The 57,671-nt window shown below is 65.3% G+C and carries 45 protein-coding genes and 1 pseudogene; 22 read left to right on the top strand and 24 right to left on the bottom strand.

Going from position 1 to position 57,671, the window contains the following annotated elements; translation table 11 throughout:
• Nucleotides 1–9 precede the first annotated feature (9 nt).
• Nucleotides 10–1,017 carry a VWA domain-containing protein gene (locus tag A5701_RS13520; RefSeq protein WP_067754035.1) on the top strand — a complete coding sequence of 336 codons (1,008 nt, stop codon included), beginning with the start codon at nucleotides 10–12 and terminating at the stop codon, nucleotides 1,015–1,017.
• A gap of 63 nt (nucleotides 1,018–1,080) precedes the next feature.
• Here A5701_RS13520 and A5701_RS13515 read toward each other — a convergent pair whose 3' ends face one another.
• A complete protein-coding gene (locus A5701_RS13515; RefSeq protein WP_067754032.1) occupies nucleotides 1,081–1,920 on the bottom strand; it encodes a type IV toxin-antitoxin system AbiEi family antitoxin in 840 nt (279 codons plus the stop codon).
• A 164-nt stretch (nucleotides 1,921–2,084) separates the two neighbouring features.
• On the opposite strand from A5701_RS13515, the gene fabG1 reads away from it, so the two are divergent.
• The 3 genes from fabG1 to A5701_RS13500 are packed head-to-tail and all read left to right on the top strand — an operon-like array spanning nucleotide 2,085 to nucleotide 4,713.
• Entirely contained in the window at nucleotides 2,085–2,852 is a 768-nt protein-coding gene (fabG1, locus tag A5701_RS13510; RefSeq protein WP_067754029.1) for a 3-oxoacyl-ACP reductase FabG1, read from the top strand.
• 34 nt (nucleotides 2,853–2,886) lie between these two features.
• Complete coding sequence (inhA, locus tag A5701_RS13505) at nucleotides 2,887–3,696, top strand: NADH-dependent enoyl-ACP reductase InhA (protein ID WP_067311115.1); 810 nt, start codon at nucleotides 2,887–2,889, stop codon at nucleotides 3,694–3,696.
• A 6-nt stretch (nucleotides 3,697–3,702) separates the two neighbouring features.
• Nucleotides 3,703–4,713 carry a ferrochelatase gene (locus A5701_RS13500; RefSeq protein ID WP_067754026.1) on the top strand — a complete coding sequence of 337 codons (1,011 nt, stop codon included), beginning with the start codon at nucleotides 3,703–3,705 and terminating at the stop codon, nucleotides 4,711–4,713.
• On the opposite strand, the gene A5701_RS13495 is transcribed toward A5701_RS13500, so the two are convergent.
• Nucleotides 4,710–5,636 (bottom strand): hypothetical protein, encoded by a 927-nt coding sequence (locus A5701_RS13495; RefSeq protein WP_067754023.1) that lies wholly within the window; start codon nucleotides 5,634–5,636, stop codon nucleotides 4,710–4,712. The genes A5701_RS13500 and A5701_RS13495 overlap by 4 nt on opposite strands.
• Nucleotides 5,637–5,693: 57 nt before the next feature.
• On the opposite strand from A5701_RS13495, the gene A5701_RS13490 reads away from it, so the two are divergent.
• Genes A5701_RS13490 through A5701_RS13480 form a run of 3 tightly spaced genes read left to right on the top strand, consistent with a single transcriptional unit; the run spans nucleotide 5,694 to nucleotide 7,679 of the window.
• Nucleotides 5,694–6,131 carry an NfeD family protein gene (locus A5701_RS13490; RefSeq protein WP_067754020.1) on the top strand — a complete coding sequence of 146 codons (438 nt, stop codon included), beginning with the start codon at nucleotides 5,694–5,696 and terminating at the stop codon, nucleotides 6,129–6,131.
• A gap of 36 nt (nucleotides 6,132–6,167) precedes the next feature.
• Nucleotides 6,168–7,313, top strand: a complete 1,146-nt coding sequence (locus A5701_RS13485) for an SPFH domain-containing protein (RefSeq protein WP_067754017.1) — start codon at nucleotides 6,168–6,170, stop codon at nucleotides 7,311–7,313.
• A gap of 9 nt (nucleotides 7,314–7,322) precedes the next feature.
• Nucleotides 7,323–7,679 (top strand): DoxX family protein, encoded by a 357-nt coding sequence (locus A5701_RS13480; protein WP_067754014.1) that lies wholly within the window; start codon nucleotides 7,323–7,325, stop codon nucleotides 7,677–7,679.
• Here A5701_RS13480 and A5701_RS13475 read toward each other — a convergent pair.
• The 3 genes from A5701_RS13475 to A5701_RS13465 form a co-directional block, all read right to left on the bottom strand.
• Complete coding sequence (locus A5701_RS13475) at nucleotides 7,676–8,143, bottom strand: nitroreductase family deazaflavin-dependent oxidoreductase (RefSeq protein WP_067754011.1); 468 nt, start codon at nucleotides 8,141–8,143, stop codon at nucleotides 7,676–7,678. The two genes, A5701_RS13480 and A5701_RS13475, sit on opposite strands and share 4 nt — an antisense overlap.
• Nucleotides 8,144–8,145: 2 nt before the next feature.
• A complete protein-coding gene (locus tag A5701_RS13470) occupies nucleotides 8,146–8,418 on the bottom strand; it encodes a hypothetical protein (protein WP_067754008.1) in 273 nt (90 codons plus the stop codon).
• 99 nt (nucleotides 8,419–8,517) lie between these two features.
• Entirely contained in the window at nucleotides 8,518–8,892 is a 375-nt protein-coding gene (locus tag A5701_RS13465) for a hypothetical protein (RefSeq protein ID WP_067754005.1), read from the bottom strand.
• Between the two features lie 264 nt (nucleotides 8,893–9,156).
• On the opposite strand from A5701_RS13465, the gene A5701_RS13460 reads away from it, so the two are divergent.
• Nucleotides 9,157–9,870 (top strand): response regulator transcription factor, encoded by a 714-nt coding sequence (locus A5701_RS13460; protein WP_067753993.1) that lies wholly within the window; start codon nucleotides 9,157–9,159, stop codon nucleotides 9,868–9,870.
• Nucleotides 9,867–11,384, top strand: a complete 1,518-nt coding sequence (locus A5701_RS13455) for a cell wall metabolism sensor histidine kinase WalK (protein WP_067753991.1) — start codon at nucleotides 9,867–9,869, stop codon at nucleotides 11,382–11,384. Before A5701_RS13460 ends, A5701_RS13455 begins: the two co-directional genes overlap by 4 nt.
• A gap of 52 nt (nucleotides 11,385–11,436) precedes the next feature.
• Here A5701_RS13455 and A5701_RS28190 read toward each other — a convergent pair whose 3' ends face one another.
• From A5701_RS28190 to A5701_RS13445, 3 genes are all read right to left on the bottom strand, one after another.
• Nucleotides 11,437–11,676 carry a hypothetical protein gene (locus A5701_RS28190; RefSeq protein ID WP_156670083.1) on the bottom strand — a complete coding sequence of 80 codons (240 nt, stop codon included), beginning with the start codon at nucleotides 11,674–11,676 and terminating at the stop codon, nucleotides 11,437–11,439.
• Between the two features lie 133 nt (nucleotides 11,677–11,809).
• Nucleotides 11,810–12,601, bottom strand: coding sequence for an endopeptidase (locus tag A5701_RS13450; RefSeq protein WP_082954749.1), 792 nt, complete (start codon nucleotides 12,599–12,601; stop codon nucleotides 11,810–11,812).
• Between the two features lie 136 nt (nucleotides 12,602–12,737).
• A complete protein-coding gene (locus tag A5701_RS13445; RefSeq protein ID WP_067753984.1) occupies nucleotides 12,738–13,505 on the bottom strand; it encodes a TVP38/TMEM64 family protein in 768 nt (255 codons plus the stop codon).
• A gap of 168 nt (nucleotides 13,506–13,673) precedes the next feature.
• Between A5701_RS13445 and mutA the strand changes: the two genes are divergently transcribed.
• The 5 genes and pseudogenes from mutA (at nucleotide 13,674) to A5701_RS13420 (ending at nucleotide 22,477) form a co-directional block, all read left to right on the top strand.
• Nucleotides 13,674–15,551: a methylmalonyl-CoA mutase small subunit gene (gene mutA, locus A5701_RS13440; protein WP_067753981.1), complete on the top strand. Its 1,878-nt coding sequence runs from the start codon at nucleotides 13,674–13,676 to the stop codon at nucleotides 15,549–15,551.
• 5 nt (nucleotides 15,552–15,556) lie between these two features.
• Entirely contained in the window at nucleotides 15,557–17,809 is a 2,253-nt protein-coding gene (gene scpA / locus A5701_RS13435; RefSeq protein ID WP_067753978.1) for a methylmalonyl-CoA mutase, read from the top strand.
• Nucleotides 17,810–18,810, top strand: a pseudogene (gene meaB, locus A5701_RS13430) (methylmalonyl Co-A mutase-associated GTPase MeaB).
• Nucleotides 18,811–18,862: 52 nt separating this feature from the next.
• On the top strand, nucleotides 18,863–20,149 hold the full coding sequence (locus tag A5701_RS13425) for a serine hydrolase domain-containing protein (RefSeq protein WP_067753973.1): 1,287 nt from the start codon (nucleotides 18,863–18,865) through the stop codon (nucleotides 20,147–20,149).
• Nucleotides 20,150–21,202: 1,053 nt separating this feature from the next.
• Nucleotides 21,203–22,477: a glycosyltransferase gene (locus A5701_RS13420; protein WP_082954747.1), complete on the top strand. Its 1,275-nt coding sequence runs from the start codon at nucleotides 21,203–21,205 to the stop codon at nucleotides 22,475–22,477.
• Nucleotides 22,478–22,528: 51 nt separating this feature from the next.
• On the opposite strand, the gene A5701_RS13415 is transcribed toward A5701_RS13420, so the two are convergent.
• The gene (locus tag A5701_RS13415; protein WP_067753969.1) at nucleotides 22,529–23,638 is read right to left on the bottom strand and encodes an acyltransferase; all 1,110 of its coding nucleotides are present in this window, start codon (nucleotides 23,636–23,638) and stop codon (nucleotides 22,529–22,531) included.
• 230 nt (nucleotides 23,639–23,868) lie between these two features.
• Between A5701_RS13415 and A5701_RS13410 the strand changes: the two genes are divergently transcribed.
• Nucleotides 23,869–24,876: a Gfo/Idh/MocA family protein gene (locus A5701_RS13410; RefSeq protein ID WP_369807419.1), complete on the top strand. Its 1,008-nt coding sequence runs from the start codon at nucleotides 23,869–23,871 to the stop codon at nucleotides 24,874–24,876.
• 49 nt (nucleotides 24,877–24,925) lie between these two features.
• Here the strand turns inward: A5701_RS13410 and A5701_RS13405 are convergent, their stop codons facing one another.
• The 9 genes from A5701_RS13405 to A5701_RS13365 all read right to left on the bottom strand — a co-directional run bounded on the left by A5701_RS13405 (nucleotide 24,926) and on the right by A5701_RS13365 (nucleotide 37,307).
• On the bottom strand, nucleotides 24,926–26,566 hold the full coding sequence (locus A5701_RS13405; protein ID WP_067753964.1) for a GMC oxidoreductase: 1,641 nt from the start codon (nucleotides 26,564–26,566) through the stop codon (nucleotides 24,926–24,928).
• Nucleotides 26,567–26,769: 203 nt separating this feature from the next.
• On the bottom strand, nucleotides 26,770–27,675 hold the full coding sequence (locus A5701_RS13400; protein ID WP_067887142.1) for a class I SAM-dependent methyltransferase: 906 nt from the start codon (nucleotides 27,673–27,675) through the stop codon (nucleotides 26,770–26,772).
• 222 nt (nucleotides 27,676–27,897) lie between these two features.
• Nucleotides 27,898–29,163: a glycosyltransferase gene (locus A5701_RS13395; RefSeq protein ID WP_067753958.1), complete on the bottom strand. Its 1,266-nt coding sequence runs from the start codon at nucleotides 29,161–29,163 to the stop codon at nucleotides 27,898–27,900.
• Between the two features lie 141 nt (nucleotides 29,164–29,304).
• Complete coding sequence (locus A5701_RS13390) at nucleotides 29,305–30,138, bottom strand: TylF/MycF/NovP-related O-methyltransferase (RefSeq protein ID WP_067753955.1); 834 nt, start codon at nucleotides 30,136–30,138, stop codon at nucleotides 29,305–29,307.
• Between the two features lie 214 nt (nucleotides 30,139–30,352).
• Nucleotides 30,353–31,471 (bottom strand): NAD(P)-dependent oxidoreductase, encoded by a 1,119-nt coding sequence (locus A5701_RS13385; RefSeq protein WP_067753952.1) that lies wholly within the window; start codon nucleotides 31,469–31,471, stop codon nucleotides 30,353–30,355.
• 153 nt (nucleotides 31,472–31,624) lie between these two features.
• Entirely contained in the window at nucleotides 31,625–32,827 is a 1,203-nt protein-coding gene (locus A5701_RS13380; protein WP_197504976.1) for a class I SAM-dependent methyltransferase, read from the bottom strand.
• A 470-nt stretch (nucleotides 32,828–33,297) separates the two neighbouring features.
• Nucleotides 33,298–34,581 (bottom strand): glycosyltransferase, encoded by a 1,284-nt coding sequence (locus A5701_RS13375; protein WP_067753947.1) that lies wholly within the window; start codon nucleotides 34,579–34,581, stop codon nucleotides 33,298–33,300.
• A 231-nt stretch (nucleotides 34,582–34,812) separates the two neighbouring features.
• Nucleotides 34,813–35,823: a methyltransferase type 11 gene (locus tag A5701_RS13370; protein ID WP_231972821.1), complete on the bottom strand. Its 1,011-nt coding sequence runs from the start codon at nucleotides 35,821–35,823 to the stop codon at nucleotides 34,813–34,815.
• 167 nt (nucleotides 35,824–35,990) lie between these two features.
• Nucleotides 35,991–37,307, bottom strand: coding sequence for a UDP-glucose/GDP-mannose dehydrogenase family protein (locus A5701_RS13365; RefSeq protein WP_067754109.1), 1,317 nt, complete (start codon nucleotides 37,305–37,307; stop codon nucleotides 35,991–35,993).
• 265 nt (nucleotides 37,308–37,572) lie between these two features.
• On the opposite strand from A5701_RS13365, the gene A5701_RS27495 reads away from it, so the two are divergent.
• The 5 genes from A5701_RS27495 (at nucleotide 37,573) to A5701_RS13345 (ending at nucleotide 42,591) form a co-directional block, all read left to right on the top strand.
• Nucleotides 37,573–38,436 (top strand): glycosyltransferase family 2 protein, encoded by an 864-nt coding sequence (locus A5701_RS27495; protein ID WP_082969741.1) that lies wholly within the window; start codon nucleotides 37,573–37,575, stop codon nucleotides 38,434–38,436.
• A 315-nt stretch (nucleotides 38,437–38,751) separates the two neighbouring features.
• A complete protein-coding gene (gene gmd, locus A5701_RS13360; protein ID WP_067753944.1) occupies nucleotides 38,752–39,774 on the top strand; it encodes a GDP-mannose 4,6-dehydratase in 1,023 nt (340 codons plus the stop codon).
• Nucleotides 39,775–39,781: 7 nt separating this feature from the next.
• Complete coding sequence (locus A5701_RS13355) at nucleotides 39,782–40,744, top strand: GDP-L-fucose synthase (protein ID WP_067753941.1); 963 nt, start codon at nucleotides 39,782–39,784, stop codon at nucleotides 40,742–40,744.
• A gap of 190 nt (nucleotides 40,745–40,934) precedes the next feature.
• Nucleotides 40,935–41,657 (top strand): FkbM family methyltransferase, encoded by a 723-nt coding sequence (locus A5701_RS13350; protein WP_067753938.1) that lies wholly within the window; start codon nucleotides 40,935–40,937, stop codon nucleotides 41,655–41,657.
• 121 nt (nucleotides 41,658–41,778) lie between these two features.
• Entirely contained in the window at nucleotides 41,779–42,591 is an 813-nt protein-coding gene (locus A5701_RS13345; protein WP_067754106.1) for a glycosyltransferase family 2 protein, read from the top strand.
• Nucleotides 42,592–42,869: 278 nt separating this feature from the next.
• On the opposite strand, the gene A5701_RS13340 is transcribed toward A5701_RS13345, so the two are convergent.
• From A5701_RS13340 to A5701_RS13315, 6 genes are all read right to left on the bottom strand, one after another.
• Nucleotides 42,870–43,661 carry an ABC transporter permease gene (locus A5701_RS13340; protein WP_082969740.1) on the bottom strand — a complete coding sequence of 264 codons (792 nt, stop codon included), beginning with the start codon at nucleotides 43,659–43,661 and terminating at the stop codon, nucleotides 42,870–42,872.
• Nucleotides 43,658–44,401, bottom strand: a complete 744-nt coding sequence (locus A5701_RS13335; RefSeq protein WP_067753935.1) for an ABC transporter permease — start codon at nucleotides 44,399–44,401, stop codon at nucleotides 43,658–43,660. The genes A5701_RS13340 and A5701_RS13335 overlap by 4 nt, the downstream gene beginning before the upstream one ends.
• Complete coding sequence (locus A5701_RS13330; RefSeq protein WP_067753932.1) at nucleotides 44,398–45,345, bottom strand: daunorubicin/doxorubicin resistance ABC transporter ATP-binding protein DrrA; 948 nt, start codon at nucleotides 45,343–45,345, stop codon at nucleotides 44,398–44,400. The genes A5701_RS13335 and A5701_RS13330 overlap by 4 nt, the downstream gene beginning before the upstream one ends.
• A 128-nt stretch (nucleotides 45,346–45,473) precedes the next feature.
• Complete coding sequence (locus A5701_RS13325; protein WP_067753929.1) at nucleotides 45,474–48,386, bottom strand: RND family transporter; 2,913 nt, start codon at nucleotides 48,384–48,386, stop codon at nucleotides 45,474–45,476.
• A gap of 38 nt (nucleotides 48,387–48,424) precedes the next feature.
• Nucleotides 48,425–51,316, bottom strand: a complete 2,892-nt coding sequence (locus A5701_RS13320; RefSeq protein ID WP_067753926.1) for an RND family transporter — start codon at nucleotides 51,314–51,316, stop codon at nucleotides 48,425–48,427.
• Nucleotides 51,313–51,744: an MmpS family protein gene (locus A5701_RS13315; protein WP_067753923.1), complete on the bottom strand. Its 432-nt coding sequence runs from the start codon at nucleotides 51,742–51,744 to the stop codon at nucleotides 51,313–51,315. Before A5701_RS13315 ends, A5701_RS13320 begins: the two co-directional genes overlap by 4 nt.
• Nucleotides 51,745–52,698: 954 nt before the next feature.
• On the opposite strand from A5701_RS13315, the gene A5701_RS13310 reads away from it, so the two are divergent.
• Nucleotides 52,699–52,929, top strand: a complete 231-nt coding sequence (locus A5701_RS13310) for an MbtH family protein (protein ID WP_067753920.1) — start codon at nucleotides 52,699–52,701, stop codon at nucleotides 52,927–52,929.
• A 40-nt stretch (nucleotides 52,930–52,969) separates the two neighbouring features.
• A partial coding sequence (locus A5701_RS13305; RefSeq protein ID WP_156670081.1) for a non-ribosomal peptide synthetase occupies nucleotides 52,970–57,671 on the top strand: 4,702 nt, incomplete at its 3' end.

Genomic DNA, 57,671 nt, shown 5'->3' with positions numbered 1-57,671 from the left:
GACGGTTTTATGACACTGCCATTGCTCGGGCCGATATCGCTGTCCGGCTTCGCACACTCCTGGTTCTTCCTGTTCCTGTTGGTCGTGTTCGGGCTGGCCGCGATGTACATCCTCATGCAGCTGGCGCGGCAGCGAAGGATGCTGCGCTTCGCCAACATGGAGCTGCTGGAAAGCGTTGCGCCCCAACGTCCTTCGCGCTGGCGGCACGTGCCGGCGATCCTGCTGGTGGCGTCGCTGGTGCTGTTCACCATCGCGATGGCGGGGCCGACCAACGACGTCCGCATTCCCCGCAACCGGGCGGTGGTGATGCTGGTGATCGACGTGTCGCAGTCGATGCGCGCCACCGATGTGCAGCCCAACCGGATGGCGGCCGCGCAGGAGGCGGCCAAGCAGTTCGCCGACGAGCTGACCCCGGGCATCAACCTGGGGCTGATCGAGTACGCGGGCACAGCCACCGTGCTGGTGTCGCCGACGACCAACCGCGACGCGACGAAGAACGCGCTGGACAAGTTGCAGTTCGCCGACCGCACCGCCACCGGGGAGGGCATCTTCACCGCGTTGCAGGCGATCGCGACGGTCGGCGCGGTGATCGGCGGCGGCGACAAGCCGCCACCGGCGCGCATCGTGCTGTTCTCCGATGGCAAGGAGACGATGCCGACCAATCCGGACAACCCGAAGGGCGCCTTCACTGCCGCGCGCACCGCCAAGGACCAGGGCGTGCCCATCTCGACGATCTCGTTCGGCACCCCGTACGGCTTCGTCGAGATCAACGACCAGCGCCAGCCCGTTCCCGTCGACGACACGACGATGAAGAAGGTCGCCGAGCTCTCCGGCGGCAGTTGGTACAACGCCGCCAGCCTGGCGGAGCTGAAGGCGGTCTACGCGACGCTGCAGCAGCAGATCGGCTACGAGACCATCAAGGGCGACGCCAGCGTGGGCTGGGTTCGGCTCGGGGCGCTGGTGTTGGCGCTCGCCGCGCTCGCCGCCCTCCTCATCAACCGCCGCCTGCCGACGTAATTAGGGTTCCAGCCCGCGAGCGTAAGCTGGCTGCGATTGCCGGCCCGGATTTTCGCAGTGTGGTTACATTCGCGAAGCGCGCGCCTCGCTGACCCGGCGGATTATTTCGTCGCGGTGATGTTCGGCGATGACTCTGACGACAATCCACCCGTGACGCTCGAGCATCTCCAGCCGGCGGACGTCCTTGACGTATTGATAGCGACTCGAGCGATGCTGATCGCCGTCATACTCGACAGCGACCTTGATGTCGTCCCAGCCCATGTCCAAATACGCCACGACGCAGCCCCATTCGTTGAGCACAGGGATCTGTGTCTGCGGAGCCGGAAACCCGGCCACAATCAACAGCAGCCGCAACCAGGTCTCCTTGGGCGATTGCGCCCCACCGTCGACGAGTCCGAGGGCGAGGCGAGCAGCTTTCATTCCCCGGCGCCCCCGATACCGCTCGAGTAGGGGCTCGACGTCGGCCATCTTCAGGTCGGTCGCCTGCACGAGGGCATCGATGGCGGCGACTGCGGTTTCCTTCGGATGGCGCTTCGCCAGGTCAAGGGCCGTACGGGCCGGCGTAGTGACACGCATCCCGTCGACGACCGTGATCTCGTCGGCTTCGACGCGCTCTTCCCAGACCCGCACTCCCGCGGCCCGTCGGCGGTTGCAATCGATGATCTCGGCAGTCGCGCCGGGGTCGATCCAGCGAGCACCATGGAGCGCGGCGGCCGAGAAGCCTGCCAGGATGCCTCGTCGCCGCGATCGCAGCCAGGACGCCTTGGCGCGCAACACAGCGGTCAATTCCGTATCTCTGGGCATGTAGACGTCCCGGTGCAGCGCAATGTACCGAGTTCGGAGCTCATGGCGAGTCACCAGCCGCGCGGCGCGGGCTTCACTGCCCACGAAAGGATCCGTCATGGCGAAAGTGTGCTGAGTCACACCGACAAGTCGAGGCGGTCGTAACCTGGTGGCGGATTTTCGTTCGATATCTCGCCACAGCGTTACGACCGCGGCCTGGTAGGAGGGACATTTCAGCCCGGGGCGATTTCGGGGCGACCACGGCAAGGCGCTAGGTTGGCGGGGTGACTGACACGGCCACCGAGAACACCACCGAAAGTGCCGCCACCGGCGGCAAACCCGCATTCGTATCCCGCTCAGTCCTGGTGACGGGCGGAAACCGGGGCATCGGACTGGCGATCGCGCAGCGGCTGGCCGCCGATGGCCACAAGGTGGCCGTCACCCACCGCGGATCCGGGGCGCCCGAGGGGCTGTTCGGCGTGGTGTGTGACGTGACCGACAACGAGGCCGTCGACCGGGCGTTCAAAGAGGTCGAGGAGCACCAGGGGCCCGTCGAGGTGCTGGTGTCCAATGCCGGCATCTCCAAAGACGCCTTCCTGATCCGGATGACCGAGGAGCGCTTCACCGAGGTCATCAACGCGAACCTCACCGGGGCGTTCCGGGTGGCCCAGCGGGCGTCGCGGAGCATGCAGCGCAAGCGGTTCGGCCGCATCATCTTCATCGGGTCGGTGTCGGGCATGTGGGGCATCGGCAACCAGGCCAACTACGCGGCCGCCAAGGCCGGCCTGATCGGCATGGCGCGCTCGATTTCCCGCGAGCTGTCCAAGGCCGGGGTGACCGCCAACGTGGTCGCCCCCGGCTACATCGACACCGAGATGACCCGCGCGCTCGACGAGCGGATCCAGGCGGGCGCACTGGAATTCATCCCGGCCAAGCGGGTCGGCACCGCCGAGGACGTCGCGGGGGCGGTCAGCTTCCTGGCGTCCGAGGATGCGGGCTACATCGCCGGCGCGGTCATCCCGGTTGACGGCGGCATGGGCATGGGCCACTGAATTCGGCCCCGACACATCGACATTAAGGACGGACATGGCAGGACTGCTCGAGGGCAAACGGGTTCTGGTCAGCGGGATCATCACCGACTCGTCGATCGCGTTTCACATCGCCAAGGTCGCCCAGGAGGCGGGGGCGCAGTTGGTGCTCACCGGGTTCGACCGGCTGCGGCTGATCCAGCGCATCGCGGACCGGTTGCCGGAGAAGGCCCCGCTGATCGAACTCGACGTGCAGAACGAGAAGCACCTGGACACGCTCGCCGAGCGGGTCACCGCCGAGATCGGTGAGGGCAACAAGCTCGACGGCGTGGTGCACTCGATCGGCTTCATGCCGCAGACCGGGATGGGCATCAACCCGTTCTTCGACGCGCCCTACGAGGACGTCTCCAAAGGCATCCACATCTCCGCCTACTCGTATGCCTCCCTGGCCAAGGCGCTGCTGCCGATCATGAACCCCGGCGGGTCCATCGTCGGCATGGACTTCGACCCGAGCCGGGCCATGCCGGCCTACAACTGGATGACGGTGGCCAAGAGCGCGCTCGAATCGGTCAACCGGTTCGTGGCCCGCGAGGCCGGCAAGTTCGGTGTTCGCTCGAATCTGGTTGCGGCGGGGCCGATCCGGACCCTGGCGATGTCCGCCATCGTCGGCGGTGCGCTCGGCGAGGAGGCCGGCGCCCAGATGCAGCTACTGGAAGAGGGCTGGGACCAGCGGGCGCCGATCGGGTGGAACATGAAGGACCCCACGCCCGTGGCGAAGACGGTGTGCGCCCTGCTTTCGGACTGGCTGCCGGCCACCACCGGCACGATCATCTTCGCCGACGGCGGCGCCAGCACCCAACTGCTTTAATCGCCAATGGAATTCGACGCCGTCCTGCTGCTGTCCTTCGGCGGGCCGGAGGGCCCCGAGCAGGTACGGCCGTTCCTGGAAAACGTCACCCGCGGCCGCAACGTGCCGCCCGAACGCCTCGACGACGTCGCCCAGCACTACCTGCATTTCGGCGGGGTGTCACCGATCAACGGCATCAACCGCGCCCTGATCGGCGAGCTGCGGGCGGAACTGGACCTGCCCATTTACTTCGGCAACCGCAACTGGGAACCTTACGTCGAAGACACCGTTGCGACCATGCGGGACAACGGGGTTCGCCGCGCCGCGGTGTTCACCACGTCGGCGTGGAGCGGCTACTCCAGCTGCACGCAGTACACCGAGGACATCGCCCGGGCGCGGCAGGCCGCCGGGCCGGACGCGCCCGAGCTGGTCAAGCTGCGCCCGTACTTCGACCACCCGCTGTTCGTCGAGATGTTCGCCGGCACCGTCGGGGCCGCCGCGCGGACGGTGCCCGAGGGCGCCCGCCTGGTGTTCACCGCGCATTCGGTGCCGGTGGCCGCCGACCAGCGCCTCGGCCCCAGGCTTTACAGTCGCCAAGTCGCTTACGCCGCAAGGCTGGTCGCCGCCGCGGCCAACTACGCCGACTTCGATCTCGCGTGGCAATCGCGGTCCGGGCCGCCGCAGGTGCCGTGGCTGGAGCCCAGCGTCGAGGACCATCTCGCGGCGCTGGCCGCCTCGGGCACGACGGCCGTCGTCGTCTGCCCGATCGGGTTCGTCGCCGACCACATCGAGGTGGTGTGGGATCTCGACGAGGAATTGCGATCCCAGGCCGAGGCGGCAGGTCTGGCGTTCGCCCGGGCCGCCACACCCAACGCCGATCGCCGATTCGCCCGGCTCGCAGCCGATTTGATCGACGAGCTGCGCACCGGCCGCGCCCCCACCAGGGTGACCGGCCCCGACCCTGCGCCCGGTTGTCTCGCCAGCGTCGACGGCGCGCCGTGCCGTCCGCCGCACTGCGCCGCGGCCGAAGCCGGCTAGTCAGCCCACGCGGAGTGCAGGATCGCGGTGACGGCGGCCATTCGCGCCGACCGCACGACGGCGGTCAACGGCCGCAGCGCGTCACTGGCGATGCGTGCCTCCGAAGACGATTGCGTGCCGAACGGTTCCGGAACGGCGACCACCGGCGCGGTGAACCGATCCGGCGAGTCGGGGGAGCGGCTCAGTCCGGCGCTGACCGCGATGATGGCGTCGACGTGGGCGGCGTTCTCCAGCACCCGCAACGCGCGGGACGGCGCATGGTCGGGAATCCGGTGTTGCCGTGCGGATTCCAGCAACTGCTCGACGAGTCCGCGCGGATCCTCGACGTCGGCCGCGGCCGATCCGAGGCCGATCGCGCCGAGCGCGTCGGCGGCCGATCGGACCGCAGACCGCAGCGTGTATTCGGCGTCCCCGAGCTCGTGGTGGTCGAGCACCGGCGCACCGGGCAGCGAGTACACGGTCCAGGACAGCGCGCACAATTCCGGGAAGTCCGCCGCGTCTTCGTCGTAGGAGAACTCGGGGACCAGCCCGACGGCGGCGGCGGAATCGTTGGGATTGGCGACGATGATCGCTTCGCCGGCGGCCAGGGCGTCGCGCTCGAACTGCGTCCCCGGGGCAAGCCCGCGCACATCGCCGGGCACGGGCAAAAGCACATTGATGGTTCCGACCAGCCGCCCCGCGCCGTCCGCGGAGGGTGTCGATCGGCCGACCGCGGCGCGCAGCGTCTGCAGCAGCGTCACCGTCCCGGCGTCGTTCACATCCGGCCACGGCAGCCCGGTGTGGCCGGCGGCGACCGCATCATACGCGGTGACCGATTGCTTTGGAGCCCATACCGATAACGCGTCCAACACGTCGTCGGGCGCGGCCTTGCCCGCGAGCCAGGCATTGGCCCACAGGGACAGCGAGACACTGGGACACCACACGATTCCGCAGTGTAGTTGTTTTGCCCGGCAAAGGCGGATCACGCGTATTCTGACCGCATGCACGCTGCGGTGCTTTGGCTGATATTCGCGCTGGTGCTTGCCGGTGCGGAGGCGCTCACCGGCCATATGTTTTTGGTGATGCTCGGCGGCGGGGCGCTGGCGGCGGCAATCACAAGTTGGCTGACGGACTGGCCCGGCTGGGCGAACGGCACGGTGTTCCTCATCGTCTCCGTCCTGCTGTTGGTGCTGGTGCGCCCTGCGCTGCGGCGGCGGCTGACACCGGCGCACGCGCCGCGGCTGGGTATCGAGGCGCTGGAGGGCAAGAAGGCGCTGGTGCTCGAGCGGATCGGCCGCGACGAGGGTCAGGTGAAGCTCGACGGCGAGGTGTGGACGGCGCGTCCGCTCAACGAGGGCGATGTCTACGAACCGGGGGAGTCGGTGACCGTCCTGCAGATCGATGGCGCCACGGCGGTCGTCTTCAGGAGCAATCCATAACGGATGCGAGAGACGCTGTGAGAGAGAGGAACTCCCGTGCAAGGTGCGGTTGCTGGTTTGGTGTTGTTAGCCGTCCTGGTGATATTCGCCATAATCGTGGTGGCCAAGTCGGTCGCCCTGATACCGCAGGCCGAGGCCGCGGTGATCGAGCGGCTGGGGCGATATAGCCGGACGGTCAGCGGTCAGCTGACGCTGTTGGTCCCGTTCATCGACCGGGTGCGCGCCCGGGTGGACCTACGTGAGCGGGTGGTGTCGTTCCCGCCGCAGCCGGTCATCACCGAGGACAACCTGACGCTGAACATCGACACCGTGGTCTACTTCCAGGTCACCGTCCCGCAGGCCGCCGTCTACGAGATCAGCAACTACATCGTCGGCGTCGAGCAGCTCACCACCACCACCCTGCGCAACGTGGTCGGCGGGATGACGCTCGAGCAGACGCTTACCTCCCGCGACATGATCAACGGCCAGCTGCGCGGCGTCCTCGACGAGGCGACCGGCCGCTGGGGCCTGCGGGTCGCGCGGGTCGAGCTGCGCAGCATCGACCCGCCGCCGTCGATCCAGGCGTCGATGGAAAAGCAGATGAAGGCCGACCGTGAGAAGCGGGCGATGATCCTGACCGCCGAAGGGAACCGGCAGGCCGCGATCACACAGGCCGAGGGCGCCAAGCAGGCGCAGATCCTGGCGGCTGAGGGCGCCAAACAGGCCGCGATCCTGGCCGCCGAGGCCGACCGGCAGTCCCGGATGCTGCGGGCCCAGGGTGAGCGCGCCGCGGCTTACCTGCGGGCGCAGGGGCAGGCCAAGGCCATCGAGAAGACCTTCGCCGCGATCAAGGCCGGCAGGCCCACCCCGGAGATGCTGGCCTACCAGTACCTGCAGACGCTGCCGGAGATGGCGCGCGGTGACGCCAACAAGGTCTGGGTGGTGCCCAGCGACTTCAGCGCGGCGTTGCAGGGATTCACCAAACTCCTGGGTACCCCCGGCGAGGACGGCGTGTTCAGATTCCAGCCGTCACCGGTCGAGGACGCACCCAAGCACAGCGCCGACGATGACGCCGACGTCGCCGACTGGTTCTCCACCGAAACCGATCCCGCGATCGCGCAGGCGGTGGCCAAGGCCGAGGCGAGCGCCCGCCAGCCGGTGGATGGCACTATGCCGGGGGCACCGCCGCAATTGACCCAATAGGATTGCTCCATGAGCGTTTTCACGTCGCCGAAGACGTACGTCGCGCTAGGCGCGTTCCATGCAGTCGACGCGGTGTTGTGCGGCGTCCAGGTGGCCCCGATCAAAAAGGTTCTGGATGACGTCGGGCTGCCGGAAAACGTTCGGCCCGTGCTGCCGGTGGTGAAGGCGGCCGCCGCGGTGGGCCTGCTGTCGGTCACCCGTTTCCCCGCGCTGGCGAGGCTGACCACCGCGATGTTGACGCTCTATTTCGTCTTGGCGCTCGGCGCGCACATCCGGGTCCGGGACAAGGTCGCCAACGCGCTTCCGGCGGCGGCGTTCCTGGTGACCTTCGCCGTGATGACGGCGAAGGGTCCCGACCGCGCCTAGTCGAGGCGCAGCTCGACCAACGGCAGCGGGGCGCCGGTGTCGGTGATCGACGCGCCGAGCGTGTCCTCCAGCACGGGCCGCATCCGCTCCCACGCTTTCGGGTGACGGCTGCGGTAGGCGGCCAGGGCGCGGTCCACCTCGTCCTGGGCCATCACGCGTGCCGTGGCTCGTCTTGGGGCACGACTGCCGGTGTAGACCCGCACCCGCGGATTGGCTTCAATGTTGCGGAACCACTGCGCTTTTCGGCCGAAGCCGGAGGCCACCACGTAGGAGCCCGGGGCGGGGTGGTCGACGACTTCGAGGACGGCGTAGCGCCGCGCGCCCGAGGTGCGACCGGTGTGTTCGAGCATCAGCATGCGGGAGCCGAACAGCGCGCCCGCGCGGGCCTTGAAGAGCCAGATCGGCGCGCGCACCAGTCGACGCGACCGAAGCAGGCGTCCGGCGAGCTCGGAAAGTGAGGGCACCGTTACGCGTGGGGCGCCGGCGGCAACGGCGGCGCGGGCACGACGGCCGGCGCGGACGTCGGCAATGGCGGTGAGGTGTAGATGCACCCGCCTCCGCCCGCCGACTGTGACGACAGCGGCGGCGGGTATGGCGGCGGGGGAAGCTGAACCCGGACCGTCCACACCAACCCGGTGATCGCGAGGGTGGCGAGGACGCCGAGTACCAGGCCGGCCAGCCCGGCGACGATGGCGACGCCGGCGGGAAAGCGGCGGGTTCCGATGCTGTCCGAGGTCATGCGGCTCCCCACGGTCGTCGGATGTCGGTGACTTCAGACGCTACTGGCGAGACGGCTGCCGCCGCCACGATTCGCCGGATCGCGACGGCGGCAGGCCGGTCAGCTGTGCGGGGCAGCGGAGGGCGGCGGCGGTGGCGGGAAGGCCTCGCCCGGCGGCGGGACCAAGCCTCGCGGCGGCCCGGGCGGCGCGGGTGGCGGCGCGAACCCGAAACCCCCGGGCATGGGCCCACCCATCGGCGGCGGCGGTGGACCCTGATGCAGTCCCATCATCGGCGGCGGACCCGGCAGCGGCGGCGGACCGGGCGGGCCCGCGCTGATGATCCAGGCGAAGGCGATGGCCGCGATGGTGCCGATCGCGCCGATCAGCGCGCCCGCCACCCCGGCGCCGACCACGACACCGGTGGCGTAGCGGCGGGGTTCACGTGGTTGCCGGGGCGGCGGCGGATTGGTGTCGATCTCCTCGTTTGTGGTCATGGCTTCGGACGGTAGGGGCCGCATCTGAAGTGGACCTGAAGAAACTGCGGCCCCGTCCGTCACTCCTGTCACCAGCGAAGGGCAGCGGCGTTGTGCCCGCCTCGCAGCGACAAACGCGAAATGGCCCTGCCGGGGGCGGATTGTCGCTCAGAGGCGGGCACCTGGTCACATCCCGGCGTTCCTGATAAATCTGGGATTGCCGGGACGGAAGGGGCACCGCGGCGGCTTCAGGTTGGTTTCAGCACCGGCGCTCACAATGGAGTCATGACGAACTGCCCGCGCCCGGCCGCCGGCCACTTCAGCGTCGGCACGCCGCGGATTCTGGTGGTCGAGGACTCGGAGACGATCCGGGAGATGGTCAGCGAAGCGCTGACCGACATCGGCTATCACACCGAGGGTCGTTGTGACGGTGACGGTTTGGAGGAGGTGCTCGATGGGCTGCGGCCGGACCTGGTGGTGCTCGACGTCATGCTGCCGGGACGCGACGGATTCGACCTGATCGACGTCATCCGCGGCTGGGGCGACGTGGGGATCGTCTTGATCACGGCGCGGGACGGCCTGCAGGATCGGCTGCGCGGGTTGGACGGTGGGGCCGACGACTACGTGATCAAACCGTTCGAGCTGGCCGAACTGGTGTCGCGCGTCGGGGCGGTGTTGCGCCGGCGCGGACGGCTGCCGCAGGTTGTCCAGGTCGGGGATCTGATGCTGGACGCCGACGCGGGCGTGGCCGCGCGCGGTGGTAGCCGCCTCGACCTGACCGCAACCGAACTGCGGCTGTTGGCCTTCCTGGTGGAACAGCGCGGCCGCATCGTCAGCGCCGGCCAGATCCTGAACGGGGTCTGGGGGTACGACGCCTACGATCCGAACCTGGTGCAGGTGCATATCAGTGGATTGCGGCGCAAACTCGAAGCCCACGGGCCGCGGATCCTGCACACCGTGCGCGGCATCGGCTACCGGTTGCAGCCGCGGCGATCATGACGGCCGCGTCCACGACTCGGACCCCGTCCCTGCAGCGCCGGGTGACGCTGGTGGTGGTGGCGTTGCTCGCCCTGCTGCTGGTGGTGCTCGGCGTGACCGTCGACCTCAGCCTGGGCGTCCTCGCCCGCAGAAACCTGCACGACCGGCTCCTCGCCGCGGCATCCCGGGCCGAGGCGCTGGACGTCGCACACACGTCACCCGACCTGCTGGCCGCCGAACTCAACGGCGGCGGCGTACGGGCACTGCTGGTCACCGCCGACGGCGCAACGTACGGCGACCGCGGCATCAGCCCCGATACCGTCGCGGGTCCCGTTGTCCCGCTGCCCTTTCCGCCCCCGCCGCCGTTCGCTCCGCCGCCGCCGTTCGCGCCCGGCCCGAACTTCCCGCCGCCCGGCGTCGCACCCTGGCCGCCGCCGCCCCCGCCGCCCCCGCCGGATGCCACCGCGACGGCCGTCGTGCGCCCGCTGCCGGATGGCTCCCGGGTGATCCTGGTCGCCGACACGACGCAAACCACCCAGGTGACGCACCAGCTGCGCCTGCTGATGATCGGGGCCGGCGTGGTGACGCTCCTGACCGCGGCGCTGTTGTTGGTGGCGGTCAGTCGGGTGGCGTTGCGCCCGTTGGACCGGCTGACGGCGCTGGCGAACGACATCAGGACGGGCGATCGCGGGCGACGGCTGCGCCCGGACCGGGCCGACACCGAATTGGGGCGCGCCGCAACCGCTTTCGACGGGATGCTGGACGCGTTGGAGGCTTCCGAAAACCGGGCCCAGCGGGCCGCGGACACCGCCCAGCGGGCCGAGACCGCGACCCGGCGCTTCCTCGTCGACGCCGCCCACGAGTTGCGGACCCCGATCGCCGGGATTCAGGTCGCCGCCGAACAGCTCGTCAACAACGCCTCCGCCGCGGATCAGGGCGACGACACGGCGCAGGGTCAGTACCGCCGGGCCAGCCTGTTGCTGTCCGACGCCCGCCGCGCCGGCCGGCTCGTCTCGGACATGCTCGATCTGAGCCGCATCGACGCGGGCCTGCCGTTGGACACCCGCGAGGTCGACCTGGCCGCGATCGCGGACGCCGAAGCCGACCGGGCCGCGATGCTCGCGCCGCAACTCGCGATCAGCCGCACCGGCGTGGCCGACCTCGCCGTCAACGCGGACCCCACCCGGCTCGCGCAGATCCTGTCCAATCTGCTCGACAACGCACGCCGCTACACACCGGCCGGCGGCACCATCACGATCGACGTCCGGCGCGACGACGGCGCCGCCGCGGTGACTGTCACCGACAGCGGCCCAGGGATTCCCGACGAGGAGCGCGAGCGGATCTTCGAGCGCCTGGTGCGCCTGGACGCCGGCCGCGCCCGAGATCACGGCGGCGCAGGGCTCGGGCTGCCGATCGCCCGGGCGCTGGCCCGAGCCCACGGCGGAGAGCTGGTGTGCGTGCCGCGCGACGGCGGTGCCGAGTTCCGCCTCACCCTGCCGGTCGTCGCTGCCGTCGACCCGAGCGCCGAGCGGTGACCACCCCGGGTCGAGGCGGCCACCGCTCGGTGCCGCTAGCGCACGCCCGGCACTAGAACCCCGGCGGTGGCGGGCGGAAGGGTCCACCCGGAGCCCCCGGCGGCGGCGGTCCGCCCGGTGGTCCGGGCGGCGGCGGTGGCCCACCGGGCCCACCCGGTCCCGGCCCCCAGGGTTGTCCCGGCGGCGGGGGCGGGGGCGGATCCGCGCTGGCCACCGCGGCGCCGAAGCCGGCCGCGGTCGCCCCGAGGGCGCCCGCCAGCAGCGAACCGGCGATGAGTTGTTTGATCTTCACTGGGCCCATCTCTCCCTTTCTGTCGGCGATCGATCCCCGTCGGGTGCGCAATAGCGTCCCGCGCACCGCGACGTCCGCGACGTTAGGAAGCGAGCCTGAAGCCAGCCTGAAGATCCTTGCGGTGGGCGAACTTTCAGCCGGCCGCGGACGACACCGCGGTCACGGTGGTCAGCCGCCACTTGTCCAGCCAGGGCTGGACAAGCTCGGCCACCGAGAACCTCGCCGGGGCCGAACATCCCGGCTTCGGCGGGTCGGGGACACCCCCGCGGATGAGGATGCCGACGGCGCGCACGGTGCCGTCGCCGTCGTTGAGGTAGACCGGCCCGCCGGAGTCGCCGCATTGGCCGGGCGCCAAGAACACGACCTTGCTCTTGGTGACTTCCGTGATCGGGCCGCAGGTGGCCTCGCCGGAACCCATGCCGAACTTGCAGAGTTCCTGGCCGATCTGCAGGTTGGTGGCGACGCCCGCGACCGGCAGGGAGGCCCCGATGGCCGCGCTCTGCGGGACGCTTTCGCCGTTGAGCAGGACCAGGCCGATGTCGTGCTGCTCCTTGTGCACACCCTCGTTGACCGTCTGGCTGAACGTGCCGACCGTCGCGTAGGGGAGGACGCCGCCCAGGTTCATCGTCACCTTGCCGGGCCCGCCCGGGCGGTTGCAGTGACCGGCCGTCAGCACCCCGGTCTCGCCGGCGGCGGTGTGCACCAAAAATCCCGCGGTGCAACCCATTCCGCCCGACCCGTCGGCGTACTCGACGAAGATGCCCGCGCCGGGGCCGATAGCGCTCGATGCGGGCAGGTCGATCGGTGCCAGGGCGGGCGGTGGGGCGAGGGAGCGGGCGCCGTCGTTCCTGGACAGCTGGGACACCGCGGCGACGAAGGCCATGGCGCAGAACAACGCCGCGATCGCCAGCAACGCGGAATGCATCCTGGAGCGTTGTGGCAGCGGATACTGCACGTGGGTTCCGGCCAACACCCCCCCTTGAGCGCGCGATGCCGGTAGGTCTCTGAGGCCCCAGCTTGCCAGCTTCGGCCCAGCGGCCGTGGCGATTAGCGAGATCTGGTCAGCGAACGGTGGCCGGCTGGGGGGAGGGCTCGTCGTCGACGGGACTGTCTGCCCGGCGATGGTGCCGGCGGAAATGGCGGATCTCGATGATCAAGCCCGTCAAACCCAGCGTCGCCGTGCACAGCGAGACGAGGTACAGCAGCGAGTTGGGGTGTCCGGCGAGGGCGTCTCCGAGGATCACCACGGCGGCGGTGCCGGGCAGCAGGCCGCCCAGCGTCGCCAGCGTGTACGGCAGCAGGCGCACCGTCGACGCGCCGGCGGCGTAGTTGATCGCGGAGAACGGCACGGCGGGAATCAGCCGCAGCGACAGGATGGCCAGCCAACCCCGTTGGCGCAGGCGTTCGTCGACCGTGTCGATCGACCGGTGGCGCACCAGGCGGTTCAACCGCCACCCGGCCGCCCGCACCAGCAGCATCGCGATCACCGCGCTCGCGGTGCTGGCCCCGACGGCCAGCGCCACACCGAGCAGCGGGCCGAACAGCAGGCCGGCGGCCAGGGTGAAGGCCGTGCGGGGGACCGGTACCACGGTCGCCACGATGTGCGCGGCCAGGAACGCCAGCGGAAACCAGGGGCCGACCGACTGTGCCCAGTCGCGCATCTGCACGGGCGTGGGCAGCGGGAGCCATGACGCGGCGACGATCAGCAGTGTGATACCGACCACTGTGGCGATTGCCCGGGGCCGCGACAGCAGACGCGCGGTTGCGCCCAGCGCGCCGGCGAGGTCGCGCAGAGTCCGGTTGATTCTGCAGGTGGCGGAAGCCGTCACGCCTGTAAAGGTTACGGGGCCCAGGTGAATAACTCGTTTCCCGAGGCTGGCGTTTCATCGGCGCGCCGCCGCGTTCGTCGCGCCGCGCGGTTTTCTGCCCACAGGCCCGATCAACTAGCCTCATTAGTAAGTCGCAGGCCCCATTTGCTGGGAAAAAGGGAGCAATCGGTGTCCATTGATGTACCCGAGCTCGCCGAACTAGAACAGGTTCGCGGGCGTTGGCGCAGCGCGGTCGCCGGCGTGCTATCGAAAAGCACCCGGAAAGACCCCGAGGAGCTCGGGGACCAGCCCGAGCGGCTGCTGGAAACCCCGACCTATGACGGCATCGCCATCCGGGCGCTGTACACCGCGCTGGACGAGCTGCCGGAACCGCCGCTGCCGGGCGAGTGGCCGTACCTGCGGGGCGCCGACGCGCTGCGCGACGTCAAGTCCGGCTGGAAGGTGGCCGAGGCGTTCCCGACCGACCGCGTCGCCGGGGTGGCGGCCAAGGACGTCAACGCCGCGGTGCTGGACGCGCTGGGCAACGGGGCGAGCGCGCTGGTCCTGCGGGTGGGGGAGTCCGGCGTGACCACCGACCAGCTCGAGGAAAGCCTGGCCGGGGTGTACCTGAGCATGGTGCCGGTCATCATCGATGCGGGCGCCGACTACTCGACGGCCGCCGACGCGATGTTGGCGATGGCGGCCCGCGTGGAGGGAGATCAGCGCGAACTCCTGTCGATCGACCTGGGCGGCGACCCGCTCACCGCGGCGCTGAGTGACCGTCCCACGCCGGCGCTCGACGAGGTCGTCACGGTCGCCAAGCGGGCGGCCCGAGAGCGCGGCGTGCGTGCGATCACCGTCGACGGCCCGGCCTTCCACAACCTGGGCGCCAACGCGACCTGGGAGCTGGCCGGCACCGTGGCCGCCGGGGTGGACTATCTGCGGCGGCTCACCGAATCGGGCCTGCCGGTCGGCGAGGCGTTGCGGCAGATCAGCTTCCGGCTGGCCGCCGACGACGACCAATTCGTCACGCTCGCCAAGATGCGGGCGTTGCGCCGCCTGTGGGCGCGGGTCGCCGAGGTCGTCGGCGACCCGGACGGCGGCGCCGTCACCGTGCACGCCGAGACGTCGCTGCCGATGATGACCCAGCGCGACCCGTGGGTGAACATGCTGCGCTGCACGCTGGCCGCGTTCGGTGCGGGCGTCGGCGGCGCCGACACCGTGCTGGTGCTGCCGTTCGACGTGGCGATCCCGGGCGGCTTCCCGGGCACGGCGAGAAGCTTCGCGCGCCGGATCGCCCGAAACACCCAGTTGCTGCTTCTGGAGGAGTCGCACGTCGGCCGGGTGCTGGACCCCGCCGGCGGGTCCTGGTTCGTCGAAGACCTCACCGCGCGGCTCGCCGAGCGGGCCTGGGAGCACTTCCAGGCCATCGAGGCCCACGGCGGTTTCGTCGACGCGCGCGACTACGTCGCCGGCCAGATCGCCGAAGTGGCCGCGCGACGCGCCGACGACATCGCGCATCGGCGCACCGCGATCACCGGTGTCAACGAGTTCCCGAATCTGACGGAGCCGGCTCTGCCGCAAGAAGATTCGCCAGGTTCGCCGCTGGCCGCCGGCAACCTGCGGCGGTATGCCGCCGCGTTCGAGGCGCTACGCGATCGCTCCGATGCGTTCCTGGCCCGCACCGGCGCGCGACCGCGGGTGCTGCTGCTGCCGCTGGGTCCGCTGGCCGAGCACAACATCCGCGCCACCTTCGCCGCCAACCTGCTGGCGTCGGGCGGCATCGAAGCCGTCAACCCCGGAACCGTCGACGCCACGGGCGTCGCAAAGGCCGTCGCCGACGCCGGGTCGCCCGGCGCGGCCGTTATCTGCGGCACCGACAAGCGCTACGGGGAGGGGGCCGCGGCGATCGTCGAGGCGGCGCGGGCCGCCGGGGTGGCGCGGGTCTACCTGGCCGGACCCGAAAAGGCCCTGGGCGACGCCGAGCACCGGCCCGACGAGTTCCTGACCGCGAAAATCAATGCGGTCGAAGCCCTTTCGAACCTGCTCACTCGACTGGGAGCGTAGCCGCAATGACCACAACCGCACCTGTGATCGGCAACTTCGCCGAAATCCCGCTGGACGGCGACCGGCCGCTGCCGCCGCCCACCGAGGCCGCCGTGCGCGAGCACGTCGCCGCAACGGCGGCCGCGCACTGGTACACGCCCGATCAGCTCGAATGGCACACGCCCGAAGACATCGCCGTCAAGCCGGTGTACATCGGCGCCGACCGGGCCGCCGCCGTGGCGAGCGGCTACCCGCTGAACAGCTTCCCGGGCGAACCGCCGTTCCTGCGCGGCCCGTACCCCACGATGTACGTCAATCAGCCGTGGACCATCCGCCAGTACGCCGGGTTCTCCACCGCGGCGGAGTCGAATGCGTTCTACCGCCGCAACCTGGCCGCCGGCCAGAAGGGCCTGTCGGTGGCCTTCGACCTGGCCACCCACCGCGGATACGACTCGGACCACCCCCGCGTCCAGGGCGACGTCGGAATGGCCGGCGTGGCAATCGATTCCATTCTCGACATGCGCCAGCTGTTCGACGGCATCGACCTGTCGACGGTGTCCGTGTCGATGACGATGAACGGTGCGGTGTTGCCGATCCTGGCGTTGTACGTGGTGGCGGCCGAGGAGCAGGGCGTGCCGCCGGAGAAGCTGGCCGGCACCATTCAGAACGACATCCTCAAAGAATTCATGGTGCGCAACACCTACATCTATCCGCCCAAGCCGTCGATGCGCATCATCTCCGACATCTTCGGCTACACCAGTGCCAAGATGCCGAAGTTCAACTCCATCTCGATCTCCGGCTACCACATCCAAGAGGCCGGCGCCACAGCCGATTTGGAACTCGCCTACACCCTGGCCGACGGCGTCGACTACATCAAGGCGGGCCTGGACGCCGACCTGGACATCGACAAGTTCGCGCCGCGCCTGTCGTTCTTCTGGGGCATCGGCATGAACTTCTTCATGGAGGTCGCCAAGCTGCGGGCCGGCCGGCTGCTGTGGAGCGAGCTGGTCGCCCAGTTCAACCCGAAGAACGCGAAATCGCTTTCGCTGCGCACGCATTCGCAGACGTCCGGCTGGTCGCTGACCGCGCAGGACGCCTTCAACAACGTGGCGCGCACCTGTATCGAGGCGATGGCCGCCACCCAGGGCCACACCCAGTCCCTGCACACCAACGCCCTCGACGAGGCGCTGGCGCTGCCCACCGACTTCTCGGCGCGGATCGCGCGCAACACCCAGCTGCTGCTGCAGCAGGAGTCGGGCACCACGCGGCCCATCGACCCCTGGGGCGGTTCGTATTACGTGGAGTGGCTGACCCATCAGCTCGCGCAGAAGGCCCGCGCCCACATCGCCGAGGTCGCCGAGCACGGCGGCATGGCCCAGGCCATCAGCGACGGCATCCCGAAGCTGCGCATCGAGGAGGCGGCCGCGCGCACCCAGGCCCGCATCGACTCCGGGATGCAGCCGGTGATCGGCGTCAACAAATATCAGGTCGAGGAGGACCAGGAGGTCGAGGTCCTCAAGGTCGAGAACAGCCGCGTGCGCGCCGAGCAGCTGGCCAAGCTCAAGGAGCTGCGGGCCAGCCGCGACCAATCCGCCGTCGAGGCCGCGCTGGCCGACCTGTCCCGGGCGGCCGCGGCACACGGCCGCGCCGGCGAGGACGGGCTGGGTAATAATCTGCTGGCGCTGGCGATCAACGCCGCCCGGGCCAAGGCGACGGTCGGGGAGATCTCCGACGCGCTGGAAAAGGTATACGGCCGGCACCAGGCGGAGATCCGCACGATCGCCGGTGTTTACCGCGACGAAGCCGGAAAGGCCCCCAACATCGCAACCGCCACGGAACTGGTCGAGAAGTTCGCCGAGGCCGACGGCCGACGGCCGAGAATTCTCGTGGCGAAGATGGGTCAGGACGGTCACGACCGCGGTCAGAAGGTGATCGCGACGGCCTTTGCCGACCTGGGCTTCGACGTCGACGTCGGCTCGCTGTTCTCCACGCCCGAGGAGGTGGCCCGGCAGGCCGCCGACAACGACGTGCACGTCGTCGGTGTCTCGTCGCTGGCCGCCGGCCACCTGACGCTGGTGCCGGCGCTGCGCGACGCGCTCGCCGAGGTGGGACGGCCCGACATCATGATCGTGGTCGGTGGCGTCATCCCGCCCGGTGACTTCGACGAGCTGTACCAGGCCGGGGCCGCCGCCATCTTCCCGCCCGGGACGGTGATCGCCGACGCCGCGATCGGTCTGCTGCACAAGCTGGCCGAGCGTCTGGGTTACCCGCTCGACTAGATGGCCGGCCGCAAGAGCGATTCCGTCGACGACCTGGCCGACGCCGTTCGCCGTGGCGACAGGGCGGCGCTGCCACGGGCCATCACGCTGCTGGAGTCCACCCGCGCCGATCATCACGAGAAGGCGCAGCGGCTGCTGCTGGAGCTGACGCCCGACGCGGGCAACGCACATCGCGTCGGCATCACCGGAACACCCGGGGTAGGCAAGTCGACCACCATCGAGGCCCTCGGCATGCACCTGATCGAGCACGGCCACCGGGTGGCGGTATTGGCCGTCGACCCGTCGTCGACGCGCAGCGGCGGATCGATCCTCGGCGACAAGACCCGGATGGCGCGCCTGGCCGTGCACCCGGACGCGTACATCCGCCCGTCGCCGACGTCCGGCACGCTGGGCGGCGTAGCAAAGGCCACCCGCGAGACGGTGGTGTTGTTGGAGGCCGCCGGTTTCGACGTGATCATCATCGAGACCGTCGGCGTCGGTCAGTCCGAGGTGACGGTGGCCAACATGGTCGACACGTTCGTCCTGCTGACCCTGGCGCGCGGCGGCGATCAGCTGCAGGGCATCAAGAAGGGCGTGCTCGAGCTGGCCGACATCGTGGTGGTGAACAAGGCCGACGGCGAACACCTCGCCGAGGCGCGGGTGGCCGCCCGGGAACTGTCCTCGGCCATCAGGCTGATACACCCGCGCGAAACACTTTGGCGGCCACCGGTTCTCACCATGAGCGCGATGGAGGGGACCGGTCTGACGGAGCTGTGGGACACCATCGAACGCCATCGGCAGGTGCTCACCGAGGCCGGCGAGTTCGAGGCGCGCCGGCGCGCCCAGCAGGTCGACTGGACATGGCAGATGGTGCGCGACACCGTCTTGGACCGGGTGCTGGCCAACCCCAAGGTGCGCAAGATGCGCGCCGATGTCGAGCGCCAGGTCAAGGCGGGAGAACTGACCCCCGCGCTGGCCGCCGAGCAAATATTGACGGCAGCGTCAGACTAACGGATAGGTAAACAATCTAGATTTCGCTCCGGGAAGGTGTGAAATCCAAGTAAATTTGACATTGTGACGGTGGAAAACCGAGTCGATCGCCGCGCGGTCCCTGTCCACGATGACCTTGACGCAGGTCACCGTGTGTCCGGCGCGGCGGACTCACACTTCGGATGCGTCGTTCGCAGCTTTTCCACGATGTTTCCCGCCCGCCGGTTCGGCGGCGGCGCGCTGGCCGTGTACCTCGACGGTCAACCCGTCGTCGACGTGTGGACCGGCTGGTCCGATCGCGGCGGCCACCGGCCGTGGTCGGCCGACAGCGCACCGATGGTGTTCTCGGCGACCAAAGGCATGGCCGCCACCGTCATCCACCGCCTCGCCGACCGCGGGCTGATCGACTACGAGGCCCCCGTCGCCGAGTACTGGCCGGAGTTCGGCGCCAACGGCAAGGGCAACCTCACCGTGCGCGACGTGATGCGGCACGCCGCCGGCTTGTCGGGACTGCGGGGCGCCAGCAGTGAAGACTTGCTCGACCACGTCGTGATGGAGGAACGGCTGGCCGCGGCGTCGCCGGGGCGGCTGCTGGGCAAGTCGGCGTACCACGCGCTGACCTTCGGCTGGCTGATGTCCGGCCTCGCCCGGGGCGTGACCGGAAAGGGCATGCGAGCCCTGATCCGCGAGGAGCTCGCCGAGCCGCTGGGTACCGACGGGTTGTACCTGGGTCGCCCGCCGGCCGGGGCGCCGACGCGGGTGGCCGAGATCATCGCGCCGCAGAACCTGGTGCGGAACCCGGTCCTCAGCTTTGTGACGCGCAAGGTCGCCAACGAGCTGTCCGGCGGCTTCCGGTCCATGTACTTCCCGGGCATGGTCGCCGCGGTCCAGGGCGATACCCCCTTGCTGGACGCGGAGATCCCCGCGGCCAACGGGGTGGCGACGGCCCGCGGGCTGGCACGGATGTACGGCGCCATCGCGAACGGCGGCGAGGTCGACGGCATCCGGTTCCTGTCCCGCGAGTTGGTCGCCGGCCTGACCGGTCGGCGGAGCCTGCGTCCGGACCGAAACCTGTTCATGCCGCTGGCTTTCCACTTGGGCTACCACAGCCTGCCCATCGGCAACGTGATGCCCGGCTTCGGCCACGTCGGGCTGGGCGGTTCGCTCGGCTGGACCGACCCGTCGAGCGGCGTGGCCTTCTCGCTGGTGCACAACCGGCTGCTGACCCCGTTCGTGGCGACCGACCACGCCGCGTTCGTCGGCATCTATGCGCTGATCCGCAAGGCCGCCGAGAAGGCGCGCAAGCGCGGGTTCTCGCCGGTGACCGAATACGGCGCGCCATTCTTCGAGCCGGGAGCCGTCGCGGGCTGAGGAAAAAGGCACGCGATCAATTTGGTCAGCGAGTCAAGACGAAAAGGGCATAGCGATTTCTCACGGCGCGTTTGCCGTAAATCGGTCCGTCGCCTAATCTTCTGAATTTCCCGCTGACGGCGTCGCGTGAAAAGAAACCTCTCCGAGCAGGCCGATGTGCGAAGTCCGGGTGTCGTTGGGGTAATAACGAACCCCAGGCGCCGTGGCGCGTAATGACCGACGGCGATGCGGTCGTATTTGCCGGCGGCGGCGGAAGACGGTGTCCGGGCCATTCACGCCCATGGCGTCGGCGCCATCGCCCGGACTTTCGTAACCGTCATTTCCAGGGTACTGCGGTGCGGCCGGACGACCGGTCGATTTGCCGAGGCGCGCGTACCGGCCGGACCGGTTCCGAGCCATGTTGCTCCGCTGGCACAACAACTTCGGGCTGTAACACCGGACGCCGCCGCAGCGATACGTCAGCGAAAGCTACCCGTGTTTTCGGAAAGTGAGGCGCATCACAGAAACTTCACACTTCAGCGTTTGGTGGCCCCGACACGCCGGGTAGTAGCCGCCAAGGGGGGTCGGTCGGCCCCGGCCGAAGAGCCGGCGACGTTCGTGTATGACCAACGGTCGCAACGATCTGGCTCGAGTGATGCAAAAAGGGGGTGAGTGCAACGACAGCCGTCTAGACTCACTCCCGGTGGTACTGACATGCGGCAGAGGGGGGTTCACCTTTGGTCCGCGGGATGATACTGCACATGACTTGATCGTCGAATTCGGGCTCGCCGGTGAATCCCACAAATCAATAATTCGAGTGTTGGATCGGTTGTAAGCGCGGTGCTTCAGGCATTACGAGTGGTCCGGTGATCTCGTTGAGCCAGACAGGTTTCCCATGCGCCACGTAAACGAAGACCAACGGAGTGTCCTCCCCGCACCCGATTCGACGACTGCCTTGACGTTTGAGAATCGCGTCATTGCCGCAGAAGTTGCCGCCTAGTCGAGGAACCGGAGACAATAACCGATGCCCCAGACATCACCTAGCCCAACAGAACTGAAAGGCTACGATCTGTCGTGAAATTTGTGCTGGCAAGCTATGGAACTCGGGGCGATGTCGAGCCGACCGTGGCTATGGGTCGAGAACTGCAGCGCAGGGGACACGACGTTCTCATGGCCGTCCCATGCAATCTCACGGGCTTCGCCGAGGCGGCGGGGCTTCCGGCGGCGGCCTACGGGCCGGATATGCATGACTTCCTGACTGATGACTTCCTCCGTGACTTCTGGACAGACTTCCGCCGCAGCTTTTGGACCATCAAAGAGCCGATCAGGTTGTTGCGTGAGCTGTGGCAGCCGTGCCTCACGCACTGGGCAGAAATGAGCCGCACGCTGGCATCGCTGGCCGCGGGCGCCGATGTCCTGTTCAGCGGACTGGTTTACCAAGAACTCGCCGCAAGCATCGCCGAGGCCTACGACATTCCGTTTGCGACGCTGCATTACTTTCCGATACGGCCCAACGGCCAGCTGTACCCCTTTGCGCCCGCGCCCGTGGTGCGTACCGGGATGACCGTCTACGACTGGTTGTGTTGGCGGATGAGCAAGAACGCGGAGGACGCGCAGCGCCGTGAACTGGGACTACCCAAGGCGACGTCTCCTTCACCACGTCGAATCGAACGCGCCGCGCTGGAAATTCAGGCCTACGACGAAGCGTGCTTCCCGGGCCTGGCCGAGGAATGGCAACGGTGGGGTGATCGACGCCCCTTCGTCGGGGCGCTGACGATGGGGTTGACGACAGATGCCGACGAAGAGGTGGCGTCGTGGATCAAGGCGGGAACACCGCCGATTTGTTTTGGTTTCGGCAGCATGCCGGTCGCCGCGTCCCCGGGTGACACGGTCAAGATGATCGGCGCTGCGTGCGCGGAACTAGGCGAGCGGGCATTGGTTTGTGCCGGGTGGGCCGATTTCAGTGACGTGCCGGATTTCGAGCACGTGAAGGTCGTCAGCGCGGTGAATTACGCAGCAACCTTCCCGATGTGCCGCGCGATCGTCCACCACGGCGGTTCGGGCACCACGGCTGCGGCTCTGCGTGCCGGCGTTCCGTCGATGATCCTGTGGACGGCCGGTGATCAACCGCATTGGGGTGCCCAGCTCAAGCGGCTGAAAGTCGGTACCACTCGGCGCTTTTCGACCACAACCACCGAAACCTTGGTCACCGACTTGCGTCAGATCCTCGAACCCGACTACGCAGTGCGGGCCCGTGACCTCGCCGCCCGGATGACAGACCCGGCTGAAAGCGTTGCGAAAGCTGTTGATGTGCTCGAAAAGTTCGCCAGCGCAAGGCGTTTAGTCTGAAGATCGCCCGGATGGCCCGGCGCCGGTCAACGGCCCGCGCGCGGGAAGCGGTCATCCGCCGGGCGCGTCTCTCCCGTCGTCCGACCTGACCTCGACCTGGGCGGGTGGATCGGTCGCGGCAGGGGTGCTCGGCCGCTTGAAGCGGGATTTGAGCGATAGCGCGCGCTTTTCCACCAGGAACCAACTCAGCGCCGCCACCGGAAGGGTGGCCGCCATCGCGACAACGAAAAACACGACCGGATGCAACCACGTGAGGCCGCACACCGCCAGCAGCTGCTGCATCGGGAACGCATAGATGTACATGCCATAGGACAGATCAGTGCGTAGTTGCAATCGCTTGTTCTTAAGCAGCGCCCCGGAGACGACGACGGCGTACGCCAGCGGAAGGCCGGCCACCACTCGATAATCCGGCAGCTGGCTGGACGCGAGGACTATGGCGACGCAGACGGCGACGAGCGACCAGCGAGCGGGGATCACGTCGCGCCATTGGTACAGGAGCGCCCCGGAGGCGAACATGATTGCGGAACGGCAGAGGAGCTGCGGGATGGTCCATACTCCCGGAAAGGTCAGGGGTGGTAGCAACATCGCCCCGATCACAGCGAGTACGAGCATCGCGGGGGAAACCCACCTGCGATTGGCGAGGCCGACGACGCCGATAACTGCAACCGCCAGGTAGCACATCACTTCCCAGATGAGGGACCACAGCGAGGCGTTCCAATTCGCTCCGCCCGGCGTTCCGTGCGGTGTCGGGCCGACATTCGGGTGCAGGTAGGCCAATGCGGCGTTTTGCACGACGTAATCGATCGGATCGCGCGAGGCCAGCAGCTTCCCCGCCGCACCGCCCTGGATCGCCAGGCTCAGTGGTGCGAACAGGTATGCGGTGACGATCAGGCAGACGTAGAAACCGGGGAGGATTCGCAGAGCTCGAGCCAGCAGGTAGTCACGAAGTTGCGGGTCGTTCAGCCAGCTTCGGGAGATGAGAAATCCCGAGATCGCAAAAAACCCGTCGACACCTATCGCGAACATAAGCTTGGTGGCAGCGGCGGGAGGCATATGACCCGTGATCGGCCATGAGTGGAACAGCATCACTTCGGTTGCCAGGGCTAGCCGGAACGCGTTCAGCGCATTATTTCGCGGGCTGAACACTTCCCCCAGCTTCATGTGACTCCGTCCATCGTCCCCCGGTGCGCGTTGTCGGCGCCATCGTATATCGCGACGGTGTTGATCACTGTTGCTTTGAGCGCTCTTGGCGAGTCGGTCGGGGCGGGCAAGCGACGCGGCGGCGGCCGTGCTCACTGAACTGGCTTGCAGAGGCCTGACTGGGTGCCGGCCCGCAACGAGGCGGTGGCCAGCGCCATTTAACGCTCCGGGGCAAGAACCAGGGTGCTAGCATCCGGGTCGTGTCTGAAGAAGGTGCACGGCTGCGGATCGGTGTCCTCGGCGCAGCCCGCATCGCTCCGCTCGCGCTTATCAACCCGGCACGGGAAAGCGCCGAGGTGGTGGTCGCGGCGGTGGCAGCTCGCGAGGTATCTCGTGCCCAAGCCTTCGCTGCCGAGCACGGCATTCCTCGAGTGCACGACAGTTATGAGGCGCTCGTCGCGGACCCAGATGTGGACGCCATCTACAACCCTCTCCCAAATGGTTTGCACGGCAGGTGGACTCGAGCCGCAATCGCGGCGGGAAAGCATGTGCTGTGCGAAAAGCCATTCAGCGCCAATGCCGCTGAGGCGCGCGAAGTCGCGGGACAGGCCGCCCAATCAGACCGAGTCGTGATGGAGGCCTTTCACTATCGCTACCATCCCTTGACCCTGCGAGTTGAAGAGATCATCGCCTCCGGGGAACTGGGACAGCTGAAGCGGGTGGAGGCGGCCATCTGCTTTCCGTTGCCGAAGTTTTCCGATATCCGCTACAACTACTCCCTTGCCGGTGGTGCGACGATGGACGCCGGATGCTATGCGGTCGACATAATCCGCACGTTCGGCGGTTCGACGCCCGAAGTTGTTTCGGCACAGGCGAAGCTGCGTGATTCCAAAGTGGACCGTGCCATGACCGCCCGGCTTCGCTTTCCAAACGGAATCGAGGGGCGGGTCCGTTGCTCGATGTGGTCGTGGGATCTTTTCCAGTTGAGCGCCAAGGTCGTTGGCGATCGCGGGGAAGTGCGCGTTCTCAATCCCGTGATGCCGCAAGCTTTCCATCGGCTCTCGGTCAAATCAGCGGACGGCAAACGAGTCGAGCGCTTCTCGCGCCGCCCCTCCTATGCGTATCAACTCGACGCGTTCGCCGCGGCGGCGCTGCGCGGGGAGCCCATCAAGACGACACCGGAAGGCGCCGTCGAGAACATGAGCGTCATCGACGCCATCTACCGCGCCGCCGGCCTCCCGCTCCGCGAGCCCGCCTGAGCTGACCGGTCCACCTGGCCGGGGTGGCAGGAAACACGGATTGAAAAGCTCAGCTGGCGAAGTGCGCCTGATTCAGGTGTTCGCCCACCCGCAAGGCGTTTGCCGCGATGGTCAAGCTGGGATTCAAACCGCCGCTGGTGGGAAAGAATGAGCTGTCGACCACGTATAGGTTTTCGACTTCGTGCGCCCTGTTGTACGGGTCCAGCACGCTGGTCTTGGGATCGGTGCCGAAGCGGCATGTCCCGCAGACGTGCGCCACGGCTTTGTTGTCCTCGGCACCTCGCAACGTGATCTTGCGGAAGGGTTCCAGCACCCCTTTCAACTGCTCCAAAAAGATTGCGCGGCGCTCGATCTCGCTCTCGTGAAGGCGGTACTGAAGTTTCAGCCGCTGACGGCCGTCGGCGGTCGGCCGATCGTCGGGTAGGACACGGTTGTCCAGATACGGGAGGTCCTCCATGATCGTCGCGAGGACCAGCCCGCCGTTGAAAAACCGCTCATAGACTTGGCGCACCGCCGGTTTCATGAGCCGAAGTGCCGCCGGCCGCCATCCGGGAGCATTGGTCAAAATCTCCATGGGTGCCATGGGGCCGAAAGATTGCACGGTGCCGTACTTCTGCCCTTCCCAGAAGTAGAAGTCGTTCAACCCGATCTCCTTGTTTGCGGCTGTGGTCCTGGAACCGCGCTGCGGCCAGATCTCCACCAAGTCGACAAGGTGACGCATCAGGTTGCGGCCCACCCAATCCGAGCCGTTGGCCAGTCCGCGCGGCCAATCGGCTGAACGGGAATTGAGCAACAGCACCGGCGTGACGAGCGCGCCGGCCGCAAGCACCACCAGTTTGGCCTTCAGGGACACCGTGCCGGAGCGATGCTCGCAGATCACTCGACGGACCTGCTTTCGGTCCGCGTCGAGACGAAGGACCCGGCATTCGGGCAGCAGCTTCGCACCGTGCTCGGCGACCGCCGGTAAGACGCAGTTGCGTGCGCTGTCGTTCTTGCACGACTGGTGGCACAGATAGCTTTGGCACGTCGTGCAACCCGAGGTGTAGTCACAGGCCATCGGTAGGTGGTAGGGGTGCAAGCCACGGCTCGTCAGGTACTCGACAAGCGGCTGGTTGTCGGCCGAAAAGGGCGGCGCCGCAGGCAGATCAGGGTCGGCGGCACCCGGTCGCAGCGGATCCGGCTGGCCCCGAACCCCGAACAGCCTTTCGGCCGCCGAGTACCACGGGCGCATCTCGTCGTAGACGATCGGCCAGGCGTCCGGCACGGTCGAATCGCCGGGGTTTCGGAAGTGCTGCCGAGGGGTGAAATCCTGAGCGAAAAACCGCTCGCACACCATTCCGTAGAGGGCCGACGAGCCACCCGTGCCGGCGCCCAAAAAGGGCACGAATCGTTGGGGAGAGCGCCCACTGATGTCTTCGATCTCGTCGGTCGAGCGTCCGGACCTGGTCAGCACGTCGAAGTAGGTGTCGGTGGAGCGGCAAGCCTGCGGATGGGACACTTCGGGCATTGATGAGCGGACCGTCTCGGGCGCCCCCGGAAGGGTTGAACGGCCCTTCTCGACGAATAGCACCTTTCGGCCCGCGCGGGCGAGCGAGTAGCCCAGGGTGCCGCCGCCCATGCCGGTCCCAACGATGATCGCGTCCCACTCGACGCGTTCCGCCTCGCGCGCGTCTAACTCGCCGTCGGCCAAAATCGAGTCCTCAGTGCGTAATTGCCCAAATTTTGCCCCCGTATGGGCGACCCCGACAGTATCATCCCCGGCTTGGACTGAGGGCCGTTTGTTCGTTTAGGTCACAAGGCGCGAGGGTGAGAACGTGCGCCGACCCATCGGTGACCCGTTGTCAATCGAACGCAGGCACGTCCGGTGTTATTCGGCGCGCGAGCGCCCCTTACCTAGCCGAGCGAGTGTTGATGCGCTTGTTCCGGCTGGTGGTTGGAATTGGGGGTCGATTGGGTGACCGCAACAGCTTCGGCGGGGTGGTTGACCCAGTCCGCGAGACCGTCATCGAACGCCGCCTTCTTCTGCAGAATGATCTGATACTGGGCGTGCAGAACTTTGTATTCCCCCGCGTGGTATTTCAGGAACTGGTGGATCGCCCACGCGGTGTTTGCCCGTGGCCGCGGGTAGGCCGGCCACATGACATCGTCGAAAATCATCATTCCGCCCTGCTTCAACAGGCGCCACGAGTTGAGTGAATCCACTATTGCGTCATCGGCGAAGTGCGACCCATCGACATAAATCAGATCGAACTCCTGCTTTTCATCGATGAGCTGGGGCAAGACGGACAGCGATGAGCCCTTCCGCTTTGTTACCCGACCCGGGGCCGAGGACACGTTGTGATCGAAGCGCGCCTCGAGGTCTCGCAAGTCCGACGTGGCGTGGTAGTGCCATTCGTCGCTGCCCGCCCAGTGGTCAACAGCGGTCATGTGCCCTTGTGTGAAGTACGTCAGGAAAAAGAGCGTCGAACGCCCCTCCCAAGATCCGATTTCGAGAATGCGTATCGGGTCAGCGCGCTTGAAGACTTTCGGAAAGGTGACGGACCAAGGCACGATGTTCATGTCGAACCACCGCTCTTGGAATTGACCCTTCGCCGCCTGCTCTTCGAATGCCGCGCGAACCTCGGCCAGGTGTTTGGCCGTGCCGGATAGAACGCCCAGCTTTACCAGGCGGTAGTGAATGATGTCCGTCAGATAGTGCCAGACCACACCCGGACGCGTTCCCCCGATCCACCAGAAAAATAGAAATGTGAGGGTTCGGGCGGTCCAACGAAACTTCGGTTCGGTCGTTTGGCTGGTCATGTTTCCCTTGGTCTTGTTGCTGGAAGGCCGATGCGGTCTTGTCTCAGGGCTCAAGACGAGCAGCTAACCCCCCGGAAGGTTCGGCGAGCTCGTAGAGCACGGTTGTTGGATACTAACAGCCGCCGCTCACGGGGCGGGGCGGTTTGGCTCGGCCCACCAGACCCCGCCGGGGCCAGGCGCCATCTCGGGCACCTGGCAAAACGGTGGTCACGCGCACCGCCGTCAAGCTGATTGCCTTGACCGGGCGAAGCTCTCCACCAAATCGGCGGCCTTCTCGACGCTTTCAGCGGGTGTCGTCATCCGGGTGGCCAGCTCGCGGGCGCGGGCCGCATATTTCGGGTCGAGGATTCGGCGCAGGTCCTTGACCAAGGATTGGCGGGTGGTCTTCGAGAAGCGGCGGGTGGTACCCACCTTCAATCGCTTGACCCGGGCGCCCCACAGTGTCTGATTCACATCCATCGAGAGGATCAGGGTGGGGACCCCGGCGCGCATGCTAGCGGCTGTGGTGCCCGAACCGCCGTGGTGGACGACTGCCCGGCAGGCGGGAAAGACGGCCGCATAATTCACGCCGCCCACCACCTTGACGTGGTCGCCGTGGGAAACGTCACTGAAGTCGCTCCAACCGGCGCAGATCAGCGCGCGCTCGCCCAGCTCGGCGCAGGCGGCGCTGATCATGTCGATCGCGTCGGCCGGCGATTCCACCGGCATACTGCCGAAGCCGAAGCAAATCGGCGGGGTTCCCGCGGCGATCCACGACGCGACGTCGGTGTCGGCCTCGGTGGACATCGCCATCGTCAGTGCACCGACGAAGGGCCGCTGACCGTCCCACTTCCGCCATTCGGCCGCTAGCCCGGGGAAGCAAACCTCGTCGTAGGCCTGTATCTCGAGTGATCCGCTTTCGGCGATGCGCCGCGCCGACGCGCCCCTGATCTTCGGCAGCCCTAGTTCACGGCGCTGCGCGTCCTCGACCTTCTTGTTGAGGCGCCAACCGAACCAGTCGAATGCGGTCATCGACGCGCGCGCCAGCGGAGCGGGCAGCGGAACGAGCTGGCCGTTGGCTCGCACTGGAACGTGGTGCAACGTGGCCAACGGAACGTTCAAGTACTCCGCGACGTTGACGACGGCCTCCTGATAACTCTGGCCCGTGAGCAGCAGGTCTGCCCCGTCGGCCAGCGATGTCAGCGTCGTGCTCATCTGGGTCCAGCACTGGTCGCTGAGGTCCCACATCTCGCGCCACAGCTCCCTCATCTCCCGAAGCTTCCAGAAGCCTCCGAAGAAAGACGTCCAGAAGTTGCGGTACACGTCGAGCCAGGTCTGCGTGTTCAGGCCGAAGGCGGCCGTGGGGAGGCCCGCCGCTTCGGTGAAGCCCACCAGATCGGGCGGGACCGCCATGTGCACCTCGTGCCCCCGGCGCATCAATTCACGGCCGACGACGAGGGAGGGCTCGATATCGCCTCTCGTCCCATAACTTGCCAGCACAAACTTCATCTAAGGTTCTAGCCTTCGAGTCGGGAGTAATGGCGTGGGGATCGAGTGAGAGGAACTCGCGCCGAAGTCACATCTACCGCGGAATACCGGCGCCGATGATAGCCAAGGCGCCGCCTGTCAGAGACGTCGTGCGGGCCGTCACTACTTTCGCCACAGGACTCCGCATTGGTCGATCGTGACGATCTCCGCGGATATGTTGTGCTTGGCGCGGTAGTCGGCGACGGCCTTGCGGCATCCCTCGAGATTGTAGTCGTCGATGATGCAGAAGCCCCCCGGTGACAATTTCGGGTACAGCCCGTCGAGCGCTTGGATTGTCGACTCGTAGAGATCGCCGTCGAGCCTCAACACCGCGATCTGGTCAATCGGGGCGTTGTGCAGCGTGTCCTTGAACCAGCCCGGAAGGAAGCGGACTTGGTCGTCCAGCAGCCCGTAGCGCTCGAAGTTCGCTTTGACCTCTTCTTGCGAGACCGCCAGGACTGGCGCAGCGTGGTGCAAACCCAGCGTAAACCGGGGCAGCTTGTCCTCTTTGTAGTTCACGGTGTCCGGGGGTGGGACGCCCTCGAACGAATCGGCCAGCCACACGTTCCGGGTCTTGTCGCCGTACGCGGCCAGGACCGCGCGCATCAAGATGGAGGCCCCGCCGCGCCAGACGCCGCATTCGACCAGATCACCCGGAATGTCTTCGTTAAGCACCGTCTCGACGCAGTGCTGCAGACTTGTGAGCCGCTGCATGCCGATCATCGTTTCCGCGTCGGCCGGCCAGTCCATGCCGAAGTCGCGTGCGTGCTTGTCGAACGGACGTTTGCGGACCAGCATCAAGTTGCGGTTCTTGAGAAAGGGAAGCCACGTCAACCACCCGACGCTGGCGCGCATTTGCAGCGGCCACCCCACGGGCACGAGCTGGTCCATGCCGTACCTGGTCAGATCGCGTCGGATCTGGTCCAGATAGAGAGATCGGACGTCGCTTTCGGTCACGGTCAAAACCGTCCCCCTGTGTCTCGGATGCCAGTACTGCCGGTGGTGAGCCTAGACGCCCAATCGACGCCTCAGTGCGCGTTTGAATTTTTCTAGAACCAGGTTGCCAGGGCAAGATTATCCACGTTCTCGGGCCGGTGCTGATACCGAGGCAGACGCACGCACTGGTGGCAGCCTGCGTCGCGTACCGGGTTGCTCGCGGTGGCAGCCGCTGTTATTGGCGGCCGGCGCGTTCCGACGGACGACCGGATGCGCCCGCGAGATTGCTTTGCGCGGGAGGCATGTCGCTCTGCTCGTCAATCCATTGCAGTAGCGCATGGAGGCCCTCGTCGAGCGCCCACGTGGGTTGCCAGTTGAGGTCCTTCTTTGCCGGCTCGATATCGCAGCTGGCGGCGCGGATGTCACCGTCACGAAATTTCGGTACGACGACCGGTTCCGGCGCGTCGAAAACGGCGGCGATCTTCTGGGCAAGTTCGTGAATGCTGGTCGCGACGCCTGACCCGATGTCGAGGCATCGTGACCCGTCGGTCGGTTGCTGCACCGCCCCGAACACCGCATCGATGACGTCGTCGATGTAGACGAGATCGCGGAGGATCCGCCCATCCTCGTAGACCTCGGAGGGCTGCTGTTGGCGCGACAGACGGGCGAAGAATGGGACCACTCCGGTGTACGGATTGGTAAGCGACTGACCGGGCCCGTAAGCGTTCTGCAGCCGCAGCACACTGAGGTTGGTGTCGTGCGCGGCCGTCCACGCGGCCAGCAAGTGTTCCTGGGCAAGCTTCGTCGCGCCGTAGACGTTGGTGGGGCGGGGCTCCGTGCGCCCCGCGCGGCTGGGAAGGGGCACGGCGCTTTCGCCGTTGGGCCCTACCGGATCCCAGTTACCCGCGGCCAGCTGCGCGTGGCTGCGGGGTCCCGGATAGAACACGTGTGTTCCAGCGCGCCAAGCGCCCTCGCCGTAGACGGCCCTCGACGACGCCACCACAAGCTGCTCCGGAACGATGCCCGCGCGCGTCAGGGCGTCAAGGAGCTGGGTGGTGCCCACCACGTTCACGGCGCCATGCCGCGTCGCCTCCGACAGTGACTGCGCTGTTCCGGTCTCGGCGGCCAGATGGACGACCTGGGTAGGGCGGAACAGCCGAAGCACGGCATCCCAGTCGGGGGCGTGGGTGACGTCACCGGTGAAGAATCGTACCGACGGCGGCAGGTCGACCACTGGACGCTGACCATGGACCTGCGGCAGCAGCACATCCATGACGGCGACGTCGTGCCCTGCTTCGATGAGTCGGCGTGACAGCCTGGACCCGATGAATCCTGCTCCACCAGTGATGAGCACGGATGTTGACAAGAGCCGATCCCTCCCGTTCGAGCGCAGAAAAATTAACTGAGACGCCTTTGCGGGTGCGGCCCGCGGCTGATCATATCGGTGAACGATCCACCGTCAGCCGAGTTGAAGGAGATAGCTCCTAAACCCTGACGGCGGGATGCGTCAGACCAGGTGAACGTCCGGCGCGTAGAGAATCCAGCGTCCACCGTGCTCCTGGAAGGCACGTTCTTTAGCCATGATCTCGTCGGCGTGGTTCCATGCAAACAGCAGTGCGTAGTCGGGATAGGGGTGGGAGAAGACCTCCGGCGGGCACACCGGAATCTGGGAGCCGGGCGTGAGACGCCCCTGCTTCTCGGGGGTCGAATCACACACCATCGGAAGAAGATCCGGGCCGATGTGGCAGTAGTTCATCACCGTCGCGCTCCGTGAAGTGGCCCCGTATCCGACGACACGTCGGCCGTCGGAACGCAAGTCGCGCAGCAGTTTGACGAGGTCCGCGCGGATGCGATCGATGTTGGCGGCGAACCGAACGAAGGTCTCTTCCTCGGCAATCCCCTCGGCTTTTTCCCGCGCCAGGAACTCGGCGACGGTCGCGGTCGGCTCCGAAGTACCCGGCCGAGCCACCGTGTAACGGATCGAACCACCGTGCAGCGGGAGGTGTTCGACGTCGACGAGTTCGAAGCCGAACCGGGCGGCGGTCGCCTGCACCGAGCGGACCGAGAACAGATAAATGTGCTCGTCGTAGATCTGGTCGAAGTAGACCTGCTTGAGGATGTCGCCCAGATACCGATCCTCGAAGACGAACAGGCCGTCGGGGGACAGGAGGGTGTCGGCACCCTGGAAGATCGAGTCCAGGTAGGAGATGTGGCTGATCGTGTTCGCCGAATAGATCAGGTGGGCGGGTCCGTGCTCTTCGCGTATTTCTCCGGCCGTTGGGGCGTTGAAGAAATCGGTGCGCACGTTGATGCCCTGAGCCCGAGCCACCTCACCCGCCCCGGCTGCCGGATCCACACCCAAGTGCCGTATTCCGGCTTCGCTCAGGGTTTTCAGCATCACCCCGTCATTGCTGCCGATCTCAACGACAAACCTGTCCCCACCACCGGGACAGGCTCGCATGATGTGCCGCGCCACTTCCTCGCCGTGTCTCCGGATGAGCGCGGATCCGGACGCGCGATACGGATAGTCGGCGCGATACATTTCGTTCGGTGGCACCTCGTCGAGCTGTTGCACCATTGTGCAAGACGTGCAGAGTCCGACCGCCAGTTGGAAAAACGGCACTTTGGCGCTCTCTTCGGCCTTGACGAAGGCATTTGAGACAGGCTGACGTCCGAGGTCAAGGACCTGCCGAAGATCACCGCCGCACACCCGGCAACTGCGCTCGGACAATACTGCCCCCTATCTCACATCTATCTCACATCGCGACCACCGTGTGATGAGCATAGACCGGAACGGACGCCGTCAATAGGCTCCTGAGTTTCTCGAACATTAATTCGGCGGAGTGGTGTAGGCTTCCAGCGGCTGGCCAGCAGGTCCGATGCGTCTGCGCAGGTCCGGCTCCGCCCGAATGGTCATTGCGGGCTGCCGCAGCTCGGCGAAGCCACGGTGAGCGGCTACCTGCATCGTCGGCCATCCCTGCAAGAAATGAGCCTGCCGAAAAGGCGCCGGCGGTCACATTTATTGGAACTGTCTGATGGCTCGCGTAATGGATGCAAATTGCGGTTAGCCGACCGAATGCGCAATCAGCTGAGGTCGCAAATGAATACATCAGAAGTCAAGGGGTTGGCGGAGGCTGACGGCAACCCTGACGAAAAGTGCCCGCGCCACACCCGGCGTATTTAGACGCCGGATCTCTTGACCTCCCGGCGAGCGGCACCTTCCAGGAGGTCGGCGGCTTTGGCGATACTGAGGGCGGGTGCGGTCATCCGGGCGGCAAGCTCGCGGGCCCGGATCGCGTAATCCGGGGCAAGGATCTGGCGTAAGTCTGCAACCAGCGACTCCTGGGTGGTCAGTGAAAATTGGCGGGCAGTACCCACTTTGAGTTGTTTCACCTGGTTTCCCCAGTACGGCTGGTCGGCCGAGCTCCACAAGATCAACGTCGGGACGCCGGCGCGCATGCTTGCCGCCGTGGTTCCCGAGCCGCCGTGGTGGACGACGGCGCGACAGGCGGGGAAGACCGACGCGTAGTTGACCACCCCCACCACCTTGACGTGGTCGAACTGAGGGGCATCGCTGAAATCGGTTCCGCCGAAACAGATTAAAGCCCGTTCGCCGAGCTGTGCGCACGCCTTCGCGATCATTTCGACCGTCTCGGTCGCAGACTCGACCGCTATGCTGCCCGATCCGAAGCAGATTGGCGGCGGACCCGCGGCGATCCACGAGGCCACATCCTCATCGGCATCGGTCGTCAGCTCCAGCGTCAATGCACCGACAAAGGGCCGTCTATCACCCCATTTCGCCCACTCGGCCGCCAGACCGGGAAAGCAGACCTCGTCGTAAGCCTGGATCTCCAGGGAACCGCGTTGGCTGATCCGGCGGGACGAGCGACGCCTGGCTTTTGGCAGCTCCAGTTCGCTGCGCTGTGCGTTCTCCGTCTTCTTCGTCGAGCGCCAGAACAACCATTCGACCGCCGTCATCGTCGAGCGAACCACCGGCGCGGGGACGCTCGGAACGAGCTCGCCGTTGGCTCGCATCGGAAAATGATGCAGCGTGGCCAGCGGAATGTCGTAATGCTCCGCGACGTTGGCGGCGGCTTGCTCAAAGTTCAGGCCAGTGGTCAGCAGGTCCGCTCCATCGGCTACCGAGGTGAGCGTCCTGCTCACGTCGCTCCAGTAGCGGATGATCGGCTCCCACACCCTGCGAACTACCCTGACCGGGCCGCGGATTGTCCAGGCGCTGCGAAAAAAGTCCCTCCACATGTTGCGAAGAAACTCCTCGTTCAGAAAGTCCTGCACCTGCGGCCCATACGGCGCCGCCGCTAGGCCGGCCGACTCGGCGAAGCTTACGAGCTCGGGTGGCACGGCCATCTGAATCTCATGGCCCCTGCGCAACAGTTCCCGCCCGACAGCGACGGAAGGCTCGACGTCGCCGCGAGTTCCATAACTGGCCAGGGCAAATCTCATCGCGAATCCTCGCCGTGTTGCAGTGCATCAGCGACTTGCGGGGTGTCGGTCATTGTCCCTGGCGTGTCCGTTGTCGATGGGCGTTTCGCTGAAGGTGCTGGCCTTTCGTCGTGTCGGCCGACCGGGTTCGTAAGAACGCCCGCTAGCCGCAGAGACGGTGCAGGCACTGGGGTCAAGCTTTCTACCGGCCGCCGATAGCACTTCGTCAAGGCTCAAGCGAGATGCGCGAGTTCACTGAACCGGCAAATCCACTAGGTGTGGGGAATCGCTGCCGCTATGACGAGCTGCCAAGCGGCTCTTGGTATACCGAATCGTCCGCCGAACCAACGTCTTGAAGAGCTGGAATTGATTCCAGACGTACAGCAGGCCCGTCGAATGGTAAGCAACCCTGAGTCTTGCCTCCAGCTGATCTTTGTCAGAGCTGGCCAAGACGGTCACCGGGTGGGTAAGTGGCAGGCTCATTTCCTCGGCGACCAGCAATGAGTAGACCTGATCCCACTTCGTGTGCGTGTGTGTGGCATCGGCCTGAAACCCGATGTTGTGGACCAGGTTGCGTGCCGGAGTAGCACAAAGGCCCGAGTTCGCCCAGATGCTGTAGACCCAGCGCCAGGCCCAGGTGTCGACTTTACCGCCGTAAACGAGATGGAAGATGGCTTCCCAATAGTAACGTTCGCTCCTCTTCGCGAAGTATTGGTCGAAGAGCTTGCGATCCCTGATCTCGGGCCATTGGGTCATGTTGAGGTCGTACTTCTCCCATGCGCGTCTCCACGTGGCCCATCCCCAGTAGTGCGGATATCGCGAGAAGTAATAGCTCTCTTTGGTCTCGGCATGGCCAAATAGGTGGTTGTTCCCCGAGATCATCATGACCCGGTCATCGTCCTCATAGCGGTTGAGGAGTTCGGCGCAATAGGGAAAAAAGGACGGGTCTGGAATGCAGTCGTCCTCGAGGATTATCGCCCTGTCGACGAATTCGAAGGCCCAGGTTATGCCCGAGGAGATGCGATGGCAGATGCCCATATTGTTGTCCGCGAAGTTCCTGTGAACCTCGCAGTCCCAATCGACTTCGTCGATGATCGCGCGCGTTGCCGCGCACTTCTCCGCCTCCCCAGGCTTATTCGGGCGGGCGCCGTCCGCGATCACCAGGAGCTTCTCTGGCTTCGCGGCCCGGATGGCCTCGAAGGCCTGTCGGGCGGTATCCGGGCGGTTGAAGACGAGGAAGATGATCGGTGGCGTTGTCGTCACGGGCCCAATCTTACGGCCTCGGGAGGCGGAATCTCGATAATCCGATCTCGGCGGGTGTTGTGGCTGAAATATGTGCTGACGCTGCGAAACTGGTTTAGCAACCATCGAGGCGAATCGTCGTCAGTGGGGTTCGACTCGCCGGGTGAGCTACGGTCGGCGTCGTCTGCCTAGTTCCGGCCCATGCCGTAGTACTCGAACCCCTCCGCTTTTAGGTAATCAGGGTCATAGACGTTGCGGCCGTCGAAAACGACGTTGCCGCGCATCGCCGATTTCACACGCTGCCACGACGGTCGCTGGAACTGCTTCCACTCCGTGATGAGCAGCAGCGCATCCGCGCCTTCGACGGCCTCGTACATATTTCCGGCATATTCGATCGAATCGCCGAGCACTTTTTTCGCCTGCTCGGTTGCTTCAGGATCGAAGGCCCGCACCGTTGCGCCAGACTCGACCAGCTTCTTCGCGATGACCAGCGAGGGGGCGGCGCGAACGTCGTCAGTTTGGGGCTTGAAGCTCAATCCCCAGAGCCCAATGCGCAGCCCCTGTAGGCCCTTCTCGGGAGACTCGCCACGGAATCGGCTGATGATCTTGGACACGAGAGTCGCCTTTTGCTCGTTGTTGACATGTTCGACCGCGTGCAGGAGGTGCATGGGCGAACCGAAGCGATCGGCCGTATGCAGCAGGGCCCGAACATCTTTCGGTAGGCAGGAGCCGCCATAGCCGATCCCAGGAAATAGGAATTCGTAGCCAATCCGGCTATCGGCACCGATCGCCTCGCGCACCGCCGAGATATCCGCGCCGGCCTTCTCGCACAAGTTTGACATCTCGTTGATGAAGGAGATCTTGGCGGCTAGAAAGCAGTTAGCTGCGTACTTCGCCATCTCGGCACTCCTGATGTCGGTGGCGATCAGCGGATGGAAGGTGCGCAGGAATGGCTCGTATAGCTCTTCCATGATCTTGAGGGCGCGTTTCGAATCGCTTCCGATGACGACGCGGTCGGGCTGCATGAAGTCCGTGATCGCCTTGCCTTGCTTCAGGAATTCGGGATTGGAGACGACATCGAAGTCGTGCCTGGTCTTCTCTTCGATAATCGCTCGAACTTCCTCGGCGGTGCCAATCGGCACGGTGGACTTGTCGACGATGACCTTGTAGCGGTCCATATACGTCCCGATATCGTCGGCTACCGCATAGACATGGGTGAGGTCGGCCGCGCCGTTTTCGCCCATCGGCGTCGGAACGGCGATGAATATGACGTCGGCATGTTCGATCCCGCGCCGGCGGTCGCTGGTGAAGTCGATGAGGCCGTTCTCCCGGGCCCGAGCGATCAGTTCCGCCAGTCCAGGTTCGAAGATCGGAATCCCGCCTGCGAGCAGTAGGTCTATCTTGGCCTGGTCGATATCGACGCAGACGACGTCGTTGCCGCTGTCCGCAAGGCAGGCGCCCGTGACGAGGCCGACGTAGCCCGATCCGATCACCGAAATCTTCAAGATCATCCCCTCGTGTCCCGACCGGTCGCCGCCTATATTGCCGGAAGCGCGCGCGTCGCACGCGCGATTCCCATGGAGTCGTTCGCGGCCGCTAGCAAAACACCTATGTAGGCTGATGGGCGCGTACCGCGTCCCCAGCCGCGATACATTTGCGGAACTCGCCAGGAGTGACAGTGGGCCGTCGTAGCTTTGGTTGACTGCAGGTTCCGTGCGACGATGACCCGACATCAACGCGAGCGATCAATCAAGCGGAAGGGAGATATCCGTGACATCGGCTCCGACCGTTTCGGTGATAACTATTACATTCAACGATCTCGACGGGCTAAAGCGCACGGTCGAGAGCGTGCGCGCCCAGCGTTATCAGGGAAAAATCGAGCACATCATCATCGATGGCGGATCGGGAGAGGCCGTCGTGGCCTACCTGTCCGGATGTCAGCCTGGCTTCGCATACTGGCAGTCCCAGCCTGACAGTGGACGATACGACGCGATGAATCAGGGGATTGCTCACGCATCCGGTGATTTGTTGTGGTTCATGCATTCCACGGATTGTTTTTCCGATCAAGATGCGGTGGCAGCTGTCGTCGAGGCGATCTCCGACCACGGAGCAGTTCGCGACGTCTGGGGCTATGGGAAGAACAACCTGGTAGGTCCTGATGGCGAGGTCCTTTTCCCTCGCCCGTACGGTTACATGCCATTTGACACGCGAAAATTTCTCCTTGGCGCGACGGTTGCGCATCAAGCAACTTTTTTTGGAGCATCGCTCGTAGAGAAATTGGGCGGTTACGACCTGGAATTTGGCCTCGAGGCTGACCAATTGTTTATTTATCGAGCCGCGATGCTGCAACCTCCAATTACGATTGACCGCGTGGTGTGTAATTTTGACGTCACAGGACCCGGTTCCACACAGCCTATTCGTGAGCATCACAAAAATATTCGCCGGCTGTGGGACATGTATGGCTACTACCCCATGGGGGGTCGCCGGGGATCTTGGGCTTACCTATGCGTGAAGGAATATTTGGTTAGAGCAGATCTTGCCGCTTTCAACGCACTGAAATTCGCGAAAGCGAAGCTGGCCAAGGGGAAGTCAACACGCGACGCCGCGCCGCAGAGCGAGACGAACGTCGCATAGGACGAGGGCATGCCTGCGTTCGGGCGCGTCATTGTCCGGTAGCAGCTCGACGTCAGGTAGCGGGGGTCGGCGGCCGCAGTCGCGGTTTGAGCAGTCGTAAGCGGCCTCCGCGAGATCGCTTCGCACGGCGAGCAGGTGATGTACTTTGATACCCGGCGGACACGCGGTCTTGGCGGCCGCCAAGTGCATGCCACATGAGTCCGCAGCCAACCCATCCTTTGCAGCCTTACGAGCACTACTAGGAGTGAGAACGGCCGCGATAAGTGGGAGCAGGACACGCGGTGACGAGCAGGCATTGACGGGAACGGAAAGTGAATGAAGCGAGCAGTCATAACAGGAATCACTGGACAGGACGGCTCGTATCTGACCGAACTCCTCCTGAGTAAAGGGTACGAGGTTCATGGGCTCATCCGTCGAGCGTCGACGTTCAACACTTCGCGGATCGATCACCTCTACGTGGATCCACACCAACCGGACGCACGGCTGTTCCTGCACTACGGCGACCTGACCGACGGCACCCGCCTGGTCACCCTGCTCAGCACCATTGACCCCGATGAGGTGTATAACCTTGCGGCGCAGTCACATGTGCGCGTCAGCTTTGACGAGCCGGTACACACCGGCGACACCACCGGTATGGGCTCGATCCGACTGCTTGAAGCCGTCCGCCTTTCGCGCGTGAATTGCCGGTTTTACCAAGCGTCTTCGTCGGAGATGTTTGGCGCATCGCCACCACCGCAGAACGAGCAGACGCCATTCTATCCGCGGTCTCCGTATGGGGCGGCGAAGGTTTACTCCTATTGGGCGACGCGGAACTATCGAGAGGCGTACGGCTTATTCGCGGTGAACGGCATCCTGTTCAATCACGAATCGCCAAGGCGTGGTGAGACTTTCGTGACTCGAAAGATCACAAGGGCTGTTGCGCGTATCAAGGCCGGAGTCCAGTCGGACCTCTACCTCGGCAATCTCGACGCGGTGCGCGACTGGGGATACGCGCCAGAATACGTCGAAGGGATGTGGCGGATGCTGCAGGCACCCGAGCCCGAAGACTTCGTCCTTGCGACGGGGCGCGGCTACACCGTGCGCGAGTTCGCGCAGACCGCATTCGATCATGTCGGACTCGACTGGCAGAAGTATGTGAAGTTCGACGACCGCTACCTACGGCCCACTGAAGTGGATTCGCTGATAGGCGACGCGACCAAGGCCGCTCAGTCACTCGGGTGGAAGGCCTCGGTGCACACCGGCGAACTGGCGCGGATCATGGTCGACGCGGACATGGCCGCGTTGGAGTGCGACGGCAGGCCGTGGATCGACAAGCCAACCCTGCCCGGCTGGAGCTGATGGGGCGATGAACACAACGATCGGGATGCTTGACCGCGCAGCGCCGGTATATATCGCGGGTCACCGCGGACTGGTCGGGTCTGCCTTGGTGCGAAGGTTTCAAGCCGAGGGATTCACGAACCTCCTCACGCGGTCACACTCCGAACTTGACCTCAAGGATCGCTCCGCAACCTTCGATTTCGTTCTGGAGTCGAGGCCGCAGGTCATTGTCGATGCCGCGGCCCGGGTGGGCGGCATCATGGCCAATAACAGCTATCCGGCCGATTTTCTATCCGAAAACCTGCAGATTCAGGTCAATATGCTCGACGCCGCCGTCGCCGCACGGGTGCCGCGGCTGCTATTTCTCGGGTCCTCTTGCATCTATCCGAAGTACGCTCCGCAACCTATTCCCGAAAATGCGTTGTTGACCGGCCCTCTGGAGCCCACAAATGACGCGTACGCAATTGCGAAGATAGCCGGCATTCTCCAGGTCCAGGCGGTCAGGCGCCAATACGGCCTGGCATGGATTTCGGCGATGCCAACAAACCTTTATGGGCCGGGTGACAACTTCTCTCCCTCGGGCTCCCACCTGCTCCCGGCGCTCATTCGCAGGTATGAAGAGGCCAAAGCCAGTGGCACGCCCGAGGTGACCAACTGGGGGACAGGTACACCGCGGCGTGAGCTCCTGCATGTCGACGATCTGGCAAGCGCGTGTCTCTACCTCTTGGAACACTTTGATGGTCCCAGCCACGTCAACGTGGGTACCGGCATCGACCATTCCATCAATGAGATAGCCGAGATGGTCGCCGCGGCGGTGGGGTATACGGGCGAAACTCGCTGGGACGCAACGAAACCGGATGGGACGCCGCGCAAGCTGCTCGACGTCTCATTGTTGCAGGATTTGGGGTGGCTGCCCAGCATTACGCTGCAGAGCGGTATTGAAGCAACTGTGTCCTGGTACCGAGCGAACGCGGATGCGGTGAGGCAGTGAACGGGCGGCATCCCGCGCCTTAAACGAATCGGTCCGCGTGGATGAGGCCGGCACATCCCGGCGCCGACGTGCGTTGACCGTTGCCATGGTGGTGGCCCGTCCGGCCGGTGGGTCGAACGGCCGGGCAGCCGGGCAGATTCAGCATCGCCAAGGTTCTCCTCCGCGCATATTCGCGTGCTAATGTGGCGCGGTGGAATTCTTTCGCAATGTTCGCTTGATCGCTCGCAACGTCAGTATGGAGACGCTGCGTCACTTCGATCGCAAACGCCTGCTAATCAATCAACTCGAAGCCTTGAAGGTAAATGTCGTTATTGACGTCGGGGCGAACTCGGGGCAATTCGGCGCGTCGTTGCGGCGTGCGGGATACAAGGGCCGCATTGTCTCGTTCGAACCTCTGTCTGAAGCGTTTTCTCAGTTGCAACGCAAAGCTGCCAGCGATCCATTGTGGGATTGCCGGCAATGCGCGTTGGGTGACGCCGAACAGACAATAACGATCAACGTCGCAGGGAACGCCGGCGCAAGCAGTTCCGTCTTGCCGATGCTGAAGAGTCATCAGGATGCCTTCCCGCCTGCGAATTATGTCGGCACAGAAGAAGTGCCCATACATAGGCTGGACTCCCTGGCCCCTGAATTTCTGAAACCCGACGACGTGATGTTTCTCAAGATCGATGTCCAGGGATTCGAGAAAGAGGTGCTCGCGGGCGCAAAAGAAACGGTGAACGACCGCTGCGTCGGCATGCAGCTCGAACTGTCCTTCCTGCCGTTGTACCAGGGCGACATGCTCATTCATGAATCGCTCGAACGTGTGTATTCGATGGGTTTCGTACTCACGGGCCTGCTGCCGGGATTCACCGATCCGCGCAATGGGCGGATGCTCCAGGCCGACGGCATTTTCTTCCGCGGCGACGATTGACTGCGCGTGCGGCCGTCACCCCGTGACGAAACGGCAGGCGTGACCCAGCGAGCAACCCCTGGACGGAGATCGTTCGAAGAAGACGAACACCGGGCGGTCCGCTGCTAACGTGACAGGGGCCATGACCGCGCCACTGTTTTCGATCATCGTGCCCACCTTCAATGCAGCGGCGACAATCCGAGCCTGCCTGGAAAGTATCGTCCACCAGACCTACGACGAATTCGAAGTGGTTATCGTCGACGGCGGGTCGACGGACGAAACCCTCGAGATCGCGCGGGGCTTCGGTACCACGCTCGGCGCCCGCCTAGTCGTTCACAGTGGCCCCGACGAAGGCCCCTACGATGCCATGAACCGCGGCGTCGAGATCGCGACGGGAGCGTGGCTACTGTTCCTTGGGGCCGACGACACTCTTTACGAATCGGACACCTTGGCCCGCGTGGCAACCTTCATTCGCGACCATGAAACCAGTGACCTCGTGTATGGCGACGTCATCATGCGCTCAACCGAGACTCGCCACGCCGGCGCCTTCGACCTCGACCGCCTGCTGTTCGAAACGAACCTTTGCCACCAATCGATCTTTTACCGCCGCAAGCTCTTCGCCGGGATCGGCCCGTACAACCTGCGCTACCCGGTGTGGGCCGACTGGGACTTCAACATCCGGTGCTTCTCCAATCCAGCCCTAGTAACCCAGTACATGGATATCGTCGTCGCGCGCTACAACGATATGACCGGCCTCAGCATGCGGGAGGGGGTCGACAGGGAGTTCAGGAAACGGCTCCCCATGTACTTCTGGGTGGCGGCATGGGAGACCTGCAGCAGAATGCTGGCTTTCTTGAAAGACAAGGAAAACCGCAAATTGGCGGTCCGCTCGCGCCTGATCAGGTACCGGGCGGCATCCAACGCACGGCAAGCATCTGGAGTCACGGGTGAGTGAATCAGGACAGCCCTTGCTCATCGTGAGGGGGAGATGGGGCATGCCGTTCGCGCCTTTCGTCCAGATTCTCGGCCTCGGATGTGTCGACGGTTTATCCACGATCTCTTGGTTATCTCATCGTCCCCCGGCGAGTCTGGAACCAGCCGTGTAGTTGTGCTGGCACCTTTAGGCCTTCGTCTCACCCTGAAGTTTGATCGATACCTCCCGCTAGAGGACGAGGTGGGACGTCCGCGATATCGCACTGCCCATGATCTCGGATGCCCAAGGGGCGCAACGTCTTACGCGTTGGATTCCGCAGCGATCCGGTACCCGCGGACCGCTAAAGGAAAGAAGGCGGCAAGGAACGCGACCGCCCACATCAGCGTCATAGCAACGGGCCACAGGATGGGGCCGCCGTGGGCGAGTGATCGCATCGCCTCGATGGGCGGGGAAATCGGCTGCACATGGACGAATGTTTGAAGCCAACTCGGGTATTGCCCGACCGGAGTGGTGCCAGGATTGAGAAAGGCGATCGCGACGGTGCCGCCCGCCAACCAGGTGGTCATGGCGCGGCCGTTGGTGCGGATAACGAGGGCCATTGCCAGCGTTGCGAACTCGACAACCACGACCGACGGAATCAGTACGTACAACAAGGCCGAGACCCAGCCGTGTGAGAAGCGCAGCCCCATGGTGACTCCGAGGGCGGTGATGAGGATCGTGCCGATGAGTACGCGCGTGGCCTCCGCCGTGAGCCGCCCGGTCAGCGCGCTGGCGCGGTGTACAGGCAACATCCACATTCTGCTGATCAGCCCCGACTGGCGGTCATCCGTAATTCCAACGGAGTTGGCTAAGCCGCCGAACAGCGCGGACAGCACCGCGCACGTCGGGACCAGCCCGTAGATGCTTTCGACGCCGGTAATCCGACGCACCTGGTCGCCCAAGACCGCTTGATAGAGCAGCAGAAGGCCGATGGGCAGGAGCAGCGACCCCATCAACACGGCTCGGTCACGCCGCCATTTAGTCAGAAGCCGAGCAGCCTGCACCCAGCTCTGGGCCAGAAGCGAGCCCTGCACTCGTGTTCCCGATGTCATCCTGCTCGCCGTTGCATTCGTAGCGTGATGCCCCCAAAGATCACGACCATCCCGACACACCAGGCCAGGCTCGCCGCCAAATTGCTGGTCGATAGGTGCCCGGCGCCCAGTCCGCGCAGCGTCTCGGCGACCTGTGACACCGGTTGGTTGCGCACGTAAGGGCGCAAATAGCCGGGAAACGCCTTTTCGGGGGCGATTCCGGTGGACAACATGAACAACAGCAGCTGGGGAACGAACAGCAGATAGCTCGCGCCCTGCAGGCTCTTCGACCGCGAACCCAGTGCGTCGGCGCCCAGCGCGACGGCTAAGCACAGCAGCAAGGCGATGAGCATGAAGGCTGCCGCGGAGCTGATTCCGCCGGTCATCCGGAATCCGAACGCGTAGCCGGCTGCCATCGACACGGAGAGGGCGAGGATGCCACGCATCATGGTGGCGGTTACACGGGCGCTTACAGGCGTCGCCGCGGCGATCGGCAGCGTTCGTAACCGCTCGCCGAACGCTGACAAGTGGTCACGGGCGGCGCGGTCAGCCGTCATCAGCGCGACGAAGATCATCGACTGGACGACCACCGCGGGCAGCAAGTACTGCGCGTAGCTCACGTGGCCGGTGTCGACGAGGCCGTGCAGCGCCACGGTGAAGCCGGCCAAATACACGACCGGTGACACCAGCTCGAAGATCAGGCCCCCGTCGCGTGCTGAGGACATCAGCGAACGTTCGGTGAGGGCAGCGAGGCCGCTCATGGCCGAGCCACGGTCCGTTCGGTGAGATGCAGGAAAGCCTCATCCAATGAGGGCTTGCGCAAGGAGATGTCGGCGAGTTCGATGCCCAGCGCATCGACCCTGCGAAACACCTCGGCCAGTGTCGCCACCCCGTCGGGGGCGAACACCGATACCGAATTGGTGTCGCTGTCGACGTCCAACCCTTCGAACCCGGCCAGCGCCGTCGCGATCCGCGGCAGGTCGGCGGGATCAGCGGGGCTCACCTGGCAATAGCTGGCACCTACTCGGCGCTTGAGGTCCTCGGCGGTGCCGCTCGCGATCACCTGCCCGTGGTCGATCACGACGATCGAGTCGCTCAGCTGGTCCGCTTCTTCTAGGTACTGCGTCGTCAGTAGTACGGTCACTCCTTGCCCGGCCAACGAGCTCACGAGTGACCACACGTCGCGGCGGCTGCGGGGGTCGAGCCCGGTGGTCGGCTCGTCGAGAAAAAGCACCTTCGGCCGTACCATCAGGGCGCACGCGACGTCCGTGCGCCGCCACATGCCTCCTGAATAGGTGGAGATCAGACGATCGGCGACCGCGCCCAGGTCGAACTGCTCGATCAGCTCTTCGGCGCGAGCCTTTGCCTGTCGGCGATGCAGGCCTCGCAGCCTGCCGAACAGGATCAGATTCTCCCTGCCGGTGAGCAACGTATCCATCGCGCTCTTCTGCCCGGTCGTCGAGATGCTTGCCCGCACCTGCGCCGGCTGGCGGACAATGTCGAATCCGGCGACGGTGCCACGCCCAGCGGTCGGACGAATCAGGGTCGACAGGATGTTGATGGTGGTAGTCTTGCCGGCACCGTTATGGCCGAGCAGCCCGCAGACCGTTCCGACCGGAACGGAGAAGTTCACGCCACGGAGGGCATGTGTGTCGCGGCCGAAAGTCTTTGCTAGGTCGACAACCTCGATTGCCAGTTGGCTCACGTTAGGAAGTATTTCATGGTGCTGACATCACGTCGGCCAGATTGGTCGTACATGCTCCTCCGTGAAATCTTCGGCCGACAGCAAATAACGCGTGGCCGCCGCAGCGGCATGGGTGAATGAATTGACATCTAAACGGTAGTCCTTGGCAATTCCGCCGTCGGTGCATCCTCGCCGAACTCCCGGTGCAGGAGGAGAGAACGCACCAGCGGACGGGGCCCCTCGGAGCGAAGCATCAGGCTGGCCGGCCGGGGCCGAACCACCTGCGGCCACCAGAACCACCGTCCGAGGATCGTGGCAATTGTAGGTGTCATGAAGGAACGTACGATCAAGGTGTCGAACAAGAGACCGAGGCCGATCGTGGTACCGACCTGGCCGATGATCCGCAGGTCACTGGCCACCATCGAGGCCATCGTGAACGCGAACACCAGACCGGCGTTGGTCACGACTTTGCCGGTACCGCCCATGGCGCGGATGATGCCCGTCTTTATCCCGCCGGCCAGTTCCTCTTTCATCCGGGACACCAGCAACAGGTTGTAGTCGGAGCCGACCGCCAAGAGGACGATCACCGACATCGGCAGCACCATCCAGTGCAATTTGATCCCGAAGATGTACTGCCAGATCAGTACCGAAAGCCCGAACGAGGCGCCCAAGGAAAGAGCGACGGTGCCCACGATCACCAGTGCCGCCACGAAGCTTCGCGTCAAGATGAGCATGATGATGAAAATCAGGCAGAGCGCACCGACGCCGGCGATGAAGAGGTCGTAGGTGGACCCGTCGCGGAAGTCCTTGTACGTCGACGCCGTGCCGGCGATTAAGATTTTGGAATTCTCCAGCGGCGTGTTCTTGAGCGCCTCTTCCGCGGCCGTCCGGATCTTGTCGATACGCGCCACCCCCTCGGGCGTGGCAGGGTCGCCAAGGTGGGAAATGATGAACCGAGCCGCTTTTCCGTCCGGAGACAAAAATTGGCTCATCGCCTTCTTGAAGTCCGCATTTTCGAAAATATCCTGGGGCAGATAAAACGAGTCGTCATTCTTGGAAGCGTCGAACGCCTCGCCCATGGCGACGGTGTCCTTGTCGTTGCTGTCCATCTGGCCGATGATTCCGGACATGGTGCTGTGATTCGTCAGCATCATCTGCCGCATGTCCTCGGACATCGCGATCATCGGCGGAAACTGCTCGAGCAGCTGCGGCAAGATCAAGTCCATGTGATCGAGATGGACGAGGAGCTCTTTCATCTTGTCGCTCAGCGTGTCGACACCGTCAAGCGTTTCGAAAATGTTGCGCAATGACCAGCAGATGGGAATGTCGTAGCAATGGCGTTCCCAGTAGAAATAGCTTCTTATCGGTCGGAAGAAATCCTCGAAATTCGATAGGTCGTCCCGAAGGTCACTAACTACCTCGAACATCTCGTGCGTCTTGGCGATCGAGTCATGAGTCAGGGCGGTAATCTGCTTTTGCAGCTCGTACATGCGCTTCATGTGCTTGATCTGCTCGGCCAACATGTCGGCCTGGACTACGAGGTCGTCCATCCGGGCCTGCATGTATTTGATGTCTTGGTGGATGATCGCCTGCTGCATGCTGAGCAGGAAGGGGATCGAGGTGTGCTGAATCGGCGTGCCCTCGGGCCGAGTGATGCCCTGCACGCGCGAGATTCCGTGAACCTGGAAGATTCCCTTGGCCAGGCGGTGCAACACGAGGAAATCCGCGGGGTTGCGCATGTCGTGATCGGCCTCGATCATCACGATTTCCGGCATCATTCGTGCTTGCGAGAAATGGCGATCGGCCGCGGCGTAACCGACATTCGCCGGGATGTCCTTGGGGATGTATGCCCGGTCGTTGTAGCTCGTCTTATAGCCGGGCAGGGTCACCAGGCCGACCAGCGCGACCGCGATCGTTGCGACCAGGATCGGCACCGGCCAGCGGACGATCGCGGTCCCGACCCGGCGCCATCGGCCGAAGCCGATGTAGTGCTTGGGGTCGAAGAGCCCGAATCCGCTGCCGACGGTGATGACCGCAGGAACCAGGCTCAGCGCGATCAGGACCGAAACGAGCATGCCCACGGCGCACGGCACACCGATGGTCTGGAAGATGGGCATCCGGGTGAAGCTCAGGCACAGCATCGCTCCGGAGATCGTCAGACCGGAACCCAGGACGACGGGCGCCACACCGCGGTACGTAGTGTAGAAAGCCGTCTCCCGGTCCTCGCCCGCCTGGCGCGCCTCCTGGTACCTTCCGAAGAAGAAGATGCCGTAGTCGGTGCCGGCCGCCATGGCGAGGGCCACCAGCAGGTTGATGGCGAACGTGGAGAGCGCGACGACGCCGTTGTCGCCGAGGAACGCGATAACCCCCCGTGCCGCAAACACTTCGATCCCGACCGTGATCAGCAGCAAAATCACGGTGAAGACCGACCGGTAGACGAACATCAACACCGTAAAGATGATCACCGCGCCGATCAGGGTCATCTTCAGGATGGAACTGTCACCGGCGTGCTGCATATCCGAAACGAGCGCCGCCGGCCCGGTGACATAGGCGTGCAAGCCCGGGGGCGGAGGTGTCCGCGCGATGATATGGCGGACGGATGCAATCGAGTCCTGGCCCAGCGTGGTGCCCTGGTTACCGGCGAGATTCATCTGGACGTACACGGCTTTACCGTCCGGGCTTTGCGCGCCCGCCGCGGTGAGCCGATCGCCCCAGAGGTCCTGCACGTGCTCGACGTGTTTGGTGTCCGCCCTTAATTCGCGGACCAGCCGGTCGTAGTACGCGTGCGCATCGTCGCCGAGCGGCTGCTGGCCCTCCAGGACAAGCATCGCGAAGCTGTCCGAGTCGGACTCCTTGAAGTCCTTGCCCATCCGCTGCATCGCCTGCACCGCCGGAGCGTCCTGCGGGGCCATCGGGACTGAATGCTCCCGCCCGACCGTTTCGAGCCACGGAACACAGAACGAAACCAGCAGCGTGAACGCCACCCAGCCCAGAATGATGAGCAGCGCGAGCCTGCGGATCGTCCGTGATGCAGAGAAGGCACCCGGGCGCGGGTTACTCATGCCGTCCCCGCCCCCGACCAGACGTGAAAGCCCGCCACTTATCGCGAATCTTTCAGCAGCAAGGAGCGCACCAACGGGCGCGGTCCGGTGGGCCTGAGCAGGGCGCTCGCCGGCCGGGGCCGTACGCGCTGCGGCCACCAGAACCAGCGCCCCAGCAGCGCGGCAACCGACGGGGTCATGAACGCGCGGACGACCAACGTGTCGAACAGCAGGCCCATGCCGATGGTCGTGCCCACTTGGCCGATGCTGCGCAGGTCGCTGACCACCATCGACCCCATGGTGAAGGCGAACACCAAACCCGCGTTCGTGACCACCTTCCCGGTTCCGCCCATTGCACGGATGATGCCGGTGTTGATGCCGGCGCCCAGCTCCTCTTTCATGCGGGACACCAACAACAGGTTGTAATCAGACCCCACCGCTAGGAGGACGATCACCGAGGTGGACAGCACGGTCCAGTGCAGCGGTTCGTGGAGCAGGTTCTGCCAGACGAGGATGGACAGGCCGAATGACGCCCCCAACGAGAGCAAGACCGTTCCCACGATCACCATGGCCGCAATGAAACTGCGCGTCATGATCAGCATGATGATGAAAATGAGGCAGAGCGCGGACACGCCGGCAATTAACAGGTCGAACTTGGAGCCGTCTACCAAGTCTTTGGTGATCGCCGCGGTGCCGGTGAGATAGATTTTGGCGTTTTCCAGGGGCGTGCCCTTCAGCGACTCCTCGGCCGCCGTCTTGATGGCCTCGACCCGCGAAAGACCCTCGGGCGTCGCCGGGTCCCCGCGCTGCGAAATCAGCAGCCGGAAGTCCTTGCCGTCGGGCGACATGAACACCTTCTCCACCCGCTTGAAGGCATCCGAGCCGTCGATGATTCCCGGCGGTAAATAGAAGGAGTCGTCGTTTCGGGACGCGTCGAAAGCCTGCCCCATGGCGCTCGGATCCTTGACGCTCGAATCCATCTGACCCATGACGCCGGACATGGTGCTGTGCATCGTCAGCATCATGCTGCGCATGCCCTTCATGATCTCGATCATCGGAGGGATCTCCATGACCATCTGCGGCAGGATGACATCCAGCTGATCGAGGTTCTCGACCAGGGCTTTCAACTTGTCGTTGATCTCGTCGACGCCGTCAAGCGCGTCGAAGATAGATCTGAGCGAGAAGCAGACCGGAATGTCGTAGCAGTGTCGTTCCCAATAGAAGTAGCTGCGAAGCGGCCGAAAGAAATCCTCGAAATCGGAAATGCGATCGCGCAACTCCGACGTGATGTCTTGCATTTCGTGCGTTGTGCGGACCATCTGATGGGTGGTGGTCACCAACTCACGCATCAGGCTCACCATGTGCTCCATGATGGCGATCATTTTGCCCATCTCTTCGGCCTGCTTGAGCATGTCATCCATCCGGTCTTTCTGGAATGCCATGTTCTGCAGTTGGCTCGCCTGGGACATGCTCATGATCCACGGAATGGTCGTGTGCTGGAGCGGGACCCCTTCGGGCCGGGTGACCGTCTGCACCGTCGAAATTCCCGGAACGGCGAGGACGCCCTTGGCCAGCTTGTTGATCACCAACATGTCCGTTGGATTTCGCAAATCATGATCGGTCTCGACCAGGAGAATTTCCGGCATCATCATTCGCGAGCCAGGGAAGTGCCGTTCTGCGGCCGCATACCCGACGTTGGCCGGAATGTTCTGCGGTATGAATTTCTGATCGTCGTAGCTGGGTTTGTAATTCGGCAGGGTCAACAACCCGATGAGCGCGATCGCCAACGATGCGATCAGGATCGGCGCCGGCCACCGAACAATCGCGGTGCCGAACCGTCGCCATCGGTGCGTCGAGATGGGCCGCTTCGCTTCGAACAGACCGAAACGGCCGCCGGCGGCAAGCAACGCCGGCCCCAGTGTCAGCGCGACGAGCACCGCTATCGCGATGCCGACGGCGCAGGGGATGCCCAGTGGCTGGAAATACGGGAGCCGGGTGAAGCTGAGGCACAGCACCGCCCCGGCAATGGTCAGACCCGACGCCAACACCACCTTGGCGACGCTGCCGAAGGTCGTATAGAAAGCCATCTCGCGGCTTTCGCCCACCGACCGGGCTTCTTGATACCGGCCGACGAAAAATATCCCGTAGTCGGTTCCCGTCGCGATTACCGCTGCTACCAATAGGTTGACGGCGAAAGTGGTGAGGCCAACAATCCCCAAATGGCCGAGCAATGCGACCATTCCCCGGGCGATCTGCAATTCGAGTCCGACGATCAGTAGCAACAGAATTACGGTGACGACCGACCGATAGACGAGGAGCAGTGTAATAAAGATGACCGCCAGGCTCGCAACGGTGACCAACATGACCGTTTTCTGGCCGGCGATGTTCATATCCGCGACGATCGGCGCAGGGCCCGTGACATAAACCTTTAGGCCCTGCGGAGGGTCCGCACGCTGCACGATCTTGCGGACCGCCGCGACGGATTCGTCACCCTGACTGCCACCCTGGGTGCCATTCAGATTGACCTGCACGTAGGCGGCCTTGCCGTCTTGGCTTTGCGCCGCCCCCCGGGTGATCGGGTCGCCCCAGAAGTTTTGGACGTGCTGCACATGCTTGTGGTCGTCTTCGAGAAGGCGAACCAAACGGTCGTAGTAGTGGTGCGCATCGTCGCCGAGTGGCTGCTGGCTTTCCAGCAGGATCATTGCCAACGCGCCGGAGTTGGTTTCCTTGAAGTCCTGACCGAGGCGCTCCATCGCTTTGAATGAGGGCGCGCCGATCGGGCTCAGCGATACCGCGTGCTCCGCCTCAACCTGTTCCAGCGACGGAACGCCGATGCTGATGAGCACCGCGATACCCAACCAACCCAAGATGATCGGCACGGAGAATCGGTGGATCATCCGCGCGAAGAATGGCCGCGAGGCCCGTTCCGTATCCAATTCTTGATTGCTCATGTCGCTGTCAACACGCAGTAGGTGAACGCGTTCAACTCGTGTGAGATCCTCTCGGCTTTGACCACACCATCCACCACGATGCGGCACCCCAAGGTGTCGCTATCGCCCTGTGCGACAACGTTTCCCACGATCGAAGGGAGGGTGGTCGCGATGTCGAACGTCCAAGGAAGATGGATGCCGTTGATGTGATTCGGCTCGCCGTTCGCGTCGAAGTAGCTGATGTCGGCCATCGCGCCAGGAGGTCCGAAAACCTCGTATTTAACGTGCTTGGGGTTGAAGGGTTTGGTGTCCTGCTGCCGGGTGTCCGCGTAAGAAGGACGCTTTTCGGATCCGAATATCCCGTGCAAGCGGGAAACGGTCAGACCGCCTGCGGCGACGACCGCAATTATGACCAATGGGATCCACAAGTGCTTGAGAGCTCTGAACAATCCGGCTCGCCGAGTCCGCCGGTTTTCCCGAGGCGCGCGAACCGCGCCGACCTCATCGGAAGATCGACGAGCAAAGGGTGAAAAACGGCGTCGGCGGTCAGACTGTTGACTGATGTCGCGGCCTTTCGTGATGGCGATATCGGGCCGGGCCCGCACGTCGGGATCGACCACCGCACCCCCTTCTACCCGTTTCTGACGTCTCTTGCCATATCCGCCGGCCCGAACAAACTGTTACATGCGGATCGCGAGACCAGACTGCGGTACATCGATCGCGGTGTACGTCGCAGACTAGTCGTGCTCCGGCACCTCTTACGAGCCCCGCCCCCCGGGGAGCGCGACCAGGTCTTCATGAGTAAACCACGCCAGCGGTCTCCGTATCAGCCCTTCGTTCAGGAGATACGGGATCGTAATGCATACCGCGTGCTTAACGGCTGTTTCTAGATCGCCCGTCCCGGATGGTCCGCTCGGATATTTCCCCCCGCCGAGGGCCGCCGACTGGCCAGCGGCCCTAGCCAGCTAACGGCGCTCGGCGCCCATAGTCAATGGGTTCCGCGGCGTTGCTTCGGCCGCGGGCCGCCCGGCATCGGCCTGGGCCTCTTCTGGGTGGTCGTCGGGTCCGTTCTCGTGGCGCCTGAGGCCACCGGAACGGGCGCGCCTCGTCGTGATTTTCGCGGGGGCTCGAGCGCCGGTATCCTCGTCAACGACAAGCACCCAAAATTCCATCGTCCTTGAAGGCCGACCTTGCCCAATCGCGAGCCGCATCGGTGAGCCATTACTGCAGGTCACAGCAGCCAACGGCGGCAGCTGCGCAGCCCTGTACCAGCCCAATCTTTAGGGCGCGTTAAGAGCCTGACGGGTCACCCCGGGAACTTTGTCCAAACCACGGACGCGCGCTAGTGGCTCCCGTATGGTTTGGAACCGTTCCACTCATGTCAACTAGCAGCTTGGAGAACTGTGAGCATCAATCCGTTCGACGACGACAACGGCAGTTTTTTCGTCTTGGTGAACGACGAGGAGCAACACAGCCTCTGGCCGGCCTTCGCCGACGTTCCAGCCGGCTGGAAAGTGGTCTACGGCGAGGCCGATCGCGCTGCATGTTTGGAGTACATCGAACAGAACTGGCCCGACATCCGGCCAAAGAGCCTGCGAGACAAGCTCGCAACGGGCCGGGGTTTTGACCAGTAACGAGTCGGGGTATGGGGCGGATGGAGCTTTGGGGGAGTCGATGGGAGTTGGTGATCACACACTTCCGCTGACGCGCGGACAGCTCGACATCTGGCTTTCGCAGGAAACGGGCTTCGTCGGCACGGAGTGGCAGCTCGGGCTTTTGATCAGGATCGACGGTCCGGTCGACCGCGATGCCCTCGGGCGCGCCCTCACCCAGACCGTCGCGGAGGCCGAGGCCGGCCGCGTCTCGTTCTTCGAGGTCGACGGCCACGTGGTCCAGAAGCCGATCGACTACCCGGACGTCGAGCTCGCCTTCCACGACCTGACTTCCCTGCCCGACCCCGCGCAGGAAGCCCGCGCGATGGCGTCGTCGATCCAGCGGACGCCCATGGACTTGAACGGGCAGCTGTTCCAATTCGTGCTATTCCAAACCGGGGTTGACGAGTTTTATTTGTTCGGTTGCTGCCACCACATAGCAATCGACGGATTGGGTATGGCGCTGGTGGCCCGTCGCGTTGCCACAATTTATTCGGCCATGATGGCCGGAAAGCCCATTCCCGATGCGTATTTCGGCTCGGCGCAGGATTTGGTCGACCTGGAGTCGGGATACGAGGCTTCCTCCGACTACCAGGAAGACAAGTCGTACTGGAGCAACAACCTTCCACCGGAAAGCGCATGGGTCGATCGCCCGGCCGAGGCCACCAGCGGCAAAGACCACTACTCGCCGTCCGCGTCCGTCCAGCTGGACCCGTCCGTCACCACCCGGATCAAGGAGCTGTCCAAGAAGCTGGGCATCCGCCGGTTTTCGGTCACCACCGCGGCGTGCGCGCTCCTGGTGCGGGCCTGGTCGGGGAGCGGCTCGCAGGTCGCGCTCGACTTTCCCGTGAGCCGCCGGGTGAGCCAAGAGTCGAAAACGCTTCCCGGCATGTTCGCCGGGGTGGTGCCGCTGGTGCTGGACACATCGCCCACCGCCACCGTCGCCGACTTCTGCAAGCACGTCGACACCCGAATCCGGGAGCTGCTGCACCACCAGCGGTTCCCGGTGCACACCCTCGAGAGCGACGGCCTGCGGCAGGCGGCGAACCGGGTCGGCATCAACTTCCTTCCGATGCGGCTGACGCTGGACCTCGCCGGTTCGCCGGCGACGGCGAGTTACACCAACCATGGGCCCGTCGGGCACTTCAGCCTGTTCTTCCTCGGCGCCGGCGACCAACTCTTCCTCAGCACCGCGGGACCGGGCCAACCGTTCGCGGACTTCGGCGTGGCCGATCTGGCGGCGCGCATGCAGCAGGTGCTGGAGGAGATGACCGCCGACCCGGAGCGGTGGCTGTCCTCGGTCGACCTGCTCGCCGCCGACGAGCCGGCCCGGCTCGACGAGTGGAGCAATCGGGCGGCCCTGACCCAGCCGGTGCCCGAGCCCGTCTCCATCCCGGTCGCGTTCGCCGAACACGTGCAGCGATCGCCAGAGGCGCTGGCGGTGACCTGCGCGGCCAAGTCGTTGACGTACGCCGAACTCGACGAGGCTTCCAACCGCTTGGCGCATCTGCTGGCCGGCCACGGGGCGGGCCCGGGCGATTGCGTGGCGGTGATGTTCCCGCGCTGCACCGACGCGATCGTCTCCATGCTCGCCGTGCTCAAGACGGGTGCGGCCTACGTGCCGATCGACCCGGCGCACTCGGCCGCGCGCATGGAGTTCGTGCTTTCCGACGCGACGCCCTGCGCGGTGATCACCACGGCGGACCTGCGGTCGCGGCTGGACGGGCACGACCTGCTGGTCGTCGACGTCCACGACCCGGCCGTCGAAGCGCAGCCCAGCACGGCGCTGCCCGCGCCGGCGCCGCAGAACGTCGCCTACATCATCTACACCTCCGGGACCACCGGAACCCCCAAAGGCGTTGCCATTCCTCATCTCAACGTCACGTGGCTGATCGAGTCGCTCGACGAGGGCCTGCCCAAGGGGCAGGTGTGGACGCAATGCCATTCCGCGGCCTTCGACTTCTCCGTGTGGGAGATCTTCGGCGCGCTGCTGCGCGGGCGCCGGCTGCTGGTGGTGCCCGAGTCCGTGGCGAGCTCCCCGGACGAGCTTCACGACCTGCTGGCCGCCGAAAAGGTCAGCGTGCTGACGCAAACCCCGTCCTCGGTGGCGATGTTGCCGGCGGAGGGCCTCGAGTCCACCGCCTTGGTGGTGGCCGGCGAGGCCTGCCCGGCCGACGTGGTGGATCGGTGGGCGGCGCCAGGGCGGGTCATGCTCGACGCCTACGGCCCCACCGAAACCACGGTGTGCGCCTCGATCAGCAAGCCGCTGACCCCCGGAACCGGCGTCGTGCCGATCGGTTCACCGATTTCCGGCGCGGCGATGTTCGTCCTCGACAAGTGGTTGCAGCCGGTGCCTGCCGGTGTGGTCGGTGAGCTGTACCTGGCGGGCCGCGGCGTCGGGATCGGATACGTGCGCCGCGCCGGGTTGACGGCTTCCCGGTTCGTGGCCAACCCCTTCGGCGGTCCCGGAGCGCGTATGTACCGCACCGGCGACCTGGTCTGCTGGGGCGAGGACGGGCAGCTGCAGTACTTCGGCCGCTCCGACGAGCAGGTCAAGATCCGCGGCTACCGCATCGAGCTCGGCGAGATCCAGTCGGTGCTCAAGGGCCTCGACGGGGTCGACCAGGCGGCGGTGATCGCCCGCGAAGACCGCCCGGGGGACAAGCGCCTGGTGGGCTACATCACCGGGACCGCCGATCCGGCCGCAATCAGGGCTGCGCTGGCCGATCGCCTCCCGCCGTACATGGTCCCGGCCGCGGTGGTGGTGCTGGAGACCCTGCCGTTGACCGGAAACGGCAAGCTCGACAAGCGGGCCCTGCCCGCACCCGAATACGCCACCGCCGAGTACCGCGCGCCTGGCGACGCCGTCGAAGAGATCCTGGCCGACATCTACGCCCAGGTGCTGGGGCTCGAGCGGGTCGGTGTCGACGCCTCGTTCTTCGACCTGGGTGGCGACAGCATCCTGTCGATGCAGGTGGTCGCGCGCGCCCGCGCGGCCGGCATCCTGTTCCGGCCGCGCGACGTGTTCGTCGAGCAGTCGGTGGCCAGGCTGGCCCGGGTGGCCGAGGTGGCGGCCGACGGTGCGGCCGGGGCGGGCGACGACGGCGTCGGGCCGGTGGTGGCCACCCCGATCATGCGATGGCTGGAAAGCATCGACGGGCCCATCGAGCAGTTCAACCAGACCATGGTGGTGCAAGCCCCGGCCGGGGCCGGCGAGGACGACGTGGTCGCGGTGCTGCAGGCGTTGCTGGATCGCCATGCCGCCCTGCGGCTGCGCGCCGATGACGACGGTGCGGGCGGCTGGTCGCTGCAGGTGCCCGAGGTTGGGGCGGTGGACGCGCGCGGCTGCGTGCACGCCGTCGAGTCGCTGTCCGACGAGGCATTGGCGGAGGCCCGGTCGCGGCTGAACCCGGCCGCCGGGGTGATGGTCAGCGCGGCGTGGGCGCAGTCGACGGGTCAGCTGGCGCTGATCATCCACCACCTGGCCGTCGACGGGGTGTCGTGGCGAATCCTGTTGGAAGACTTCAACATCGCGTGGGCTCAGCATCACAACGGGCAGCCCATCGCCCTGCTGGCCCCCGGCACGTCGTTCGCCCGGTGGTCGTCGCTGCTTCAGGAGTACGCGCACCGGCCCGACGTGGTGTCCCGCGCCGACGAGTGGCGGCAGGTCGCGGCCACCCCGGCCGCGTTGCCGGCGGTGCAACCCGAGGCCGACACCTACGTGAACGCCGGTCAGCTGTCCGTCTCGCTGGACGTCGAGACGACCCGGCTGCTGCTCGGCGAGGTGCCGGCCGCCTTCCACGCAGGCGTGGGCGACATCCTGTTGATCGCCTTCGGACTGGCCTTCGCGGAGTTCCTGGGCACCGGCGCGGCGCCGATCGGCATCGACGTGGAGGGCCACGGCCGTCAGGAGGAACTGTTCCCCCGGGTGGACTTGTCGCGCACCGTCGGCTGGTTCACCACCAAATACCCGGTGGCGTTGAAGGCCGGCCGGCTGAGCTGGTCACAGGTGGCCGGCGGCGAGCCCGCCCTGGGCCCGGTGATCAAGGCCGCCAAGGAACAGCTGCGCGCCCTGCCCGACGGACTGACCTACGGCCTGCTGCGCTACCTGAACGACGACGTGGACCTGGACGGGGCGGACCCGGTGATCGGGTTCAACTATCTGGGACGGCTCGGCGCGGGCGCCGACCTCTCCGAGGAATTGTGGCGGGTCAGCCACGACAGCCTGGCGGTGGCGGCGGTGGCCACGGCGGTGCCCATGCCACTCGCGCACACGGTCGAGCTCAACGCCGGCACCATGGACACCGAGGCGGGTCCGCACCTGCAGGCGAACTGGAGCTGGGCCCCGTCGGCGCTGGACCACGAGCGGGTAAACCGCTTGAGCCAATTGTGGTTTGAGGCCCTGGCCGGAATCTGCGCGCATGTCCGGGCCGGCGGCGGCGGGTTGACCCCGTCGGACATCGCACCCGCTCAGCTCAGCCAGCAGCAAATCGACAGCCTGTGCAGGCAGGGCGGCGTCGCCGACGTGCTGCCACTGACCCCGGTGCAGCAGGGACTGCTTTTCCACACCGCCTTCGCGCAGGACATGGACGACCTCTACGCGGTGCAGCTCGGGATCACCGTCAGCGGTGCGCTCGACGCGGCGCGCCTGCGCGAGGCGGTCCACACCGCCGTCAGGCGCCACCCCAACCTGGTCGCCCGGTTCTCCGAGGACTTCGGCGAGC

Origin of the sequence: Mycobacterium sp. E3305, from assembly GCF_001666785.1 — a bacterium.
GTDB lineage: Bacteria > Actinomycetota > Actinomycetes > Mycobacteriales > Mycobacteriaceae > Mycobacterium.
This window is presented reverse-complemented; position numbering and strand designations above follow the sequence as displayed.

What these genes read in the sequence shown, in the direction of transcription:
- A5701_RS13520 (WP_067754035.1), top strand. Translation starts at nt 10, where the DNA reads ATGACACTGCCATTGCTCGGGCCGATATCGCTGTCCGGCTTCGCACAC.
- A5701_RS13515 (WP_067754032.1), bottom strand. Translation starts at nt 1,920, where the DNA reads ATGACGGATCCTTTCGTGGGCAGTGAAGCCCGCGCCGCGCGGCTGGTG.
- inhA (WP_067311115.1), top strand. Translation starts at nt 2,887, where the DNA reads ATGGCAGGACTGCTCGAGGGCAAACGGGTTCTGGTCAGCGGGATCATC.
- A5701_RS13500 (WP_067754026.1), top strand. Translation starts at nt 3,703, where the DNA reads ATGGAATTCGACGCCGTCCTGCTGCTGTCCTTCGGCGGGCCGGAGGGC.
- A5701_RS13490 (WP_067754020.1), top strand. Translation starts at nt 5,694, where the DNA reads ATGCACGCTGCGGTGCTTTGGCTGATATTCGCGCTGGTGCTTGCCGGT.
- A5701_RS13480 (WP_067754014.1), top strand. Translation starts at nt 7,323, where the DNA reads ATGAGCGTTTTCACGTCGCCGAAGACGTACGTCGCGCTAGGCGCGTTC.
- A5701_RS13470 (WP_067754008.1), bottom strand. Translation starts at nt 8,418, where the DNA reads ATGACCTCGGACAGCATCGGAACCCGCCGCTTTCCCGCCGGCGTCGCC.
- A5701_RS13465 (WP_067754005.1), bottom strand. Translation starts at nt 8,892, where the DNA reads ATGACCACAAACGAGGAGATCGACACCAATCCGCCGCCGCCCCGGCAA.
- A5701_RS13460 (WP_067753993.1), top strand. Translation starts at nt 9,157, where the DNA reads ATGACGAACTGCCCGCGCCCGGCCGCCGGCCACTTCAGCGTCGGCACG.
- A5701_RS13455 (WP_067753991.1), top strand. Translation starts at nt 9,867, where the DNA reads ATGACGGCCGCGTCCACGACTCGGACCCCGTCCCTGCAGCGCCGGGTG.
- A5701_RS13450 (WP_082954749.1), bottom strand. Translation starts at nt 12,601, where the DNA reads ATGCATTCCGCGTTGCTGGCGATCGCGGCGTTGTTCTGCGCCATGGCC.
- scpA (WP_067753978.1), top strand. Translation starts at nt 15,557, where the DNA reads ATGACCACAACCGCACCTGTGATCGGCAACTTCGCCGAAATCCCGCTG.
- A5701_RS13415 (WP_067753969.1), bottom strand. Translation starts at nt 23,638, where the DNA reads ATGAAGCTGGGGGAAGTGTTCAGCCCGCGAAATAATGCGCTGAACGCG.
- A5701_RS13400 (WP_067887142.1), bottom strand. Translation starts at nt 27,675, where the DNA reads ATGACCAGCCAAACGACCGAACCGAAGTTTCGTTGGACCGCCCGAACC.
- A5701_RS13395 (WP_067753958.1), bottom strand. Translation starts at nt 29,163, where the DNA reads ATGAAGTTTGTGCTGGCAAGTTATGGGACGAGAGGCGATATCGAGCCC.
- A5701_RS13375 (WP_067753947.1), bottom strand. Translation starts at nt 34,581, where the DNA reads ATGAGATTTGCCCTGGCCAGTTATGGAACTCGCGGCGACGTCGAGCCT.
- gmd (WP_067753944.1), top strand. Translation starts at nt 38,752, where the DNA reads ATGAAGCGAGCAGTCATAACAGGAATCACTGGACAGGACGGCTCGTAT.
- A5701_RS13355 (WP_067753941.1), top strand. Translation starts at nt 39,782, where the DNA reads ATGAACACAACGATCGGGATGCTTGACCGCGCAGCGCCGGTATATATC.
- A5701_RS13345 (WP_067754106.1), top strand. Translation starts at nt 41,779, where the DNA reads ATGACCGCGCCACTGTTTTCGATCATCGTGCCCACCTTCAATGCAGCG.
- A5701_RS13340 (WP_082969740.1), bottom strand. Translation starts at nt 43,661, where the DNA reads ATGACATCGGGAACACGAGTGCAGGGCTCGCTTCTGGCCCAGAGCTGG.
- A5701_RS13335 (WP_067753935.1), bottom strand. Translation starts at nt 44,401, where the DNA reads ATGAGCGGCCTCGCTGCCCTCACCGAACGTTCGCTGATGTCCTCAGCA.
- A5701_RS13325 (WP_067753929.1), bottom strand. Translation starts at nt 48,386, where the DNA reads ATGAGTAACCCGCGCCCGGGTGCCTTCTCTGCATCACGGACGATCCGC.
- A5701_RS13320 (WP_067753926.1), bottom strand. Translation starts at nt 51,316, where the DNA reads ATGAGCAATCAAGAATTGGATACGGAACGGGCCTCGCGGCCATTCTTC.